Raw genomic sequence first — 44,693 nt, forward strand, 5'->3', positions numbered from 1 at the left:
GTGTGTTCGATTCACATCAGCGGCATATTAAAATCAATGGGTTACAAATTAAAAATCAATATTCCTGAAAATTTGGTACCAATTTTGGTACCGTTTTTGAAATGTAATTGATAGATATTAATTGATATCAAAGTTAAATTAAGCTTTTAAAAAGAGACTATAATTTAATGTCGATAACAATTACTTTATTTAAACACATGATATTTTTCGTTTAAGGAATATACCAGAGCTGTATATATGCTCTGAGCCATTTGATATTCTTTTTCACTTGTTACCATCCACGGTTTTTCCTTGCTTTGTCTAGCTGGGTGTACGTAATTTCTCATTTTCCTTAAAAGGTGGGCTATTTCTGAAGTATTAAAAACGGCATTTTCAGTCTCTATGTTTTGTATCCAGCCAGCTTTGGTACATACCTGTATAAGTTTATCAAAGCTCCATGTGGTTGGATCTTTTGCCTTGCCTTTCTTTTTGTTTCTTTTGGTATCAGTTTCCTTTATGTCTTGTTTCACAATTTCTTTAAATGCTGCTTCTGCGAGTGGAGTGGATTTTAAACAGATTAATATTAGCGTTCCTTCTAAAGCAGCGGCTAATGCAATAACTCCAGCAAGATAGGCACCTGCTTTTGATGATTTTATCGCATCCTTTTCATAGTTAATTACAGTCTCTCTTAGTATTTCAGAAGTAGCATCCTTATGATGGAAAATTCTACGCCCATGTTCTCGTAACCTATCAAATTCTTTTGGTTTTTTTGCTTTTAAATCTGCAAGATCATTTAAATCAAATTCTCTTAAAGTGTCTATAAATGTTTCTTCGTATATTTTATCGTATTCTTTTGATAGTTTGTTGTACTCACGTGGCCCTTTTCCAGCAGGCCAGTAATGACCATCTTTAAGGCCATGTTTTTTTTCAATTTTATCCATTTTATTTAAAATTGGGTGAATACGATCATCATAAAATTTGTCACTCCATCTTGAACTGTGAAAGGATTCAATAGGAGTAAGTATAAGGTATATATATTCTTCTCTACAAAATCTGTAAGACAAATAAAGTGCCTTGGCTTGAAGAACTGTTATTTGTACATCACTAAAATTTGAAAATGATAATTTTTTTTCAAATTTATTATCAGGGTATAGTATTTGTGATATTTCCTGCATTATTGATTGCGATTTTGCCCAGTCATCAAGAACTTTCAATGATTTTTGATTAGAATCGTGACTACTGAGAGTTTTAGACCTTTTTGCAAGTGGTTTTGCGATTAATATTTTTTCAATTGGTTGATCTTGATTGTCGTCCATATGATTAATCTCAGATAACATGTCATTATAATGTGATTATAACCTAATAAAAAAGCCTCAATTTAGAGGCTTAGTAATTTATAAATATATGAGTATCTTCATTGTATTGTATTGAACAGTAATCACTAATAAAGAGATCTCGAGCAAAAGCCTCAAAATCAAAATAGCAGATCAAACTATCCGGCATTTGATGGGCATAACAGTCATCAAATAACTGCCTGGCAAAATCAACCTCTGAATCATAACAACCTTGGTAATGATCCTCTAACATGGTTTGTGCATCATCTACCGAATAATCACAGAGAAGGGCTAAGCCTAGCTCTCCGTGTTCTTGAATAAATGAAGCATACTCTACAATGTTACTTATTGACTCATATTCATGAATTTTGATGCTGCCGAATCCTTCATAATCATGTATTGCGTATTCTTCAGCATTGGGTTTTGGGCTGTTATCCATCATTTCCCAGATTTCTTTAATGATGTCATCTTCGCATTGTGTGGCATCTATCCATACACCATGCAGGATGGCGTTATTGTAGGATGCTAAACAGGCGACGTAGATTGAAGGGGTGTCCATGGGATTATCTCCTTGTATTAAGGGAGCTATCCCACACGGGAGCTTGCTCCCGTGGTAGGGTATGATTAAAACGGAATTTCTTCCGAATCCGGTTGCAACATTTCACGCATCTGAGACATGTGCTGTTCTGCGGTTTTGCTGCTGGATTCATCTGTTGATTTCGGTGGGCTGAGAAGCTGAATGTGGCTAACAATAATGCTTAAGGCTTGGCGTGCTTTGCCCTCATTGTCAGTCCATTGATTGGAACGCAATTTACCTTCGATATAGACTTGCGAACCTTTTTTTAAATATTCAGCGACTTTAGTCAGCTTTCCAAAAAGCACCAGCTGATGCCATTCCACTCTGGTTTGCCATTCATCATTCTTTTTGAATGACTCATTAGTAGCCAAAGTGGCGGTGACAAATGATTGTCCGTCTTTTCCGGCGATGCTTTTAGGATCAGCACCGAGATTACCGATTAATTGAATGCGATTTAAAGATGCAGTCATTGTATTCTCCTGTTATTTTTTAATGTGAGCTGCATAACAGAAAACCATCCGCATAGGCAGATGGTTTTCTGTTATGCGGATAAAACTTAAATTACTTCAATTAACAAGCGATTCGTTGAGTATCAAACTGTTTGAGAAACGAAATCAGAGATTCCAATTTATGCAAACTTAACTCTGCCTGCTGAATGTCATGGGATTTAATTTGAAGTCGGTAGCGACTTAATTCATTCACACAACAATTCAGCTCAAAGAGCAAATGTTCAATCTCAAGTTGTACTGGTTTCTGTTGTTGCATGCTATCTCCTTGAGTAGGGAGGATTAGCCCCAAAAAGGACTGTTCATCCCAATTGGGTTATACAAAAAAGATCACCGAAACATCGGTTGATTTACCTGGTTATTAATGATGATGTGCTTAAAGCACTCCTCGGGCGTAAAGCCGTAAAACATCTCTTGATGGGGTTTCCCTGCTAAACGCTTTGCCATGAATTAGGGAACAAGATGGCATATCACAAGACCTGGTGGTTTCGTCAGAATTGCACTGACTCATCAGTTGTGTTGCTTTCAGATTACCAAGCCAGTATTGGAAATCAAGATTTTTTTCTTGGTGATATTAAATGAACCCAAATGAACTTATTGTGCTCTTTTAGTGATAGAGAATGTGTTTCGATAGTTGGTGATTCATCAAGCAGGATGTTGTCTTCATTAACTCCTACAACGATTACCAAACCGTTGTGTTAAATATGCCTGATGCTCAACATCAGTTTCATGTGTTAATGCTAGGCGTAAATACTCTAATCGCCCAACGCAAAATTGAACACGATTTAAACTTAAGACACCATCGGGGTATTGCTCGATTGCAGAAATTAATTCTTCTATATAAAAAACATTATGAGGTTTGGCACTTTTAAACACGGCTTCCCCACTAAAAACCACGATATTATGGATATACTGTGGTTCTATGAAATCAAAGGTCTTTTGAATGGCTTTAACGTGTTTATAATTCTGATGGATGGGGTTTTGAAAGCTGAATTTATCGTAATAGAGCGATTGAGACCAGCTTCTTGAGTTGGCTTTAGCGAATATCCATCCCTTGTAATGCTTTGTTTCTATAACGAATATGCCTTTAGTTGTAATTAGAATATGATCGATTTGAGTTGTGGAACCATCCTCTAAACGTAAAGTAATATTGCTTAGAACATGAGCGTCTTTGTTTTGGCAATACTTTGCTAAAGCGTGCCTGACTCGAGCTTCACCGCAATTTTCAGCTGCCCGTTTGCGATATCGTCCGGCAATATAACCAAATATAATACCCAGAAAAATTAATGACAAGAAACTAACGATTTCAAGATCAACCATACATCATACCCCCAATGAGCGCATTATTTTAACAGTGCCAATCGATATTTTCCAATTTGGTGAAAACCAAGGGTTTGGTATGCGCATATAGCGGAATTATCATTGGTGAATAAAATGGCTCTTTTAACTTGTTGGTCGGCAGCTTGTTTGAGGCAAAGGTACACAGCAATTCTGGCAAAACCTTTATTTCTTAATGAAGGAGGAGTATAAACCGGGCCGATCTGTACAATATCAGGTAGATTGGCATTAAATCCACAGAAGGAAACAGGGGTGTTATTTACAAATAAAACCCATCGATTTTGGCTAAGCTGCGTATCTTGAATTTCATCAGTAATGGATTGTTCCAGTGTGCGATTATCAGCATCGTCCCCGAGAGCTTCAATATGATAAGCGATAAGCCATTCTTTGATGATATCCATGTCGCAATCTTGTACTGGTTTGAGTGTGCAGCTATATGATTGAATTGCTTGAGGTGAAGTCATTTTGTCGAGATTAAGTAAGAATAACTTTTCTTGATAATTAATGGCAAATTGTGATGCTTCTAGGTTTAGTTTATCAATGACGAACCCGGCTTGGCTATCTTCGCCAAGTATACCCGCAATTGGTCTTGTTCTTTTGAGTTCAAATTCTTCTACTAACGCTGATAATACAGAAAAATTTTCAGTTTGCATCATCACATTACCATTCCAATAATGAGCTAAAACACCATTAATTTTATTGTTTTCAAAGGACCCGTAATATTCTCCGTGAAATGGTGCATCTTGGTAGGTAATTCCCGAGTGGTATAAATTGTTCCTAATGAACATAGTCGTTTCTTGGTAATGATTGAGATAGGATGACAATTCATTTATATGCAATTCGTCTAGCCTTTTTATCGCAATCATTTTTTCCTCGATATGATGAATATTTTTAATACACTTTTAAGACATATGCTAAGATAGCCCAATATTGGTTATTATTAAATACAAAATCTCAGAATATGATTACCTTACTTCCCTATAATCCTGAATGGCAAGCTGCGTTTGCAATTGAAAAACAACAGTTATTGCAATTGGATATTAAGAATATAATCCAAGTTGAGCATATTGGCAGTACAGCTATTCCTGGCATTTGTGCAAAACCAGTGATTGATATTTTAATTGGTGTTAAGTGTTTGCGTGAATTTACTTCTGAAGATATCCAAAAAATTGAATCATTGGGTTATCGATATAACCAGGTTTTCGAATCAGTTTTTCCACATCGACGTTATTTCCAAAAAGACAATGAACATGGTGAGCGAACACATCAGATTCATTTGGTTAATTATCCATCTTCTTGGTATGCGAAGCATCTATTATTTCGCAATTATTTGTGTGCTTATCCCAATATTGCTAACGAGTATGAAGCACTTAAACTTAATTTGATTAAAATTCATGACAATACGATTGATTATGCCAATGCCAAGAATGAATTTTGTCAGGATATTGGTGAGAAAGCCTTTTTGCATTTTGGCATTAATAAACCATTCATTGAAACCGTACGTCTTATTGCCTTTATTCCTCAGTTAGCGTGTCATGACGACTATACAATAATGCTTGCAAACCCTGAGTTTATTCAATGTTATGGTGTTTCATACGATGAGCACCAGGCTTTATGTCGTTTAGAGTCGGATATGAATCATTACAATCAACATGGTTTTGCTCCCTGGATGTGGTATGACAAGGAAACTCATAGCTTTGTTGGGCGAGGGGGATTAAAGACCTTTATATTCGATGGAAAAGAAGAAGTTGAGTTAACTTATCAAATAGTCCAAACCCACTGGGGAAAAGGTTTAGCATTAGAAATGGGACGTGCATCACTGGATTATGCTGAAAAGCATTTGAATTTGGCTAGCACTATTTGTTTTACTGCTTACAATAATTATCCATCATTGCGCGTTATGGAAAAATTAGGTTTTAAATTTGAGTTTGATTTTGAACATGCAGGGATTACGCACAAGTTTCATAGAAAACCTACAATAAAGAAACTATAGAGGTTGTAATGGATAAAGTAAAAATTGACACACACTTAGTCCAAAAGCTGATTGCTGAGCAATTTCCACAATGGCAATCATTACCGATACATCCCGTTGCCCAAAGTGGATGGGATAATCGAACATTTCACTTAGGTGAAGAAATGGTGATTCGTTTACCTAGTGATATGGAATATGAGCCACAAATAAATAAAGAATATCAATGGTTGCCATGGCTCTCCAAACAACTCTCATTTCAAATCACGCAACCGATTGCACTAGGAAAACCATCACCAGATTATCCATGGCATTGGAGTATCAATCGTTGGATTGAAGGGGAGTCTGCTTCAAGACAGAATATTCATGATATGAAATGTTTTGCGGAAGCATTAGGGAAGTGTTTAAGAGAATTTCAATCTTTAGATGCCACGGGTGGGCCTGTGGCAGGCGCACATAATTTTCATCGAGGTGGTTCGTTAAAGGCTTATGATCATGAAGTGCAACTTGCAATTCCTAAAATTAAAGATGCTCATGAGCAAAGCTTTGCCTCATCATTGTGGCAACAGGCACTCTCTTCTGAATGGCACTTAAAACCTGTTTGGGTTCACGGAGATATGGCTATTGGCAATATTTTAGTTCGTGATGGAAGGTTGTGTGCACTAATCGATTTCGGCCAACTTGCTGTAGGTGATCCTGCGTGTGATTTGGTAATAGCATGGAATTTCTTTTCTGGCGAAGAAAGGACAGCATTTAAGAACGCAATTCAATTGGATAATGATACCTGGATACGAGCTTTGGGGTGGGCATTTTGGAAAACCTTATGCTGGCCAATTAAAGGTACTGATGTAAAAGGAGTTTTGCATGAAATTTATTCCGATTATGAGATGATTAAGTAACCATATCGAATGAAATTATGTGTTGAAAACGGTCAGCCCAAATAAATTTTTGTAATACTCAATCTCGAATGCCCAAGCGACTGGCTAATAATTTCTCTTGCGGTTCTGTCCCAATATTTTTCAAGAGGGTTAAGTTCTTTATATGTTCTACCACCTTGTATTGGGCATATAAGGCCTTTACCAGTTTTATCATAGGATTTTGTGATTTCATTATATCTTCGCTGAGCATAAGCATGACGAAGCCCATGGCATTTGCTTAACCCCATTTTTTCTATTACTTCATGATAGTGTGCTAGATGATTTTTATAGGTCTTTTCTTTAGGAATGAGGGATAGCCCAGCAGGAATTTGCTTTGTAGCATTGAGTAGCCATAGTCGTTGTTGCTCATTCGTTAGTTTAATATCACGCCCTATTCCACCTTTTGTCCAGCTGGGTTTTATAACCAATTTATTTCCTTGCCAAGCATCACTGAGCACAATCTTCATTGATTCCTCACGACGGAGGCCAAATAGGGATTGGGCTTCGAGGGATAAACGGATCATTGGGTCTGAGCATTTGGAAAAATCGACGTTGTTGATTGCTTTATTGTATTGAGGGGCATAATTACGTTTATTGATTTGATAACTAACGTTACCTTGTTTAACCAGCTCCGGTTTGTTTAGCACCGAGGCCACTTTTCGCAGTTTAGCCATGTAATTTTTAATCGTTGCAGGGTTTTTATTCTGGGCTTTCCAGTAATCAACCAGGATGTGTATGTGCTTTGGCTTTAATCCTTTAATGTGCGTGACCATGTAGCCTAATTCGTGCAAATCTTTGACGCAGCGATTCAGCATATGTTTCATATCTGCCCGGCTGGCGTGGGAGTAGTTTTGGATTTTCTTAATACATTCATTGATTGAGTACCGGGCGTTTTTAAGTTTGGATTTACTCATTGAGATACCTCCATAAAGAGTCACGGGATTTGATGCCCATTTCGCTGCGAATAACCCAATAGGCTTCGTATTTCCCCAATAGTGGTAAAAGATACAGAGCCATCTGTTTTGCATAGAGGTAGCGGTAGGCTTTGTTAATTGGTAAGGCATGTTTTTTTAAAGCCTTACGCCAGCCAACTCTGGTGTCTTCATAATCATTAAATTCAGCGATAGATTTACCGCCAGTCAATTTTTTGATTTCATCGAGGATAGCTTTTTGCATTTCAAATCGGATAGGAATTGTTCTGTCTGCGGAATTAAATGCGATGTTTCTGGTTATCCAGATACTGTCACCTTGGATGTTAATTTCGGGCTTTATATAAATCGCTTCTTGAAAGGTCAGGCCAAATTCTGTTTGTAATGCCATGATGAGGCGTGGTATTGGATTGTCCCATGAGTGCCAGTGGTCGTGCTGGATTTTGAGTTTTCTTTTACGCTTTCGACTGGTTTTACTGAGTTGTAGGGATTGATTGTCTATATTGGGAATAGCGCATTCTATGCTTTTTAGATAATGCCTGACAATTGTCATGTGATTCATAATCGTGCTGGCACGTATTTTACTCTTTTTCCAATGAGCTACCAATTGGTGGATATGGTGTGATTGGATAGCTTTCCAGGAAGAAGGCACATCACCAATGGTATAGAGATCATCGATCATTTTATGAATGACGTATGCTCGTTGTTTTTTGATTTTGTAACTGCCTTGATTACCGAGCTTTAAATACTGATTGGCAGTTTGTCTTAAGCTGTATTTTCTCATCATCCCATCCGATAAAAATTTATTTGCCCTGTCTTTGGTTTAGTGTTGAACGAGCGGCTCACTCAAAGATGAAACCTGGCCAAAGCCATAAAGCTCGAAGTGGGGGGCAAATCAATCGTTATAAGGCAAACGATCTCGCCGATATACAACAGTTTTCTAGTGCTTATTTCCTCCTTGTTTTGATAATTAATAAAAACGACAAGACAATGGCTCTTGTCATACAAGTCCATGGTCAAATTGAAATAAATTGACTTAAACTCCCGAGGGAGTTGCCCTGTCGGATGACAGAGATTCCTAGATGGTTTTCCCTACTGAACGTCCAGCCACGGGGTTAGGGAATGAAGTGGCTTAGCATAAGACGTCGGTTGACGTTTCGCCAGAATTTCACCAGCTCATCAGTCATGCTTGATTTCAAATTAGCAAAGCAGTGCTTGCTTCGCAAGGGATTTTGGAAAGAATTTTGTCCAATCCCGATTGGCGGGATCGGACAAAATGCTGAAATGTGTTGATTTTACGCGGTAAAATCAAGATGATTTTTCTGCGTCACTGCTGGAAAATTGCAGTGACGCAGAATGCATGAGGTGCAAGTTAGCCAACGGCTACCAGCCCGGCGTAATGTGGCATGGACTAGTGAGAGCGTCGCCTGAGAATCCTTTTCATCTTATATTTTCTATATGTGTAAGCTCGTTCTTTCCTCTAAGGAGATCCGATTGGTCTCATCAAGTAGATTTTTTAGATTATCTCTTGCCGTAGCGTAAGATGCTGGAAGCAATTCTGCTGCCGTGTTCATGGTCTCATGAGCTTTATGAATATCACCCTGTGCCTTGAATGCGATTGACAAGTAATAATAGGTCTGAGCATAGTCTTTGTTTAAGCTAGCCGCTTTTAACAAGACCGGAATAGCTTCCTGATGGCGTCCAAGATTTATCAGCATTACACCCTTGCAATGTTGGGCATTAAAATATTCCGAATCAATCGTGGTAGCCTGGTTAAACGCTTTGAATGACAATTCTTGGTAGCTGGCAATGCTGGGTAGGCTGGCATAACACTGGCCGATATACCACCATGCTGCCTTGTCATTTGTATTCAGCTCTACCACGGCCTGGAACGATTTTAGCGCATTGTTAAAGTCTCGGGGTGTTTGATTATAAAAAGCCTTTCCCTCTGAGAAGAGTTCAGTGCAGATATTGGTTGCACTTACTAAGTCTTTTTGGGCTAAATCAAAGGATTTAAACGACTCATACTCGTTTGCTCTGGAGCGATAAGCTGCTGCTAACAGTCGACGTTTTTCTGGTCCATCAGCCGCTTGGAGTCCTTCGATTGCTGTGGTGAATGTCCTGGTGGCTGAAGAGCTGAAAAGCCCAAGTTGAGCGACAGGAAACGCCTGTACTTTTTTTGGAGGTTGAACGGTAACACTAATGATCGCAGTCTTGAATGCAATTGCTAACGATCTTGGATCTCTATTGCTGGGGTCTACTTCACCAGGTTTGCATGCATTTGGCATATTAAAATGAATATCCATATCATCATTTAGTTCTGCAGGAATATCTATAATTATCTGATGTTCCGGTCTGGAAGTATTATATTCATAGATTTTAGTTTCTAAACCTTTTCCTGAAACAATCAATTTTTGAGTAATTTTATTGGAAATAAGCGCAGTTGTGTGAAATATAATGTAACTAATTGAATTATTTTCCCTGGATGTTGGTATCGTTAAAACTGCTTCATTACCATCTGTCCATCGATGAGTTTTTTCTGCACCTGAAAATCCCTTTGTTAATTTGAAAGGTAGAGACTCATTCACCCCCATGTTAACAACAGATATTTTCTTGGGTGAAAATATACTAGAACTTGATGAAACAATAGACGGTGGAGACGAACTCGAACCAACTGAGAAGTCAAAAGAACAGTGTCCAGTTTCTAGCAGACGTCGTAGAGAAGTACTTAATAATACCTGCAACATGTTGCAGATACTTTCGTTTGGGTTAAAATCCATGATTTTTAGTACTTGATCGACTGCCTGGTATTTTGAGTCTGTAGTATGTCTTATGACATCCAGTGAGGCATGATTGTTTTCTTTATGGAGGGCATCGTAAAATTCTGCCCAGGTCTTTTGAAATTGTTCCATATACAGTTCTTTATACTGCTTCAGCAAGACAGACCAATCCACCTTAATATTATGTATTTGACTCATCAGCAAAGTGTCGATGGTTTCTTGAAGCGGTTCAAATCCCTTTAATAACGTGTTCAAATGAACTGTTGGTTCAGAAAGAGGACGTTGCTGCGCTGATTCACAGGTTTGCGTTAATGATTTTAAAAGGGACTCATTTTGTAAGGCCTGATAAAGTCTTTGATTGCGTGTAAAGAAACCCTCGAGCTTTTCAAAATAAATGGCTTCTTTTTGACATAATACATAGCGTTGATCTGACTCAGTTTTAATAAAAGATGCACGAATACTATTTAAAGTCGATAATTTCTCATCAGCATTCAATTGCTCCCATGTGGCAATGTGTTCTGAATACTCACCAGGGTTTGCGGTTGCCCACCTTCTCAGAAATATAATATAATCATCTTCTTCGCTTAAAATCATTTGGCAATCACCAGGCTGACCTTGTCGCCCTGCTCGCCCATTGCCTTGACCTTCAACTCTTGGATTTTTGGGGTAAAATCCAAAGATGAAACGTAATCCACCCGCTATTTTACTGTTTAGTGCAAGAATAATGTCTGTACCGCGTCCCGCTGCATTTGTGGCAATGGTAATTGTTCCAGGCTCGCCAGCCTGACCAATTAAATAGTCCTCATCTTCGCGTTGGGTCAGATTAATCAACTGGGGAGTGATTCCTGTATTGACCAAAAATGAATATAATTTTACTGATTCAGCAATGGTTTTAACGAGAACGAGCATTGGTCGGCCTTCATCTCTCATTGCTCTTGCATGTTCCAGGATGCGTTCGTATTGTTCGCTCGGTGTTTTTGCAAAATAAGCTGGTAATTTCTTTCGCAAGCTGGGGTAGTGGGGTGGTACATCAAAACTTCCCACGTTATAAATTCGTTGAATTTCTTCACGTTCAACAACCTGACCCATGGTTCCTGTCAGGCCTATGATGCGGCGGAATTGGGTGAAATACGTTGGGTGAGACAAAGAGGCTACGGTTAATGATTCAGGTGTTATCTTAAGTCCGTGCTTTGCCTGTAAAAATTGATGCAAACCATTTTGCCAGTGACATCCTTCGTTTAATCGACCGGTGTTATTAAAATCAACGATAACAATGTCAGATCCCGTTGATAACTCCTTCACCAGATAATCGCGGTCAATATGTTTAGTAAATAAAGCTTCACGGGCGCTTCTTAACCACCGGCTGAGTTGCTTATCGTTTATTTGTTGAAGTTGTTCCAGATGAGCTGGGTTCAGGGTTGACTCCAAATAGTTTTTTAACTCAGCTAACGATGTACTGTTGGACGAGTTATTAGCAAAGGATAAAATAGGCTGATATACCCAACTCCAATCTTCTGTTCCGGGTATGGCTAATATGGCAGAGTTGAGTGCGGCATCTAAAAATAAACTATCCACTTCATCGATTATTGCCGTGTACTTTCCATCGTTTAATCCCAGGCAATAAAGACTGTTTCGCAGCATCGCAAACTCAAAGTCTGTGTTGGTTCCATAAATAATATTCGCTTTAAATTGTTCTGTTTTAGGAGACTCGGTGCAAATATTCGTACTCTTAAAGCCTAAACTGTTGAAAAAAGGCTGGTATTTTTCCTGGTCACGAATCGCTAAATAAGACGTTGTAGTGATTACATACACTGCTGGATCAAAACAGGAAAAATAGGCTGCAAGCATCGCAATGATGGTTGATTTTCCTTCGCCTGTATTAATTTGGGCGATACGGCCTTTTAATAAATGTTCAGGTGTAATGAGTAAAGCCATGAAGGCGAGCATTTGCGTGTCGTGCGGGAAAATGTTGTAATGACGACGAACTAATTCAGCAATGATTGCGATTAATCGACGATGATGTTCAATTTCTTTTCTTTCATTCCAGATTTCAGCAGATTGCAATGCTTTTTCTTTTAAATCAGTACTTGAACGTTTTTGCAAAAAGGCAAACCAAGGATTGATTGCTATGTATTCAGCTTTCAAGTGCGCCAATTCTTCATGAGACAATGGAAATTCAATGAAGCTATTCTCCCAAAAGCAGGCAATTGTTTCATGAATGTCTCGACTTGGGTATTTTTCAGCGAGATAAGTGGCTTGTTTTTCTTCTAACCGTTGTACCAGAGAGGTCAGGTTCGGCATACTTTGCTTGACCAGGCTCGTGAGTCCGCTCGTTTCTTGCAAATCAATGAGCAATTGACAGGCGGCAACATAATGTTCAAGCCTTCTTGATTCAGGGGTAACCCGTTTGGAAAAAAGCATGAAAAAAAGCTGTGTACCAACGTTATCTTTAAGATATCTCCCTAAAGTAAGTAATTTTGCCAAGTCGCTGGTGTTGCAGTGCTCATGCAAACAATCAAATGCGATTTTCATCAACATCAAACGGTTTGTATTGTTGAGCTCTGAGCTATCCACGTGCCGACAAAAAGCATCCCATGCGGATTGATGCTGACTAAACAGTGTAGCGACACAGGTCGAAGACTCCAGTTTGAACTTCGTATAATCTACCAGGCCTAATACCGGCTTATCTGGACATGCTGCTGGCGTGATCATGCAACCCCCTCGTTAGATGACGTAATAAACTGGCATCAGCGTGAGCCTCCAGCGTTTTAAAAAGTCCCAATTGACATAAACTTGCTGTATTGGCAGTGTGTTGTAGCTGTCGTTCAAAGTCAGTCATTTTTTCATAGAGCAGCGTACGATTCCCCGTGCTTAATTGTTCAACCGCAAAAGGTTGTAAGCTTTTATCACCCGCCATGACAATGCGGCAAGCAATTTGAAGATGGCCATTTAGTAAGGCTGTTTGTGCTGCGGTCAGATCGGTTGCATCTTTGATTGAATAGTCTGCTTGATACTTTAGAAGTGTGATGACTGCCCCGAGTTTTCCTTCCTGGGCTGCCAGGATAAGCGCTGTTGTTCCGCCATCATTTTTTTGATCCATAATAGCACCTGCTTCAAGCAGGGCTTCGATGATACGTACATGGCCAAACCTCGCAGCAACATGAAGGGGGGTATCACCAAATCGATTTTTTAGATTTAAGGGGATGTCGTCACCTTGAAGCAATAATTCAATAGCTTCTCCAGAGTTGTTTCTTGCGGCACTATGCAACACACTGTTACCGGACTCATCCAGGGTCGTTAATGTGCGGCCATTTAAAATCATTTCGCTAACGACTTCAGGGTGATCTACCATGACACCTGCACGGAGAATTTTACCTGAACGTTCTGGTTGATGATAGAGTGACATGCTTTGCACGAAACGGAGCATCTCAGGGTCTTGACTAATCACCGCATATTCACACAGCCCATTCCCAATCACATCGGTAGCATACATGTCCGCACCAAGCTGTAATAATGTTACTACGGCATCCAGTTGTGCTTTTAATGCTGCGTAATGTAGGGCTGTTCGTTTTAGCGATCGTTGTGATCTTTTTTCGGATGAGGGGCACTCGACTTGATCTAACCCAAATCCTCGTTGCGCCAAATATTTAATGACGTGAACATGTCCGTGCAAGGCCGCCAAATGCAAGGCATTTCGTCCCAGAGAATCAACTTGATTTAAGGCATTGCTATCAGAGCAAAGCGCACTGACGACAGACAACATGCCTTGTTGAGCCGCATATAATAAGGGCGTCATTACCTCTTGCGAAGCGTAATGACGCTGTCTAAGTAGTGGCAATAAATGCAAAGCAACTGTTTCTGATTTTCCGAGAATGGCATAGTGCAAACTGTTTAATTGCTTATGATCGCAACGGTCAGGTTGTGCACCTCCGGCAATGAGTAATTGCGCTATAGTTACATTTCCTTGCAAAGCGGCCAGCATCAACGGCGTTTGTCCTTTTGCGTTGAGGCAATCAACAACAGAGGTTCGAGAAAGCAGCTGTTTAGTCAGCTCATAATTATCTGAAGCTACTGCCTGGTGAAGCGCATTATAATTGGGACTCTCATGTGCTTGAGTCAAACGGCAAAGAGAATCGCATTGATCAAAAAATTGGTTAAACCGTTTTATTAAAGCCAGCTCAGCACAATTTTTTCCTGAAATAACTTTATCTTGTACTAATGCAGCAATGCACTCAGGAAAAACCTTGGCGAACAGGGTTAATCGGTAGCAAGCCTCTTCATCGTTGCTTGATGTGAGAATTGATAATAAGGGATTACGACGTCCGGTAAAACAGCTTGGATCCATGCCTTTCGATTTGAGAAAGGCTAACAGTCTGTCTGGTTTCCATGGAAGATCCGTATCGGGGGTGAGCTCATCATCTTGCGCATCAAATAGTTCTGCATAGTCGTAGGTATTTTCTAGCGTTAGTCGCAAAACTTCATTGAGATTTTTTATCTCACCAAACTGTGATCCGGGTTGAGATAATAAAGCGATTGCGTCATCAAATTCCTGATCATTTAATAAAGAAATTAATTCCTGCCTTCGTTCTCCCTGAATGCGATCATCCAATACAGATTCTGTCGTGATGTTGGCTGAAATTTTTTGCTGTAGCGCTGTTTTAGGCAAGCGTTTCTCATATTTAACTAATAATTTCTTTAAATTCGAATCAAGCCTAATGCGATTCATGCTCCAAAGGTCAGCCGGCCATTCTGCCGGTTGACTTAGTCTGAGTAATTTCTTGAACGATTGCGCATCATTATTGGCAAAAGCCAAGTGAAATGCCGTTTGTTGTTTTGCGTTTTGAATCAGGAAATCAGCACCGGATTTAACAACCAGTTCTATAATTTGCGTGTTACCGGTGGCGGCTGCTAAATGCAGTGGCGTATTCCCCAGATGATCTATCACGCAGCGCATATCACCCTGTTTTTTTATAATGGCATCGACTGCCGTGACATGCCCATTTGTGATGGCAATTTTGAGAAGCTCTGCAGCAATGATTTCCTCTTTACTTAATTTATCTAATAAAAAACGCAGACAACGTACGCTGCCAGCTTGTGCGGCAAGCTTGGCAAGAGGCGCACTATTTCCAGAAAACTGCTCTCTTAAATAACCAATCTCATCGGCCATCACCGCATACCCAAGCAAATCAGGTGAATTATTGGCAGCGATGAATGAGCATCCCTGATCCAACAAATAATAAACAATCTCAAAATGACCGTATTGGGCGGCAATATGAATTAAAGAATGACCATGTATAGGTTTATCCAAGGGAATCGAATGGCTCTCGATTAAATTTGCGAACCGATGAAATTCACCATTACGAACCAAATAATATAAATAAGAGTTGCCGTGCACGTCTTCGATTAATGGATTTTCTCCACGTGCAATCAAGCAATCTGACACCGCAACCTGCCCGTATTGAATGGCTAGTAGTGATGCAGATTGGCCTAGTTTATTGGTGATATTAAGGTCGATTACTTCTGCCAGGCGTTCAGCCACTTGTGACTGACCTGCTTTTAAAGCCAACATAAGCGGTGTGTCGCCATCACTTGTTTTCGCATTAGGCACTCCCAGACTGAGTAAATAATTAACCACTTCCAGGTGTCCGGCTTCCGACGCAAGATGTAGCGCATTTTTTTGCGACTCCAAAACTGATTTAATGGAAACGCCATGCGCAACCATTGCTTGCATCATGGCTAATTCTCCTAACGCTGCTGCAGTATGCCAAGCAGTGTAACCGTCGGATTGTCGAGGGATGTCTAGCTCACTCCCTCCGACAATCAGTAAGAGTACAACGTCGCGCATTTGATTTTCGATAGCAACATGCAATGCGGTGACACCACTATCAAGCTTTTGATTGAGATTTAGCTCTCGGCCATTTTTTATTAAGGCAATTGCTATGTCAGAAAAATTATTCTGAATGGCGAGCATCAAGGGAAATAAGCCATTAGGTAAAAGATGATTTACGTTGGCACCAGAGGCTAATAAAATATCAACGCTGTTCCTGCATCCATACTCAATGGCTGTCATAAGAGGGGTGGCGTGGCGTTGATTGGTTGCTTCAAGCAGGGTAGGGTCTTTTTGGAGCAGGTATTTTACCACATCGGCCTGATTGGCTTGGGCTGCAGCATGTATTGGTAGATGGCCAAAGAGATCACGTTTATACAATTGTTCTGGGTGCGTTTCTATGACCAGTCTGGTTTGATCTGCGTTTAAAAAGCTTGCGATGTAATGAATTAATGAGGCACCGCTTTGATCCACTACGTCACTTAGACCTTCATTGGTGACCGCTAACGATTCCCCAGTATTCATTACTCGGCTAAATACATCACACAGTGATGATTGCTCATCGCTTAAGAGATCTTCTGCAGTAGATTTTTCAATGACGCCAATGCGCAGTGCAGTATAGGCTCGACCATCGACAGTGAATTCGGCAATATCTTTTAATGATTCACCAAATGCATGGACAAGTGCGTCGCAAAATTGTGCACTTTTAGCTAATACTCGGGTTGATATATTAGGAAGCGAGACGCCACAACCGCCAATAATTTTAAATTTATCCCCGGTTTTTTTATCGAGTGCCTCTCCGGTGAAACCGATAACCGAGTAGGTGTATGTTTTAGCAATGGGAAAATTCATTAACTTTTCATGAGTCATCCAGTTTGCAACCATATGTTGCAATAAGGAAAGATGTCGACTCAGTCGGCTGATTTCACCTGTCATGATTTGTTTTAAGTAGACTTCAGCCTCTTGTTTGCATAGTTCATTTAAAATCGTTTTTGAGCTAACTCTTTTATCACATTCTTCAATTGCTTGATCGTTTTTAGTTTGAAAATGTTGATTCAGCTTGGCGATGCAAGGGGCGAGATCGCCAGCGACGTCTGCCAGTCGTACTGATATGATTTGTTCAATCAGTCCTTGGTTTTCATCGTTGAAAAACTCACGAATAAATGCATTAATGCTGGCAGGGAGTTCTGCATTGATGTTCGCTATATCTTGTTGAAGCGTAGAAATGAGTTGATTGTTTTTGGAAATGAACTCATTGTTTTGTGCTATTTTATTGCTTATTTCTTGTGCAATAGCATTAAGTCGTGCAATTTCTTGATCCGTACTCGCCCGGTTTTGGCTAATTATGGCCTGATTCAGCGAGATAAGCCTAGGTGGAATAGATGCATACCATGTATCAAACTCCTGGCTAACTTGTGCAATTCTGGTATTTACCTGCCCAATCAGACCGTTATTTTTGACGTTAGCTTCGTGGATTGCTGCAATAGCGCTTCCAGCTTCATTTATTGTTGTCTGTCGTTTGGTTATGTGTTGGGCTGCTTCATTTTTAGTGTCTGCAATATTTTTCAGAATAAGAATGATTCGATTCTTTTCTTTTTCATTTTCTTTAATAATATATTCAATTTGCTTTGGAAGTTCTTCATTAATTGAGTTTTCAATTTGTAGAAATTTATTGCGCACGAATTCAATGAACTTTATTTTTTCTCCTGTTTCTTTATTTACCGTCACCATCATGTTATTCGTGAGAATGTCAAAGATTTCAGTTTGCGCAAGCGCAGGGTTTGCATTCCAGCGGGCTAACAGTGCTTCAGTATGCGCTTCAAGTTTTCCAATGCTTGCCTGAATGCGGGCAGGTAAGGGGAGGTGAGCCAGAGATGTGCGTTCCGCTTGTGCTAACATCCGTGTGGATTTTTTTACGGTATCAGCGATGTTGAACTGAGCCGATTGAAGTTGCTGAGTTAGCAATTGGGTGACCAGTTGGCTATAGTTCTTCAATTCACTTTGATTTAATTCAAGCATTGCTTCGCTGGTACCTGCAGCTAATAAATGGTTTTTTACTATCGCTTCGATGGTGCTTTTTATTTCATTTACCAATCGTGGTGGTAATGTCATGCGCTGACGCGGCGTATTAAAACAGGCAAACAATAACTCATCGAGCGCAGATTCTGAGCCTAAGTTACCTTGTATGGCCTGCAGCACTTGTTTAAAACGAAGGTCGATAGGTTTTGTTTCAAAATAACGTACAGGAATGGGGGGAAATGCTTTCGGTACACTAACCTGCATGGTTGATGTCAGAGGAGGCAAATCGGGTTGTTTACCCATTTTATCAAGGGTGGCATAAAAATAACTAAAGGTATTCATGACACCGAGTAAACGAAAGAAGTCCTGACAGAAGGGGAGCTTCGGCATTTTTTCTTTAATTTCTTCGGCGAATAATTCATAACAATCGCGTGTATGTTGATAATCTGAGGGATAGTGTCCGTGTTCTTGCAGGTAGGACTCAACATGGTTTTTATAATCGGGCATTAAATCAATGCTGTACTCAATGCGAAAGTTCGGGTGAGGTACAAGGATATTTTCATGACGTTCAATCGCCTCTTGGTATGCAATAATACGAAATGAAGTCATGAATGGTTGCTTATAGGGAGAGCCTTCACTACCATGCGATTCTTTGATCCCGTTGCGGTTCATGAGTTCACGCAAAGAGATGTAGGGCAAGCCATTAGCATTTGTTTCACAGTATTTTTTTAGGTCAATGATCTTTTGCTTTAAAAAAGATTCATCACATTGCCGTATTTCATGCCAGATTTTTAGGAATTCTTCATCATAAATCCCGCCGTTTAAAAAACCTTTCATCCAATAATCAAGTAGGGCAATAATCTGACCGACCAGCGTGTTTTGCAAAGCTGGGTGGATGACGGGATATAAATAGCCTAAATTATTAAAATGTAAACTAAAAAACGGTGAGGTTTTGTGAGTAAAATACGCCTCTTTTAATTCCTGCTGAATTTGGTAAACCATTTCTTTCGAAAAGGGAAACTGATCGGATTCAAAACAAAAAATATAATTATCCGCTTCCGCCTGCGCATCGCTGTCTATGAGATCCGTGATTGTTGCCACTTCTCCAGCAACCCCGCCGATTTCACGAGCAAAAGCCTTTACATCGGAAAGTTTTGAACTTGGATTAAAAAGATTATAGCTGCTAATGAGGTTAGTGCTGGAAGCGAGAGAGCGAAACTCCGATCGGGATAAGTTATAACCCAATCCCAGATTCATATGGGCTCGCAGATATGCAGAATCCATGCTGGGTTTAAGTCGACTCATTTCACCTCGAATCGCATCTTTTACCGTACGCTCAACCTGATAGCTATTAAAATAAGAGCTGTTGTTAGATGATGATGAGAAGGAGCTTGAAGCATGAAAAGAATTAGTGCCTGAAAGCCCAATAAACCGAGAGTTATATGTATTAGCAGACTGATAGCGTGATCGGTTGATAAAAAAATTGACAGCGGCATCACAGCCTCGTTGCGCCAGATCCCCGCAGGTTTTTGAGCCTCGTGATATCGCTGGTTGAGAGAGCAACATGGCAGTGGGATGCGCGCCAGTCATTGTCGCCATTGCTGCGGTAGCAAGTGTACTCATGCTTACGTCAACGACCCCACCTGCAATACCACACCAGTAATATTGTTTTTCTTCTTTAACGTGGTTATTTATTGTTTTAGTGTCTTTATATATTTTCTTTGCAGCTTTCATTCCTTTGAATTTTGAGAAGGGATTCATCCCGAGCTTCTCCCATTGACTTTCAATATCATCTCGGAGTTTATCAAGCTCTTCCTGTGATATATTTGAACTATTTTTATTTTTAGGCATAAAAATCTCGGAAATAACGACTCAGGTATGGATAGGGAACACAATTGTCGTGGATGAATTTTGCGCATTGTAATGAATAACGAGAGAGGCATCAATACTGTAATTCTACTGTATTGTGCGATACTTTCATGTTGCTTATAATGGTGGCGTGCGCAAAAAATGATCTTTATTTTGGAGGAAATATGTCGAATTTTTTTGATAGATCGCAGTTCAATGAAGATGAAAACGCCTTGATAGCCAAAGGCATAAAACTAGAACTAGTTGTTGCACTTCATGAAGCCGTCAATGCTTCAATAGCAGAACTTGGTAATAATCTACCAAAGTTAACCACTCGGGTGAAAGGGAGCATAAAAGTGATCCTTGAGTTTTTTGATAATCAACATGTTGATGATTATAATGCTATTTGCAAGGAATTAATTACAAAAGTATTTATGGAAGGGCATTGGTATAGTTTAAGCGAAGCAGAAAAATGCAAATCAGTTGGCGTGACGGTTTTAAATATTTTTGAAAATGCCGAAGAGCTGATCGAAGTACCAAGTTTGACTATGGGGTTATAATATTGGCACAACTGATAACGTAACAGGAGAAAATCCGAATTTTGGTATTAGTCCAAAATCGAGCCCATCGAGTCAGACTCAATTGATAATAGAAATAAAAGCCAAACTGCAATATAAAAACAAGATGGAACTGGATATCAAGCTTGCTGATTTACTACGTAAATGAAAAGGGAATCACAATCATATCATTTAATAAACCAATTGGAATTAAATAAAAAAATTAAAGGTCAGTCATATGACACGTTATTTCATGTTATTGGGGGTGCTGTTAATTTGGGGAGTTACTATAGTAACTCATGCTGAACCTCAATGGTTAAAATTACCAGCAACACCAAGTTTGCCCAAAGCAGAACATAGCGGTTATGCTTCAATTAATGGTGTCCAAATTTGGTATGCCACCTATGGTCATGGACAACCAGTAATCTTGCTTCATGGCGGTCTTGGTAATTCAAGCTACTGGGGAAATCAGGTACCGATACTGGCTCAGCATTATAGAGTCATTGTGATGGATAGCAGGGGGCATGGAAGAAGCACAAGGAATGAGCAATCTTTTAGTTATGACATAATGGCCTCAGACGTACTCGGTCTATTGGATTTCTTAAAAATTAAGAAAGTTGCAATTATTGGTTGGAGTGATGGTGCAATTATAGGGCTATTTATTGCGATACATCATCCAAGTCGGTTGACGAAACTTTTTGCTTATGCTGCTAATTCTAATCCTTCTGGTATCAAAGCAGATATTTTTAAAAGTTCAGTATTTAAAAATTATGTTGCTCGAACTAAGAATGAGTATAAAGCATTATCATCTACTCCAAAAGATTATAAAATTCTCTTCGTTCAACTCAGTAAAATGTCAGCCTCTCAGCCACATTTTACAAAAGCACAACTCAAGGCTATTACAATTCCAGTTTGGATTGTAGATGGCGATCATGATGAGGTAGTTAAACGCAAGAACACTGAGTTTATGGCAGCGCAAATCCCTGATTCTGGTTTTCTGTTGCAGCCTTTGGTCAGTCATTTTTCTTTTTTACAAGACCCGAAACAATTTAATAACGATGTTTTAAATTTTCTTGAAAAAAATCAAAATTGATGGAAAGGATAGGGGAAAGCTCAATATCTAAGTAGTAATTACTATTTTTGAAATGGTTTGATAAAGCATTATCCTATGAACTTATAAGCTTTTCCGATAATAAATTTATAACCAATTCAGTTTTGCTTTTTGAGTTCGTTTTTCTTTTTCAAGAATCAATTCTGTCTTCTATTGTTCGATGAGATACTGGATGCAATTTTTTTATTGGTTATCCCTTTTAGAAGCAAGTTTCTGTCGTTTGCTTTGGATTTTAGCTAGTAAGTTACTGGTCTGGCAATAGATCTTTCAGGCCAGCTTATTAGATGTTCCTTCAATCTTTCGTTATCGTATTTCGATCAAAAAATGTTGAAATTTAGCGCATTATAATTAATATATATGCAAATATTGTTTTGGGTGTATAATAAACATAAATTGGTTTTATAGTACGCTTATGAATATTAGCAATGAATTCGTCTTTTCTCGATATAAAAAAGGCATTGTATTATTACCCCCTGAAACTATGACTGAAACTGCGCACTTAAGTGTTGAGAATATACTAAAACAACCCTTTAGTATTTATTTTGTAGGGGTCGTGTGGAATAACCACCAAAAGTGTTAATCCTGAATTAAGCCGCCTACCAATGTGTAATTTAAGCCAAAGATAGAAGTTTAACGCTGGGATTGCATAAGGTTCGTTAAGTCATCCAGAAGATAACCGTATCAAAAGCCATTTAGAAAATATCATTCAATGTAAAGGTTTTGCAAAATAGGATGAATTTAAAAATAATAAAGCCTCTTTTTTGTATAATATCCGGACAGAGTAATATGAGTTTAACTATGCTAAGAGAGCTTATACTGTATCCATTGTCCCCCTATTAAAGAGGTTTACATGCATGTTGTTTTGTTATTAGGATCATCAACCGCAGGAAAATCATCACTATGCAGAGAATTGGTTTTAACCCATGGATGGAAATCTTCGAGCATTGATGAAGTGATGGGTAAAATTGTTAATCTGAGTCCCACTGCTCTAAAGTCATTAATGGTTGAACTACTCGATAAATCGGGTGTTTTACAAAACCTTCAAACCCTAATGACACAAGAGGAAATGTTAACATTATGTGGTACAGGGGTGCTTACTATATCGAAAGGTAGTCATCAAATTAAAGCCCATGGATTCCCTAACCCCTCTCTTCCAAACCTTGAAGACGTTCTAACAAAAGCAGGATTTATGGAAAGCGAAATATCTAAACTGGCTCAGGGCTTACGTCTTGTTACCAAAATTGATGATCCTACGGAGAGACTTTATGATGAGGTGTTCGATAGGAGCAATTCCGGGCAATCCATTGTTATTGATCTCGTACCCAACCCAGATGGTAGTGCCAAAGAATGTTTAGAGTATTTTCAAAAACGTGCACAACAATATATTGAAGAAAATCCAGGCGAAACATTAACCACTTCTACAGTTTTTGCTTATTGCCCTATGCAGAAATTAAGTGAGCGTATTCAAGAGAGAAATCGTAAAGCGAACATCAATAACCCTATGGATAAACGAGAAGGATTATTCCCTTTCCATCAATTAGCAACATTAGTCACGGCTGATAAATTATTTGATGATTCTTCCGAGCATGTTCTCTCAAGAAATGAACTGTTTTACATAGTCAATAAACACGCCAATACAGATAAAAATGGTGATTCCTTATTTTTAGAAAACCCTTTTGATCCTGACGTACTGAAAAAAACTTATGAAGAAAAAACTCAGATTGTAACTACCTCAGATAGTGTAATCAAACTCGAACTTAAGGATGATACGCTGGAATTAGCATCTGATGACGTACCGCGCATAGGCTCGAAAAAAACCATTGAAGAGTATAGTAATCTAGCTAATCGTTTTGGTTTTTTTGAAAATCAAGAACGTATTTCGCTAAATATCCCAAAAAGAATAGCCTTTGATGCTGTTATTAATACTGCAAAAGGAAATCCTGCTGTACTGGCTAACGAATTTTTAGAGAAACTGGAAAAAAGTAAAATATTCTCTAAACGTGTTTCAACACTATAAAGCTGTGAGTTTAGGTTTCTTTTTAATTGTATACTAAAATTTAAACCATTGAATGATAATTTAATGGATTTTATTTGACTTATAATTGGTCAATTTAGTTGAGTAAACAATTATTAGTACTTATTTTACCAAGGCTTCATATTGAAAGGAGATGGGTTAAAGATTTGCTGTTGCTGTTCCTCATTTTCCGTTTTTTTAGGTTCTATATCCTTATTATGCTCAATTTCTTCTTGTTTAGAGGATTTATTAGACGGCTTGGGTTCCATCGAAAGTGGATGGGGCGAGAGACTTCGCTCTTTCGTGACTTCATCTCTTTCTTGTGCTTTAAGACTGGGTATTTGGACTAAATTATTTGCTAGCCGTTGGATAAATGCATCATATAAAGCTAATGTGGGCATGGTAATACGAAGAGAGATTATGTTTCCTTTCCCATCTTGAGTGATTTTAATGCAATCTTTAGAAAGATTATTTTCTTCTTTAAACTCATTGAATTCTTTTGTAATCGCCCCTATGAATTTTTTTAATTCTTCTCTTTGCTCTTCAGTTAATGCCTTAGGCTCACAAAGCAATTTAATGGTAATGGTTTTTGATTCGCGATCGCTATCAACCAGCAATAGTCCTTTGGCAATCAACTCCGCAATTATTTCTGGGTCAAAACTAGACTCTAAATCAAGTTCTTCTGAACCATACTCGCCTATCAATGCATCCGTAGTCTCAACTACTTTGCTTGGTTGAGCTAGAGATTTATCTTCACCTTGGCTTGCTTTTTCCTCAGATGTCTTATCAGAGGAGGCACTATCACCTCCACCACCGCCGCCACCATGTCCAGAACAAAGACGTTTAGGTGCGATTTCTTTAAAACAAACCTTGCAGCGTACTTTTGCTGATTCATCAGCAGACTCTTTTTTTTCTGCCTCTTTATTTTTTGCTTTGGTTAATAGTTGTAACGTTAGTGTAGCTGAAGAGATTTTTGGTTCATCTGCTGTGGTTGATTCAGGGGCGAGCCGATGTTTTTCCTTGTCTTTTTTCATGAAGAAAACCAATTTCAAATCTGTGATAATAGAGAAATTATATGTGAAATTTGTTTATTTTATTCATTTTGATGGAATTTTTACATTATTTTTACGAAATAACCTGTAATACTATAATAAATCTCTCTAAAACACTGTGACACGTTATGTTCTACTTTATTATCACCATACCTTTTTTATTAGTTATCTCAAAACTCCTATTAACCAATATACTTGTTCCCCATTTCAAAAAAAAAGAGCAAAAAAAACAGTTAATTCAGAGGGCTGATTGGTCAAATATAGAGAAAAAGACACTTATTTTGGAGGAACTTTACAAAAAAGTTCATGCGAAATCCTCTTCGATAAGGTATCGATTATTGCATTTGATTCAAAATAAAGAGTTTATTTATGGAGAAATCGATTTTTTGTCGTTTTATACCATTCTTGAACGAACCTCTCCTTCTACGAAAGATGTCTTTTATGACTTAGGTTCGGGGTCAGGAAAAGCAGTATTGAGTGCCATATTATTTTTTAATGTTAACAAATCTATTGGTATTGAGTTGTTACCTCCTCTGTATGAACAATCGAATACACAGCTTGAAAAGGCAATTCAACAATTTCTAAAACATGATGATGAGAAAGAATACCTACTTCAAATGGAGCACGTTCAATTTTTCAACGACAGTTTTTTGCATTATGATTTTGGGGATGCAGATATCATCTACGTAGCAGCCACTTGCCTAAGCGATCCCACCTGGAATGAATTAATTTCAAAGATGGCTGGTCTAAAACCAGGTAGCCGAATTATTGTGACCACTCGAATGATACATCACGATCAATTTGAATCCATTTATCAGGGTGTAGAGTTAATGAGTTGGGGGCTATGTCCAGTTAGAATATATAAAATCAAACACTAAACCGTTTGGCTGAATACAGCCCATAGGAAGTATAACTGAGAATGAGTACTCCATAAACCAAAGCCATTCCCGGTACAGCGAAATTACCACCTCGCATAAGAAAGAATAGCACCAAGGTAGGAGTTGCAGCTACAGCCAACAGACGGCATGAGGCTTTAAATGGGAGTTTAAAGCCGAAAAAAATATCAGAGTACAGCTGCACCAATGCGGACATTAGGAGTAAAATAATCCCAAAAACACCAAAATAAAATAAAGTCACGCAGGGAAAGACAAGGATTTGCATCAGCGTATTTAATCTGGAAATCCCAGAGGAATGAAGCCACTCAGTGCCAGAGAATAACCCATTCAGCCCTTTGTCAAAAGTGCGGGTATAAATAGGGTTGCCAATGGCATTTTTAACCAAACCTAAAAACTGCTTATAACTAGGTGGTCTGAAGTCAATTTTATTTTTGGTAATTAAAACCGTGAGTTGAGGGTATGCCTGATTCATTTCAGACACGGTTCCCGTCGTGTCTATTATTGAGACCACTTCTCCTTTGTTGTTTTTTATTAAATAGGGCATGGGTTGATTGTAAGTGATCTCACCATTTTGTATGGTCAGTAAAGGAAGCACTTGGATGGGGAATAGAATTTCCTCCTGAAAAAAATGATTGAATGCTACGATCACCCGCCCAGATAAAGGAATTGCTCCCAAAATAATGAGGAATAAAAGGTACCCAATTCCCAAACCGTGCCAACGCTTCACTACATCAGCATATAAAACAGAAGAATAGAACGAAGCGTAAAGGGCTTTACTATATTGTGATATAGTAGAAAACCAACGATATAATCTATCGTACATTAGTACCTCTTCGGGGATATTATCATTAGGTGGATTTTCCCGAATAACCAAATCAATATGTGATATTTATTTCCTAGAAATTGAAGTGTCAACTTTTTTCTCCCACAGGAACATTTCGAGATCGTAAGTACAGATACAGCTTAGTTTTAGAAATATCCAACTGTTCAGAAATTTTTTTAACAGGGATGGTTCCATTTTTATAAAGAGCTTCAGCAATAGTCGCTTTTTCCATTGCTGATTTTGACATGCCTTTGGGTCTTCCACCTTTTCTTCCTCGAGCTCGAGCTGATTTCAACCCTGCTTGTGTCCGCTCACGGATTAATTCACGTTCAAACTCTGCTAATGATGCAAAAATCCCAAAAACTAATCTACCCTGTGCAGTAGTGGTATCAATAGGGTCATTGAGACTAATCAATCCAACTTTTTTCTCGATTAATTTTGTTGTTAGGTGAATTAAATGAGCAAGATTTCTACCAAGCCTATCTAATTTCCAAATAACTAAAGTATCACCTTCACGAAGGTTTCGCACAATTTCATCAAGAACAGGTCTCGCTGTTTTTGCTCCACTAGCAATTTCCTCATGAATTTGATCACAACCTGCTTTTTTTAATGCATCAACTTGCATGGACAAAGATTGCTCTTTGGTTGAGACGCGCGCATATCCTATTTTCATACAGTTTAGTCCATTTTACTAACTAAAAAACGATATATTGAACCAAGATTTACTGAACCGCTTTATCTTACCAAAAATAGGCGTACAATGCGATTTTTTTTGACTGAGAAATCAGTCCAGCCAAACCCTCGTTTTTTTGAACCACCCTATGACAAAGAAAAATCGGTTGCAATTACTTACCGAGCCAGAAATTGAAGATTTTTATGCACGTCCTAATTTTAATTCCGGTGAACGTGAACTTTATTTTGCAATGAATTCACAAGAGATGAGTGCGTTGCGTCAATATTCAGCAACAAAGACCCAAATTGCCTTTAGGCTGCAGCTTGCTTACTTTAAAGCCAAGCAGAAATTTTTTGAATTCACTTTCGTTGAAGTGCATGATGACGTGGCCTATCTCATTGCAAAATATTATAAAAATGCAAAAGCCAAGTTACCAAGCAGCATCACACGTCAAACCCTTAACCAACAAAAACAAGACATTCTAAACTTATTTGATTATCAAGACTGGTCGCTAAAACAAAATGCCTTGGTTGAATCCCATCTCTGCGAATTATTACGTTATTACCCAAAAGGCAATGATACATTTAGGCAGTTGTTGGTATATTTTGAAAATCAGAAAATACTGCTCCCGTCTTACCGTACTTTACAAGATCTGTTTACACGAGCATTTTCCAGAGAAAGTGAACGAATTGGCAAGCTGATTCAGCTAATACCACAGGAACAACAAGAAAAACTGTCAAATCTGATCAAGCGTGAAGAAGGAAGCACCAAATTCAATGTCATTCGTGCAGATCAGAAGAGCTTTAAGTATAATCCTATCAAGGAAGAAGTAGCCAAGGCAGTCGAGCTCCTCGACTTATATGTATTTGCAAAGGAGTTTTTACCCTCGCTACAAATATCCAAAAATGCGATTCGTTATTATTCCGATTTGGCAGAGCAGTATGCCGCATCCAGATTACGTCGAGTCAATAAAACACAACAGTATTTACAGGCATTGTGTTTTATTTACCATCGCTATCAGCAAATCATGGATAATTTGATCACTAGCTTTATGTTTCATATTAGAGGCATCATGTCAGATGCTAAAAAATATGCTGAAAAAGCACGAGCGGAATACAATACCAATTTGACTGTTGATATTCCAAAGTTGGCAAAATTTATGAAGTGGTTCCCCAGCCGTAAATATGGCATGGGGCATGAAGAATTAAATCGGGAGGCCTATAACATTTTGCCCGAAAAGCAATTTCCGATCATTGCAGACTATTTAATGGGAAGCAGGTTTGATGCAAAAGCTGCCAAGCGAGATTTTTATCTGGAGCAGTCTCGTTTATTTGCGACCGGTATTACTTCATGTTTCATTTGAATACTATAAAGCAGATGCCGATGTCATGGCATTTATCAAACACATGAAAAATCATTATGGTCGCCGGAAAAAAGGACCGGCATCCTTTAAATTACCTCAAGAGCTGGAAGACAGGATTTCAGAAACCGCCTTGCCTTATTTGAAGAAAACCGCGAACGATGAACAAATCGATCCGCATTTGTTTGAGTTTTTTGTATATCAAAAAATGTATCACCGTTTAGATAAAAATTTGCTCTGTTGTAACGATAGCGTGACCTATTGTGATGTTGATCATGATTTGGTGGCAGAATCAGTGGTTGATGATGCTGAAAAAATTGCCAATGAATTTGGCTATAAAAAAATACCTGTTTATTGCGATGAACGTTTAGATGAAGTTCTGGATGAATTAGACCGTGCATGGGAGAGAACAACCAGTCGAATTAATCGTGGCGAAAATCAGTCCTTCAAAATTAAAGAAACGAAATCGGGTGAACAAGATTGGAGCCTTGGGTATGATGGTGTTGAAAAACTGGAAGATAGCTTTTTTAAAACATTACCCCAGGTAGAAATTCCGGATATCATGATGCACATGGGGGATCGTACCAACATGTGGGACGTGTTTACCCACATGAAGTCACGGTACAATGTAAAAATAAAGCCACCTAAAACTGCGGTAAATGCTTGTATTCTAGCCGATGCCTTCGGTATTAGTACTGAAAAAATGGCTGAAATGTCGGATATGAATTTCAACCTTTTACGCTCAACTCATCAGGATTACATTCGTGTCGATACAATGTGTGCGTCAAATGACAATGCAGGTAATCTTGTGCATGGGTTGCCTATTTTCAAATTGTGGGATCTTATCGACAATAAAACATTGGGGGATGGTGACGGGCAGAAGATGCCAACCAGCGAAAGTACCATTCAATCGCGGTATTCAAAAAAATACCTTGGGAAGGCGCCCGGAATTTCTGTATATACATTGATCGCAAACTTTATCGCAGTTAATGCCAAGAACATTGGATTGAATGAATATGAAGGCCATTCACTCTATGATCTTATCAATGGCAATAAAACAGACATCAATATTGATATGGTAACAGGGGATAATCATTCGCTGAATCAATTGAATTTTGTCATATTGGACTCCATAGATGTTGAATATGTACCAAGCATCAAGGACATCAAAGAAGCAGCTCGAAACCTACTCTCCATTAAACCGGTTGCTGAATATAAGGGTATGATTTGTCCGAGTGGTGTTGTTAATGCATCATTAATTCGATCACAAAAACGCGGAATTTTGCGTATACTCCTGTCTTTATTATTGCAAGAGAATACTCAAAGCACAATCGTCAAAAAAATTAATTCTTCTGCGCGCTATTCAGAGTTGAAAAAAGCACTATTTGAATATAACAAGCTTTTGAAAAGCATTCATGTTCTCAATTTGATTGATAACGTGGCACTGAGGAAAGCCATACGCACAGCACGAAATCGCACTGAAGCATACCATCAACTGCAAGGCCTCATTAGAAAAATATATCGCGGCGTTTTTAAAGGAAAGAAAATCGTCCACAACCGTATCAGTGCTCATGCTGTAAGACTGGTTGCGAATTGCATCATTGCATATAACAGTATTATTTTGAACATTGTGTATGAACAAATGCTCGCCGAGGGTGTAAGTCAGGAGCTTATTAATAACTTTGCCCGGATTTCACCGATTGCATGGGCGCATATTGCCTTTACAGGCAAGTACAATTTTAAAAAGAGCAACGGTGAAATTGACATAAAAGCGATGGTGAATGCGTTTGAAAAACATTTAAAACAACATTTTTGGAAGGTTTAATTCAGAATTAACACTTTTGGTGGTTATTCCACACGACCCCTACTAATGAAATTATGTTAGACATTATAATTTCATGGTCATGGAAGTTACCATACAAATGAGCTTGCATGGGGCCGTAGATGTAGATCTGAAAGGTTGTAGTTACACCTAGGCAGCTTAAAATAAATACGTAAAGAGACTGTGTTTTATTGTTTCTTATATAAATCATGGATTCTGAGAGTAAACTCTTAAATTTAGGTTTTGGTCTATCAGCGTAATACATGATGTACTCCATGCTCTCTGGAATACACAACCTGATATATAATCCAATGGAAGAACCTAATAATGCTAGAACAAAGGGCACTCGCCAGATCAGCCAATCGTGCTCAGGATAGTTATTGGTAAAATACGTTACAATAAGAGCTACCAACGAGGCTACTAACATCCCTGACATAGCACCGAAGGAAGCCCAGCTTCCTGAGTAGCCTTTTTTTGATTCTTCTGCATTTTCAATCAGATAAGTTGAAGAATTTAAATATTCTGCACCACAAGAAAAGCTCTGAATAACTCTTAACACTAATAAGGTAATAACAGAAAATGTGCCTATGGTGCTATGAGGAGGGATAAACCCGATAAGGGTTGTTGATACACCCATAGAGAGAATTGAACCTGCAAGAATAATTTTTCTACCATAAATATCAGATAGTAAACCCATTATCATAGCCCCTATAGGCCTGGCTAAGTATCCAGCAAAGAAAGTAAGAAATACTAGAAATAAACCTTTTGAAGCATCTCCAATCAAGTATTTGGCAAAGTAAACTGAGAGTAGGCCACAAATAGCTATATCAAAAGACTCTATTAAATTACCTAAAGTGCCAGCCAGTATGATTCGGGTTTGATGCTTCATGCGATTATCCTTTATTTTGCATTGCCGATAGGGTGGTAAGTGAATCTTGATCTTCCACTCGGTCTAAAAATAAAAATCCATCCAGGTGATCAATTTCATGCTGAAGGATACGCGCTTCTAAGCCAGAAGCTTTTTTCGTAATTCTATTCCCATCTATATCAAAGCCAGAATATTCAATCTCCATAGCTCTTGGAACCTCGCCCATTATTTCGCCGCAATTAAGGCAGCCCTCGTGACCAGTTTGAATTTCCTTGGATAGGATCTTTAAGGAAGGATTAATTAAAGCTGTATCAGGAATGGGATATTCAGGTTTTCTCCGTTTGGTATATTCAGTACTAAATACAATAACTCGTTTACTGATTCCAATTTGGGGGGCTGCAACGCCCACAGCGCCCTTGTCAGCCATAATGCCGAACATGGTCTTAATTAACTCTTTTAACCAGCTGCTACCAAATTCTGATTCAGCGATTGGCTCTGCGGTTTGTCTTAAAATGGGATCGTCCTTATCCAGGAGTGTGTTCATAGGTCACCTGATTGTTAATGATTAATTTCAGTTTTGGTTTGGCTATTGTGTACGACTGTTTGTCAGGAAAAGTTAAATAGTCTTGAATTTGCCTTAATGCGTACTTCCCCATAGCCAGTAATTTTTCGCAATGGATTGACGTTTTATTCTGAATGTACGGATTTATCCGTTTTAATCCGAAAGAGAAGATAGCTTTATAAGAACCGTATTCAGCCGGAATAGAAATGCCTGTAATGAGTCCAGGCTCTATTTGCTTATATTGTTTTATTAGGCCAGTACATCCCGTATGAGGAAGTTCACTCCATAGTTTATGCATATCTTGGTTAAAAAAGCTGGATTGATAGCAACCATCGAACAACCAGAGGTTCTTCTCGATTAAATTCTGTTCTATAGATGGATTAGAGGACAGAAAAAAAATTTGCCCTGTTTGGTTGATAAGAGCGATAGAAATATAGTCTGTCTCTACTTGTCCTAGTACATCAGAGAACACCTTGCGCATGGTGGCAAAGTGTTCAAAGAGAAATTCTTTGGCTTTGGGGTGAAGCGTTACTTCCACAGCTGTTACATCCTTATTTACAAACTTCTTAAACTGCATGACTATGCTTTTTTCTCTTTTCTTCATAGGAAGAAATAGAACCAAGAGCCAAGTCAATGATTTTTAGTAAATTATTCTCCGAAGTGTCAATTGCTTTGACTTCTTTGATCAATCCTAACACAAAATCGGCGTAATCGTCATTACTCACATGAGATACGGGATATAAGTGATGACTGTGTTTCAAGATGTAATGAAGTAATTTTTCATCTACTTGATTTTCTTTAGATACCTTCTTATCGTCTTCGCCGAAAAGTAACCAGCCAGGCTTGACAGTAAGGTGCGATGCTAATTGTTTGACTTTTTCATAATCGGGTAAAGCATCCCCTCGTATATAACGACGACAAATTTGTTCAGAAGCACCAGTAAACTCAGCCAGAGTTTTAATACAGATCCCATTGGGAGAACGTGAGGCAGTATATCCTTTATCTTTGAGGGTTTTAATCAAGCGGTTAGCAAACGATTTATATAATCCCTTACTCATAAAATTATCCTTGTAATCGAACGTCGTAAAAAAATTATCATATAAAACGATATCATTCAATATCATATCGTATCTTAATTTAAATTTCATAAAAACACCTATTGATAATAAAATTAATATCGTTTTAATATTGGTTTCGTCAAATGATGTTAAATGTTAATTTGACGTGAATTGAACTTTAGTACATGTTTTACAGGAGTATGTCGCATGTTTCATGATCAAAAGATCACCATCTATAAAGGGATCATTCAGTATTTACTGTATTCCACCAACTATTCTCTACAACGAATTGCCAACTTATCAAACTCATCAGTGGCCCATTTGCAATTGATCCATCAATACAGTCGATTGCCCAAAGAAAGCAAAGTTGAATTAAATTTATTGAAGTTGTTTATCACGGTAATTGATATGGAAATTAAAGGCGAGTGGAAAGGTAAAGCGTTTTATTCTGCCGAATGTTATTTAGGGGATTAGACATGCATAGGCTTGAGAATGAAATACCAAAACAAATTTTATTTATTACTGATTTAGAAGTGCTTATTGGGCGTAATCGACTAACGTTAAGACGTTGGTGGTCTGACGGCAAATTTCCTAAACCTGTTAAATTAAATGGAACCACCTTGGCTTGGCATAAAGAGACAATCAATCAGTGGATTCAACAGAATATGCAGTTGGTATAATTAAGATGAAGCCCATAGTCTATATGGGCTTTAATTATGCAGTTAAGCACATAGATTGATATGAATTGGCTTTAGTTTACTGTCTCGTGCCTGGAAAAAAATTTTACTTTTTTGGAAGGCATTATAAAAATTAGCTTGTTGGTTTTTAGTTTGGGCTTGTGTTTTTTCAATGATAAATAAACGTAATACTATTTCTGTATTTTCGTTCATAGAAGTGGCTTCATTTCCTTTTTTTTCCCATTTGTTAACAGCGGCATGAGATTCATGAACAACTTTTTCACCAAACTCTCTTAGTGGCATAGAAAAATAAGAGCGAATAAATTTCACCTGATTTCCAGTGAGTCTACATTCTTGTGTCGCCAATTTTTTAATGACTTCATCTGCCACTTTCTCCACATCGATCTTGGGAAGCCATTCATTGTTGTAACGGATCATTTCCACATTTTCTAATTCTATAGGAAATCCAAGTCCTTCATAGAGGAAAAGGGGTTCAATTCTGGTTTCCATAGTACTTCCTCTTATCGAATATTAATTACAGTAATAATAGGCATAAGATCTTCGGCAAAGGTAATAATGATCCTGATCTTTTGGTCATCTATAGTTTTTCCTTCAATACAATATTTCCAATCATCTGCATCTTCATGAATGTATTGGGCTTCATAACTATCTTTGCGTTTATTCCTGCTTCTTTCATAATCAGGAATGCCTTTTAAAATATTAATAACATCAATTTCTAAAATTTGCCTTTCTAACATTCTTTGTTGAGCATGAGGAACAAAAGCGTAAGATTTATCTCTAATCTTTTGTTCGATTAAAGCAAACAGCTCTTTGTCTGTTCTTTTTACAGGCTTTGCTGGCATTTCATACAATCCTTAAACCTAAGTTTAGTATTTGTAAACCAAGTTTACAAGTTTTCTTATTGAGATACTATCTTTTTTATGTGTTCAGCCCATGCGTCTAAAGCTTCTTTGCGTTGAGGAAGCATCTCGTTTTTGTTATAAGTAGCCATAATACGCGGCATTTTATGCCCTAAACATTTTTCAATGACAACTGGATCAATATTCAAAGATTCACCCAATTGAGTAGCAAAGGTTCTTCTCAAATCATGAGCTGTCCATTCTGGTAGTCCAACGCGATCTTGGATTCTATTGATAGCGCGGGGAAGGGCGTCCTTAGACATTGGCGCATCATTTGTTATGCCAGGGATTACGAAAGGGGACTCAGAATTCGCTTTTGCTTGAAGTAATAACTTTTTGGTGAGGTCACTCAAATGTATTTTGACTGTAATGGCACCCTTAGAATGCTCGGGAGGGATAGTCCATAAGGATTGTTCAAAATCAAACTGGTGCCATTGAGCGAGTCTGATTTCACCAGTTCTAACCCCTGTTAGGATAATAATTTTTATTGCTAGTCGAGATGATTCAGACATTTGTGATTGTTCGCTTCCGAGGAACGTCCAAATAGTTTTTAGTTCTTTAGAATTTAAAACCCGCTCTCTGGGTTTTTCAATACCACCGATATCTCTTGTTCGTATGTTGATCGCTGGATTATATTGAATATAACCGCGACTCACTGCGTAGTTGAGTACTTGTTTTATTGTGCTTAAAATACGATTGGCATGAATAGGTGCGCCTCGCTGTACTATTTTATCAAGCGCGATTGTAATATCTTTAGTTTGGAGATTATCAAGCACCATATGACCGAGAAGGGGGATGATCTCCGAGTCGATCTGATATTTGATAGGGCGGGGTTGTTTTCTATTTTTTACTGCATAATTTTCATACCAGGCCAGTATCAACTTAGAGAATGTATTGTCTTCTTTTAATTTTTCCAATTTGGCACTTTCTATAGGATTAATACCTTGCTCTTTCAAACTTTGAGCTTTGATAAGGTATTCACGAGCTTGCTTTAAACTAATAGCAGGATATTTGCCCAGGGTCATTTTTTGACGTTTGCCATTAATACTAAATCGATAAAACCAAGACTTATTACCACTAGGCATTACTCTAATCCCTAGTCCTGAAGATTCAATTTTTTCAAACCATGTGGTGTCTGGCGTGAGATTCTTTATATAGCTGTCAATAAATTTCATATACACAACCCTGTTAATTTGGTACCATTTTTGGTACCAATATTTATGTATAGGTATATTATCAAATGATACTAATTGAATTTGAAAAACTCAATAATATCTTTTAAATAAAAGGTTATAATTTTTTCTTGTAATTAAATGATATTGTTTGATATTGATAAGATAAAGTTTCGTAATCAAAAGGTCGTGTGTTCGATTCACATCAGCGGCATTGTAAAATCAATAGGTTACGAAATTTTCTTGAAGTAGTCGGTTTTTGTGTCGCAGCTGTGTCTCAATAATATCTTTGTTTTTTCTTAGTCTATAATTTAGGTATTAGTACTTCTGTCAGAAAAGGACATTATGTGAATACTAGATTCCTTATTTCTTTTCTATTGTTAGTTTTACTACCGCTTACATCATTTTCCGAAGAAAAATTTGATAAGATAGAAGCTCGTATCTATAGAGGGTATCAAGGGTGTCCTTAAGAGCCCTCATACATAAACTAGTAATAGGAGTTTTCACCTCCGTATTGCTAGTAGTTCCTTTATTTACTTATGCTAAATCAGGTTGTTGTTCACATCATGGAGGAGTTGCAGGATGTAATTCATCAACTGGATTTTATCGTTGTTCTGATGGAACAGATTCTCCTTCCTGTACTTGTGGATATTCTACCCAAAATAATTCTATAAAATACAATCTTTTTAATACCAATACCAATACCAATACCAATATTAGTGCACCAGTATCAGCAATAACCATAGGGGACATGACTATTTATAAATGGACAGATAAGAAGGGAGTTGTTCATTATAGCGATCAACCATTTAGGTAGTAAATAAAATCAATTTAGTCGATACATTAAATCATATCTCCTGGTTTTGCTATAATTTGAACAATAGATACTACAAGGGAATTTATGTCCGTAAATAAATTGCGATCTATTTTAAAAAGTGCTTTTCCTAACTTATCTAAAATATTTTCCGAAAAAGAAGGTGTTCAGCAATACAGGAAAATATTAACGTATTTTTTAAAGGATGGAGTAATCGATCCCCTTGAGTTAGAGCAACTCAAATATGTTGAAAATAAATACGAGCTGACAGAGGAAGAAATAAGAAAAATTCAAAGAAAGGTGTTATCGACCTACTTTAATGAGATTATCTCTGATAAGAGAATTAGTGAAGAAGAGCGAAAAACGTTACAAGAGTTATTGAATTTATTCTCTTTGCAAACTAACGAAATTAATTTTGACCAAAAAATTTTCAACAAATATTATACTTTGGGATTAATTGAGCAAGGCTCATTACCATCGGTTGAAAATAAAGATAAACTAAACATTATTTTAAAACCAAATGAAATATTGCACTACCGTGCCTCTTCTCAATTAAATAAAATAAAAAAAGTTACTAAACGAATCAATTATGGAGGCTTGACTGGTTCTATAAAAATTATGAAAGGAGTTCGTTATAGGATCGGCTCTATTGGGGTTCAAACAAAAACACAAGAAATTCTTGATACAGAAGACGTTGGGATTTTATACATTACAAACCAACGTATTGGTTTCAAAGGTCATAAAAAGCAATTTAATATCTTATTCAATAAAATCTTATCTTTTGAATTATTTGCAGAAGGTATCTTTCTATTCAAACAAGGCAAAGAAACTCCTTATATTTTAACTTTGGATGATTATGAGATTCCTCTAACCATACTGTCGTTCCTTTTAAATAATTAATTGTTCTTGAACGAACCCGAGTTGTTCTCTATAGAAAACAAGCAATTTGTGTGATTTTATACAGGCATTGCCTCTTCGATCGCCATGCACATTGACACTTAATGTTCTATAATTGAACGAATGCACTCAAATCCCTTGGGAGAGTTAAATGGCCTTAGAATGGAGTGATAAGTTAGTTCAGTATAAAATAAGGAATTGGCTTCAAGATTTCGATATAGATTATTGTCCAGAAGATGGAGACTATGTTCCTGTTAATGAGAATGAGGATGGGAGTTTGGAGCCTAACCTCAAAGAAAAACGCTATTTTAGAAGAGAAGAGCCCTTCCCGGATGATAGGGATTGGATTCCTTGCTTAATTTTGTATGAAAAATGGAGCCTGTAAATAATTCTGTGTAACTGTCCTGTGTTAAACAAACTCACTCAACCGCTCTTCGAATTCAATCATAAATCGATTAAGTCAGCCAGCGTAGCCCGTTTGCTTGCAAACGGGATTCAACTGGCCTTATTCATTTGAAAAAATGTAAGGTTTTAAAAGCTCAACGAGCTGATGTCTATCAATAACCCCTGAAGCCGCCTCTTCAATAATATCTGGTAATTCACTATTTTCCTCCAAGGCACAACCATTCAAGTCAAGAAAATACGTGGCGCTCAGAAAGGCGGTTCGTTTATTACCATCGGGAAAAGCATGTGATTTAGCAATGCCAATGATATAGATAGCCGTTAACTCAACAATATCATTGATATTTTTATAATGATGATATTATTCAGCACGTTTAAGGGCAGATTCAAGTTTTCCTAAATCAGTAACAGAAGCATTAGATAATATTTCGCCTTGAATAAATACCACATCTTCTACAGTTAAAAAAATTAATTCCATTATTTATCCGCTAAAGCTTTAATAGTGGCTGCATGACGCTCTTTTAGTTTAGCAATCGTCTGAGCACGTTTCTCGTACTTTGCTTCTTCAAGTTGAGCATCGGTCGGTGTGCCGATCTTCCCAATAATAAAAGGCTTTTGACCTTTACGAGTAAAGCAGATTTGCTCACCATTGGCGATTTTTTCCATGATTTCACATAAATGTTTGCGCATATGAGTATAAGACACTGTTTGCATGGTTTTCCCCATATTTCCTGTACATGTACAGTATAGTTGATTTTATATACTTGTTTCAAGTTAACTTGGCTAAACGAAGTGTAACCTAACAATACCTGCTAAATCTTTGAGTCCGAGCAAGCGTAGCCCGTTTGCTTGCAAACGGGATTCAACTGGCCTTATTCATTTGAAAAAATATAAGGTTTTAAAAGCTCAACGAGCTGATGTCTATCAATAACCCCTGAAGCCGCCTCTTCAATAATATCTGGTAATTCACTATTTTCCTCCAAGGCACAACCATTCAAGTCAAGAAAATACGTGGCGCTCAGCAAGCGTAGCCCGTATTAGACGAAGTCGTAATACGGGAAATCATCTGCATTAAAGCCGATACAACTTTAGATTTTTACCTACATCTAAAAAATATGTGGAACAACCGGAACAAGTGAAACACCCCAGTAGTTACTGGACTTTAGATGTTCCACTATCAAAATCGATAGTGGAACGAGTGGGGCAATTAATAGTCGTCAGATTGGACTGTTTTATTCTCGAAAAATGCCGATCGAATCTCGGCATTTTTATACCTGATAACCAAGAGGCGTTAGCGTATTGCCTTTCATCGTTTACAAAGCAGGGCTTTTCCTATCCATTGCGTCCAATTCGCTCTCCTTGTCAGACCTGTCTTTAAACCGTTGTTCTTGCTCCATCCTTCTAAAAAATGAGCATGAGTCATGGATTGGCGATGAATCTGATACTGATGAAGAGGGGAGTGAGGGTATAGTGCCGTCTTTATCCTGCTTGGGTCTTGATAAATCGTCAGTATTTTGCGTGTTTATATTGTGTCTTGTTTGCTCTAGCGCGGCATTTAGGATGCTTAGCGATTTAAATTTGGATAGGCGTTCAGCATGTTTTATAGAAGAATAATCATCTCGGCCGCAGAACAGCACAGCATTTGCCTTTTCTGTTATGGGCAGGTAATCCAGAAGTATTTGCAAGGAGTCAGGATATGATACGGCAAGGTGCATCACCGACAATTGCTTATTGTTACATGACTTAACCACATCGGCCCTTGCTGCCTCGGGCAAACACCCCATAATCACCTCTACTGCTGAAGGCTCATTTAGGATTTTATGCAGCTCCGTATTACCTTCTTTGTCTCTGGTCATCAAAACGTCCAGTATTTCTGTTTCGGTGAGAGACTCTAAAAGTTCTCTTAATCTGGTTTTACACCTTATTGCTATTTTATGCAGCAGAGTATTGTCATATGAGCCTCTTGACTTTAGTGCATCAGTTCGTCTTGTCGAAGGCAGGCAGTCAAACAGTCCTTTGGCAAGGTGAGGGAAGTGAATTATAACTTGCAATGCCAAGGATTGATCCCATTCGTTCTCAACTTTTATAGCGGCAACTCTTGCTTCTTCAGGCAGACAGTACAGAAGCTGTATCAGATATTGGACGTTTTTTTGTGCGAGTATTTCCAACACGTTCTCGCAACCGCTGTATTCTGTTTCTGGGATATTTGTTAATTTTCCTATAAACCGGTATTTCCCACTCCTGCGTCTACGTGTTATTAAAGTGGCCATTCTCTCGTCCTCGGGCAAGTAGTCCATAAGTTGGATCAAGTATGAGGGATGGGTCTCAACAAGCAGGTGCAACAGGGTTTGACCATTTTCGTAGCGTGCTATTAGTGCGGCGTATTTTTCTGTCTCAGACAATGAGTCCAGAAGTTGAATAAGCATGTCGCAGTCGTTTTTTGCAATCAATTCCAGTACTGTCAGGTTCGATTTGTTTCTTGCCATCAAAACAGCAAAGTATTCTGTTTGGGGAAGCCATTTGAAAAAAAGGCTCCGGCTCTCTGGGATATGCGCCACCCGATGAGCTATGGTCTCGCCATAATTATTACATGTTTTGGCTGTGTCAGCTTTCGCTGTATCGGGTATAAAATCCAGGAGAACCAGTAATATTGGGGGATTATTCGCCACTTTATGCAGCAACGGATAACCCCACTTGTCTTTGCTCATCACGTCACTTAGGGATAAGTAGTTTAGAAGCCATTGCAGCGTTTCGGGATTTCTCGATACAATTTCATGCAGGATTGTGTCACCATTCTTGTTTCTTGCTATGATAGCTTTTATTCTGTGCTTTATTTTCAGTAAGTCCACAAGTTCTATCAGAAGTTCTCCTTTTCTTTCTGATACATGATGCAACAGAGTATTGCCCTTACGATTTTTTTTCATTAGAGCGCTATATCTGTCTTTAGTGGGCAGAAGAAGTAGAAGTTGTTTCAGGATTTCTGGGTGGCTTTTTGCTGCTTGGCGCAGCACGCTCACATTGTCGTTATTTTTTGCTCTTAAGAGACTGATTCTTCTTTTTTTAGGCAGGTAGCTTACGGTTTTTATCAGGAGCTGAGGATAGCTTTCAGCCAGATGATGCAGCATGGTCTTTCCATCCTGACTTTTTGACAGTAAAAATTGTTCTTTTTTGTTCTTGGGTAAGGATTCCAGAAGTGGTTCCACAATCTTAGGATATAAAAATGCGTTTTTTTCGAACATGCCAAAGCCACTTACGCTCTCTGACATAAAAACGCTTGCCCTTTCACACTCAGGCAGACAATTCAATACATCTTTGATGAATAAGGGATGTTGTGCAAATAAGAATAATGCGTTAAAACCAGTTTTATCTCCTGCCAGCAAAGCCTCTTTCCTTGAACGCACAGGCAAACATCGCAAGATGTCTATTAAATTTTGAGGGTTAGAGGCCAAGCGCTGCATCAGGTTAAAGCCATAAACGTCCTTTGTTGTCAGCTCCTTAAGAGCGTTAGACTCATCCAGTGTTTGAATAAACCATTGGATAAAAGATAAATGTTTTTTATCGAAAGCTGCAACCATTGGTGTGAACAGACTTTTATATTTTACGTTGCAGTGTGCGGCTTTTGCACGTAAAGCCTTTGCAAAAGGGATGTTGCCAAATTCTGCGGCAATGTAAAATGGAGTTAAGTACCGATGGTCTGTTGCATTAGGATCAAAACCTGGATGTTCCACGATTTTTCGGATGATGCGCTCGGGCATAGATCGTGACATGGCTAATAAGTATGAGATGCGTAGACTGGTTCCGGGTGTGATGTTACCTGGTGTGAGTATGACTTGTTTTACAGTGTCGGCATCGAACAGGTGTTCAATCTGGTCAATTAGCTCTTGCGGCCATGAATCACGGGACAGAGCCTGTCCTGCACTGTTTAGTCCCTGATTGCAGCGGTTGCGAATGAAGGAAAGTACTCCTTTCAGGCACTCGAGAAACAAAGGCGACCAGGTGTTGGGTTCGTAACACAGGGCATGGAGGATTATGCGGTTTATCTGGTAAGGCGATACATCCAGAGTGCCGTCTTCGTCCGTCTGAGTTATCCATTTGGATAAAAGAGCTTCGTCGACGCGAATGACTGGATTAGAAAGAGCTTCGGGTGTATTTTCATTAAAAAACAGCTCACAAAGCCGGCCAAAGAGGCTGGCTTGCGCTCCATTATTTGCAGCAAACCATTGCGCAGTGTAATTGCTGATGAAATCATAATAGGTGTTGCTTCGCCAGAGAATAACCCCCCGCTCAAAAGCACGCAGGTGTTGTTCCAGAGTAGGAGTGTCTGCGAGTAAGACGTGCAGCGAGAGCTCCTGATTATTGAGCCATTGCCCCAGAGCATGAAGTGCTTCTATCCATTCGGCCTTCTGTTCTGGGGGCATGTCGCAGACGTCGAGCAGATTTTGGTAGTCGTTGAACTGGTGCAGCACGTCGTGAAGTCTCATTACCAGATAGACGGTATCCCAAGGATTTTTTTCAGCGGCGATTCTTTTTAATGACATAGGGCTGAAATCGGAGCCCCGCAGCCAGCCAATCGTTTGGCTGGCAAGGGAGTGCAGACTGGTTGCCGCAATGCGTTCAGAGCCCACTGCCATGGCATGACGTTTGGCGAAACGGTCTAATGCAGCGAGGACGGGTACAAAATGGCATGGGATGCTTTCCAGCCCTTCATTACTGCAATACCCATTAATTTGTATCAGCATTTTATCACTGGGAATGGTCTGGATGGAGCGAAAGCGATTCAGTATGTATTGCTTTGGGGCATCCTCTTGTCCTGCATTGTTGATGGCTGCTTTAACATGGTCTGGAATGGTATCGAATATCCAGGGTAAAAACAGAGTTTGAAATTGTTCATAAAAGGGAATGTATTCATTACCTGCCGGGTCTCGTCCATCAGGGAGCTTTAACTTAAGGTGTGTTGCAAGTACTTCATGTACCATAAAATCGAACAAACCTTGCATGAGAACGTCTTCGGCATTTAAGGGCAGACGTTTGCCTTCATAACCATCCAATGCCATGAGCCATCGGTGCCGGATGCCGGCTGAGCAAACGGATGGCGTTTCCTTCATCAGTTCATTGTTAATGCGGTCAAATTTTTGCAGACGGAGCAGTCGTTCCTTGGTTGCGGTACTGCCGGGAGGTACAGGCCATGCTTGCTCGTGTTTATCCATCAGTGCGCACAGCACTAGGGCAAAAACTTCGGGGAGCGGCAGATACCATTCGGTGGAAACCCGCTTTCCCTCATGCTCTTCCACCAGCGTGACTCGGTCAAATTCTTTATTGAGAATATTTTTATCCAAAATCGTATTGAGCCAGCCTCTGGTGGAGGGTTCTAACACCGATGATTTGGCTCTGCGTTCGTAACGTGCTCTGATACGCCGCATTTTTTCTTGTCCAGCAGAACTTTGGGATATCCCAAGAGTCATGGACGAGTGTTTTTCAGGATCGGAAGAGGAGGATGATGCAGCAACCGAAGAGGAGGATGATGCAGCAACCGAAGATGAGGATGCCGCCTGACCGGAGCTACTGGCGTTGCGGTTTTGCAAAAAATATTTTGCAGCAAGCCTAATAGCAAGCAATGCAGCAGCGTTTGAGGTGACATGATTGTGAGTGCTCTGTCTTTTTTGAGCTTCTTCGAGTATCTGGTGATCGAGATTAAAAGGCATGCGCTATGGACTTTGCGAAATTTAAAGTGCTGTAGACTATCACAAGAATCATAAAATGTTCAATATGAAAAGAACTGATGCTGTTTGGGTGAACGAAGTGATGGATGATCCACTTTTGATAAATTATGAGGACGATAGTGCTAATGTCAGTTCACTGCCGATGTGAAATTGAAACAAGTATTTAAAACGTTTCTATTCACATCAGGCAGTGATGAATGCCAAATCGAGTTAAGGTTGGTACACCTCTTGCTGGATTCCGCCAACTACCCATTCTTTAGTATTGGTGAATTGATAGAAATGCCAGATTTCATCAAGCGGCGCAATGGCTTCATTATTTTCCTTTATCGAGCCTGTAAAGCGAACGCTGGCGATATTAGACAGGGTTTGCCGGGATACATCAAGCAACTCGGCATTTAAGTGAATGATTTCGGTTTTATTAGGCTCATTACCTCGCTCATCAAGCTGCATTTTGATTTCAGCGAACACTTCAGGTGTTGTGAAGGTTTGGATGTCCTGAAGATTTTTGCTGTCGTAAGCAGCCTGAAGTCGAATAAAATTCACTTTGGCGTTGCGTAAAAAACTCTCTGATACAAAATCAACAGGAGTAGCAGAGCTATGGCTGCTGTGGCCATTATGGGGCTGAGCTTGATTAAAAGGATTGAATGAATTGTCTCTGAATGCATTGGATTGAGCCGATTGGAGTCCAGGCTGCATTTTTTTGCGTAAAAAACTGACTACAAAAAAGAGTACCGAGCCGAGTATTAACCAGGTCATCAGTCCGTTTGCAAGGCCATTACCCATGAATAAACTGGCTAACAATCCACCCACCAGAAGACCTCCTAACACACCACCCCATCTGCTTTTATTCGATTTTTGTGCCATAGATGCAGTATTTTGCGTTTTATGTGATGAAAAAAGACTGCTTTGGGATCGTTGAACCCCAAAACTCCGCCCGCCGCCAAAGCGTTTTGCTGATGCTTCGTTGACAAGGAGTCCAAAAGACAATAGTGCAATGAGCAAACAAAAAATAAAATGACGCATTTTAGTACACCCTATGAATGAATGAGTGGTCATTATATCGTAACAAACAAAAACTTGCTTGTGATCTCTGGAGCTGACTGGGGCTTGATCTACTTTTAATCAGAACGCCAGATCAGTATTTCTGGAATGTGTCAGGGTAAACGCATCTAAACGTATTATCTAAGGCCAAGATGCCTACGTTCTGCGCTTTATGCGCAGAATCCAGATCTTTGCCTGCACTAAGATCGCATGGATCCTGCGCATAAAGCG

The 44,693-nt window shown here is 38.8% G+C and carries 36 protein-coding genes and 1 pseudogene; 13 read left to right on the forward strand and 24 right to left on the reverse strand.

What is annotated here, in order from left to right; translation table 11 throughout:
• Nucleotides 1–185: 185 nt before the first annotated feature.
• The 6 genes from Lwor_RS09035 to Lwor_RS09060 all read right to left on the reverse strand — a co-directional run bounded on the left by Lwor_RS09035 (nt 186) and on the right by Lwor_RS09060 (nt 4,600).
• Nucleotides 186–1,295: a hypothetical protein gene (locus tag Lwor_RS09035; RefSeq protein ID WP_157063136.1), complete on the reverse strand. Its 1,110-nt coding sequence runs from the start codon at nt 1,293–1,295 to the stop codon at nt 186–188.
• A gap of 70 nt (nt 1,296–1,365) precedes the next feature.
• A complete protein-coding gene (locus tag Lwor_RS09040; RefSeq protein ID WP_058493565.1) occupies nt 1,366–1,872 on the reverse strand; it encodes an antirestriction protein ArdA in 507 nt (168 codons plus the stop codon).
• Between the two features lie 65 nt (nt 1,873–1,937).
• On the reverse strand, nt 1,938–2,360 hold the full coding sequence (locus Lwor_RS09045) for a single-stranded DNA-binding protein (protein ID WP_058493566.1): 423 nt from the start codon (nt 2,358–2,360) through the stop codon (nt 1,938–1,940).
• Nucleotides 2,361–2,460: 100 nt separating this feature from the next.
• Nucleotides 2,461–2,655, reverse strand: a complete 195-nt coding sequence (locus tag Lwor_RS09050) for a hypothetical protein (RefSeq protein ID WP_058493567.1) — start codon at nt 2,653–2,655, stop codon at nt 2,461–2,463.
• 407 nt (nt 2,656–3,062) lie between these two features.
• Entirely contained in the window at nt 3,063–3,716 is a 654-nt protein-coding gene (locus tag Lwor_RS09055; protein ID WP_058493568.1) for a nuclease-related domain-containing protein, read from the reverse strand.
• A 23-nt stretch (nt 3,717–3,739) separates the two neighbouring features.
• Nucleotides 3,740–4,600, reverse strand: coding sequence for a GNAT family N-acetyltransferase (locus Lwor_RS09060; RefSeq protein WP_058493569.1), 861 nt, complete (start codon nt 4,598–4,600; stop codon nt 3,740–3,742).
• A gap of 95 nt (nt 4,601–4,695) precedes the next feature.
• Between Lwor_RS09060 and Lwor_RS13520 the strand changes: the two genes are divergently transcribed.
• Entirely contained in the window at nt 4,696–5,727 is a 1,032-nt protein-coding gene (locus Lwor_RS13520) for a bifunctional GrpB family protein/GNAT family N-acetyltransferase (protein WP_058493570.1), read from the forward strand.
• An 8-nt stretch (nt 5,728–5,735) separates the two neighbouring features.
• Nucleotides 5,736–6,602 (forward strand): aminoglycoside phosphotransferase family protein, encoded by an 867-nt coding sequence (locus Lwor_RS09070; RefSeq protein WP_058493571.1) that lies wholly within the window; start codon nt 5,736–5,738, stop codon nt 6,600–6,602.
• A gap of 32 nt (nt 6,603–6,634) precedes the next feature.
• Here the strand turns inward: Lwor_RS09070 and Lwor_RS09075 are convergent, their stop codons facing one another.
• The 4 genes from Lwor_RS09075 to Lwor_RS09095 all read right to left on the reverse strand — a co-directional run bounded on the left by Lwor_RS09075 (nt 6,635) and on the right by Lwor_RS09095 (nt 20,026).
• Nucleotides 6,635–7,534, reverse strand: coding sequence for a phage integrase N-terminal domain-containing protein (locus tag Lwor_RS09075; RefSeq protein ID WP_058493572.1), 900 nt, complete (start codon nt 7,532–7,534; stop codon nt 6,635–6,637).
• Nucleotides 7,527–8,333, reverse strand: a complete 807-nt coding sequence (locus tag Lwor_RS09080; protein WP_058493573.1) for a phage integrase N-terminal domain-containing protein — start codon at nt 8,331–8,333, stop codon at nt 7,527–7,529. The genes Lwor_RS09075 and Lwor_RS09080 overlap by 8 nt, the downstream gene beginning before the upstream one ends.
• A 670-nt stretch (nt 8,334–9,003) precedes the next feature.
• Nucleotides 9,004–13,041, reverse strand: a complete 4,038-nt coding sequence (locus Lwor_RS09090) for a preprotein translocase subunit SecA (RefSeq protein ID WP_058493575.1) — start codon at nt 13,039–13,041, stop codon at nt 9,004–9,006.
• Entirely contained in the window at nt 13,013–20,026 is a 7,014-nt protein-coding gene (locus Lwor_RS09095; protein ID WP_058493576.1) for an ankyrin repeat domain-containing protein, read from the reverse strand. Before Lwor_RS09095 ends, Lwor_RS09090 begins: the two co-directional genes overlap by 29 nt.
• Before the next feature lie 182 nt (nt 20,027–20,208).
• Between Lwor_RS09095 and Lwor_RS09100 the strand changes: the two genes are divergently transcribed.
• From Lwor_RS09100 to Lwor_RS09110, 3 genes are all read left to right on the forward strand, one after another.
• Nucleotides 20,209–20,583, forward strand: a complete 375-nt coding sequence (locus Lwor_RS09100) for a hypothetical protein (RefSeq protein ID WP_157063138.1) — start codon at nt 20,209–20,211, stop codon at nt 20,581–20,583.
• 235 nt (nt 20,584–20,818) lie between these two features.
• Nucleotides 20,819–21,673 (forward strand): alpha/beta fold hydrolase, encoded by an 855-nt coding sequence (locus tag Lwor_RS09105; protein WP_058493578.1) that lies wholly within the window; start codon nt 20,819–20,821, stop codon nt 21,671–21,673.
• A gap of 868 nt (nt 21,674–22,541) precedes the next feature.
• Nucleotides 22,542–23,708 carry a hypothetical protein gene (locus Lwor_RS09110; RefSeq protein WP_058493579.1) on the forward strand — a complete coding sequence of 389 codons (1,167 nt, stop codon included), beginning with the start codon at nt 22,542–22,544 and terminating at the stop codon, nt 23,706–23,708.
• A 125-nt stretch (nt 23,709–23,833) separates the two neighbouring features.
• Here the strand turns inward: Lwor_RS09110 and Lwor_RS09115 are convergent, their stop codons facing one another.
• Nucleotides 23,834–24,739, reverse strand: a complete 906-nt coding sequence (locus Lwor_RS09115; RefSeq protein WP_058493580.1) for a hypothetical protein — start codon at nt 24,737–24,739, stop codon at nt 23,834–23,836.
• 146 nt (nt 24,740–24,885) lie between these two features.
• Between Lwor_RS09115 and Lwor_RS09120 the strand changes: the two genes are divergently transcribed.
• Nucleotides 24,886–25,635 (forward strand): class I SAM-dependent methyltransferase, encoded by a 750-nt coding sequence (locus Lwor_RS09120; RefSeq protein ID WP_058493581.1) that lies wholly within the window; start codon nt 24,886–24,888, stop codon nt 25,633–25,635.
• On the opposite strand, the gene Lwor_RS09125 is transcribed toward Lwor_RS09120, so the two are convergent.
• Nucleotides 25,625–26,476, reverse strand: a complete 852-nt coding sequence (locus tag Lwor_RS09125; protein WP_058493582.1) for a DUF1189 family protein — start codon at nt 26,474–26,476, stop codon at nt 25,625–25,627. The two genes, Lwor_RS09120 and Lwor_RS09125, sit on opposite strands and share 11 nt — an antisense overlap.
• 88 nt (nt 26,477–26,564) lie before the next feature.
• Nucleotides 26,565–27,149, reverse strand: a complete 585-nt coding sequence (locus Lwor_RS09130) for a recombinase family protein (protein WP_058493583.1) — start codon at nt 27,147–27,149, stop codon at nt 26,565–26,567.
• Between the two features lie 148 nt (nt 27,150–27,297).
• Here Lwor_RS09130 and Lwor_RS14115 point away from each other — a divergent pair, with 148 nt between their 5' ends.
• Nucleotides 27,298–28,512 (forward strand): DUF4158 domain-containing protein, encoded by a 1,215-nt coding sequence (locus Lwor_RS14115; protein WP_238584646.1) that lies wholly within the window; start codon nt 27,298–27,300, stop codon nt 28,510–28,512.
• A 25-nt stretch (nt 28,513–28,537) separates the two neighbouring features.
• Nucleotides 28,538–30,334 carry a Tn3 family transposase gene (locus tag Lwor_RS14120; RefSeq protein ID WP_238584647.1) on the forward strand — a complete coding sequence of 599 codons (1,797 nt, stop codon included), beginning with the start codon at nt 28,538–28,540 and terminating at the stop codon, nt 30,332–30,334.
• Between the two features lie 40 nt (nt 30,335–30,374).
• On the opposite strand, the pseudogene Lwor_RS09140 reads toward Lwor_RS14120, so the two are convergent.
• The 4 genes and pseudogenes from Lwor_RS09140 to Lwor_RS09155 all read right to left on the reverse strand — a co-directional run.
• Nucleotides 30,375–31,220: pseudogene (locus Lwor_RS09140) on the reverse strand (MFS transporter); the annotation flags it as partial.
• Nucleotides 31,221–31,224: 4 nt separating this feature from the next.
• Nucleotides 31,225–31,743 carry a peptide deformylase gene (def, locus tag Lwor_RS09145; RefSeq protein ID WP_058493584.1) on the reverse strand — a complete coding sequence of 173 codons (519 nt, stop codon included), beginning with the start codon at nt 31,741–31,743 and terminating at the stop codon, nt 31,225–31,227.
• Nucleotides 31,724–32,338: a hypothetical protein gene (locus Lwor_RS09150; RefSeq protein ID WP_058493585.1), complete on the reverse strand. Its 615-nt coding sequence runs from the start codon at nt 32,336–32,338 to the stop codon at nt 31,724–31,726. The genes def and Lwor_RS09150 overlap by 20 nt, the downstream gene beginning before the upstream one ends.
• Nucleotides 32,328–32,819 carry a helix-turn-helix domain-containing protein gene (locus Lwor_RS09155; protein WP_058493669.1) on the reverse strand — a complete coding sequence of 164 codons (492 nt, stop codon included), beginning with the start codon at nt 32,817–32,819 and terminating at the stop codon, nt 32,328–32,330. The genes Lwor_RS09150 and Lwor_RS09155 overlap by 11 nt, the downstream gene beginning before the upstream one ends.
• Before the next feature lie 207 nt (nt 32,820–33,026).
• Between Lwor_RS09155 and Lwor_RS09160 the strand changes: the two genes are divergently transcribed.
• Nucleotides 33,027–33,293 (forward strand): hypothetical protein, encoded by a 267-nt coding sequence (locus Lwor_RS09160; protein ID WP_058493586.1) that lies wholly within the window; start codon nt 33,027–33,029, stop codon nt 33,291–33,293.
• A 2-nt stretch (nt 33,294–33,295) separates the two neighbouring features.
• On the forward strand, nt 33,296–33,499 hold the full coding sequence (locus Lwor_RS09165) for a helix-turn-helix transcriptional regulator (RefSeq protein ID WP_058493587.1): 204 nt from the start codon (nt 33,296–33,298) through the stop codon (nt 33,497–33,499).
• Between the two features lie 42 nt (nt 33,500–33,541).
• On the opposite strand, the gene Lwor_RS09170 is transcribed toward Lwor_RS09165, so the two are convergent.
• From Lwor_RS09170 to Lwor_RS09180, 3 genes are read right to left on the reverse strand one after another with little or no spacing between them, the layout of a single operon-like run.
• Nucleotides 33,542–34,006 (reverse strand): hypothetical protein, encoded by a 465-nt coding sequence (locus tag Lwor_RS09170; RefSeq protein WP_058493588.1) that lies wholly within the window; start codon nt 34,004–34,006, stop codon nt 33,542–33,544.
• An 11-nt stretch (nt 34,007–34,017) separates the two neighbouring features.
• Entirely contained in the window at nt 34,018–34,359 is a 342-nt protein-coding gene (locus Lwor_RS09175) for a DUF4258 domain-containing protein (RefSeq protein ID WP_058493589.1), read from the reverse strand.
• A gap of 56 nt (nt 34,360–34,415) precedes the next feature.
• Entirely contained in the window at nt 34,416–35,591 is a 1,176-nt protein-coding gene (locus tag Lwor_RS09180; protein ID WP_058493590.1) for a tyrosine-type recombinase/integrase, read from the reverse strand.
• Nucleotides 35,592–36,102: 511 nt separating this feature from the next.
• Here Lwor_RS09180 and Lwor_RS13525 point away from each other — a divergent pair.
• From Lwor_RS13525 to Lwor_RS09190, 3 genes are all read left to right on the forward strand, one after another.
• Nucleotides 36,103–36,405 carry a DUF4124 domain-containing protein gene (locus tag Lwor_RS13525; RefSeq protein ID WP_175042912.1) on the forward strand — a complete coding sequence of 101 codons (303 nt, stop codon included), beginning with the start codon at nt 36,103–36,105 and terminating at the stop codon, nt 36,403–36,405.
• An 84-nt stretch (nt 36,406–36,489) separates the two neighbouring features.
• On the forward strand, nt 36,490–37,302 hold the full coding sequence (locus Lwor_RS09185) for a hypothetical protein (protein ID WP_058493591.1): 813 nt from the start codon (nt 36,490–36,492) through the stop codon (nt 37,300–37,302).
• 148 nt (nt 37,303–37,450) lie between these two features.
• Nucleotides 37,451–37,684, forward strand: coding sequence for a hypothetical protein (locus Lwor_RS09190; RefSeq protein ID WP_058493592.1), 234 nt, complete (start codon nt 37,451–37,453; stop codon nt 37,682–37,684).
• Between the two features lie 120 nt (nt 37,685–37,804).
• Here the strand turns inward: Lwor_RS09190 and Lwor_RS14340 are convergent, their stop codons facing one another.
• The 4 genes from Lwor_RS14340 to Lwor_RS09205 all read right to left on the reverse strand — a co-directional run bounded on the left by Lwor_RS14340 (nt 37,805) and on the right by Lwor_RS09205 (nt 44,444).
• Nucleotides 37,805–38,044 (reverse strand): type II toxin-antitoxin system death-on-curing family toxin, encoded by a 240-nt coding sequence (locus Lwor_RS14340; protein ID WP_083501607.1) that lies wholly within the window; start codon nt 38,042–38,044, stop codon nt 37,805–37,807.
• 134 nt (nt 38,045–38,178) lie between these two features.
• On the reverse strand, nt 38,179–38,415 hold the full coding sequence (locus tag Lwor_RS09195; protein ID WP_058493593.1) for a hypothetical protein: 237 nt from the start codon (nt 38,413–38,415) through the stop codon (nt 38,179–38,181).
• 599 nt (nt 38,416–39,014) lie between these two features.
• Nucleotides 39,015–43,403: an ankyrin repeat domain-containing protein gene (locus Lwor_RS09200; RefSeq protein WP_058493594.1), complete on the reverse strand. Its 4,389-nt coding sequence runs from the start codon at nt 43,401–43,403 to the stop codon at nt 39,015–39,017.
• Nucleotides 43,404–43,631: 228 nt separating this feature from the next.
• Nucleotides 43,632–44,444 carry a Tim44 domain-containing protein gene (locus tag Lwor_RS09205; protein WP_058493595.1) on the reverse strand — a complete coding sequence of 271 codons (813 nt, stop codon included), beginning with the start codon at nt 44,442–44,444 and terminating at the stop codon, nt 43,632–43,634.
• Nucleotides 44,445–44,693 lie beyond the last annotated feature (249 nt).

Source organism: Legionella worsleiensis, assembly GCF_001467535.1.
Classification (GTDB): Bacteria; Pseudomonadota; Gammaproteobacteria; order Legionellales; family Legionellaceae; genus Legionella; species Legionella worsleiensis.

What these genes read in the sequence shown, in the direction of transcription:
- Lwor_RS09035 (WP_157063136.1), bottom strand. Translation starts at nt 1,295, where the DNA reads ATGGACGACAATCAAGATCAACCAATTGAAAAAATATTAATCGCAAAA.
- Lwor_RS09040 (WP_058493565.1), bottom strand. Translation starts at nt 1,872, where the DNA reads ATGGACACCCCTTCAATCTACGTCGCCTGTTTAGCATCCTACAATAAC.
- Lwor_RS09045 (WP_058493566.1), bottom strand. Translation starts at nt 2,360, where the DNA reads ATGACTGCATCTTTAAATCGCATTCAATTAATCGGTAATCTCGGTGCT.
- Lwor_RS09050 (WP_058493567.1), bottom strand. Translation starts at nt 2,655, where the DNA reads ATGCAACAACAGAAACCAGTACAACTTGAGATTGAACATTTGCTCTTT.
- Lwor_RS09055 (WP_058493568.1), bottom strand. Translation starts at nt 3,716, where the DNA reads ATGGTTGATCTTGAAATCGTTAGTTTCTTGTCATTAATTTTTCTGGGT.
- Lwor_RS09060 (WP_058493569.1), bottom strand. Translation starts at nt 4,600, where the DNA reads ATGATTGCGATAAAAAGGCTAGACGAATTGCATATAAATGAATTGTCA.
- Lwor_RS13520 (WP_058493570.1), top strand. Translation starts at nt 4,696, where the DNA reads ATGATTACCTTACTTCCCTATAATCCTGAATGGCAAGCTGCGTTTGCA.
- Lwor_RS09070 (WP_058493571.1), top strand. Translation starts at nt 5,736, where the DNA reads ATGGATAAAGTAAAAATTGACACACACTTAGTCCAAAAGCTGATTGCT.
- Lwor_RS09075 (WP_058493572.1), bottom strand. Translation starts at nt 7,534, where the DNA reads ATGAGTAAATCCAAACTTAAAAACGCCCGGTACTCAATCAATGAATGT.
- Lwor_RS09080 (WP_058493573.1), bottom strand. Translation starts at nt 8,333, where the DNA reads ATGAGAAAATACAGCTTAAGACAAACTGCCAATCAGTATTTAAAGCTC.
- Lwor_RS09090 (WP_058493575.1), bottom strand. Translation starts at nt 13,041, where the DNA reads ATGATCACGCCAGCAGCATGTCCAGATAAGCCGGTATTAGGCCTGGTA.
- Lwor_RS09095 (WP_058493576.1), bottom strand. Translation starts at nt 20,026, where the DNA reads ATGCCTAAAAATAAAAATAGTTCAAATATATCACAGGAAGAGCTTGAT.
- Lwor_RS09100 (WP_157063138.1), top strand. Translation starts at nt 20,209, where the DNA reads ATGTCGAATTTTTTTGATAGATCGCAGTTCAATGAAGATGAAAACGCC.
- Lwor_RS09105 (WP_058493578.1), top strand. Translation starts at nt 20,819, where the DNA reads ATGACACGTTATTTCATGTTATTGGGGGTGCTGTTAATTTGGGGAGTT.
- Lwor_RS09110 (WP_058493579.1), top strand. Translation starts at nt 22,542, where the DNA reads ATGCATGTTGTTTTGTTATTAGGATCATCAACCGCAGGAAAATCATCA.
- Lwor_RS09115 (WP_058493580.1), bottom strand. Translation starts at nt 24,739, where the DNA reads ATGAAAAAAGACAAGGAAAAACATCGGCTCGCCCCTGAATCAACCACA.
- Lwor_RS09120 (WP_058493581.1), top strand. Translation starts at nt 24,886, where the DNA reads ATGTTCTACTTTATTATCACCATACCTTTTTTATTAGTTATCTCAAAA.
- Lwor_RS09125 (WP_058493582.1), bottom strand. Translation starts at nt 26,476, where the DNA reads ATGTACGATAGATTATATCGTTGGTTTTCTACTATATCACAATATAGT.
- Lwor_RS09130 (WP_058493583.1), bottom strand. Translation starts at nt 27,149, where the DNA reads ATGAAAATAGGATATGCGCGCGTCTCAACCAAAGAGCAATCTTTGTCC.
- Lwor_RS14115 (WP_238584646.1), top strand. Translation starts at nt 27,298, where the DNA reads ATGACAAAGAAAAATCGGTTGCAATTACTTACCGAGCCAGAAATTGAA.
- Lwor_RS14120 (WP_238584647.1), top strand. Translation starts at nt 28,538, where the DNA reads ATGGCATTTATCAAACACATGAAAAATCATTATGGTCGCCGGAAAAAA.
- def (WP_058493584.1), bottom strand. Translation starts at nt 31,743, where the DNA reads ATGAACACACTCCTGGATAAGGACGATCCCATTTTAAGACAAACCGCA.
- Lwor_RS09150 (WP_058493585.1), bottom strand. Translation starts at nt 32,338, where the DNA reads ATGCAGTTTAAGAAGTTTGTAAATAAGGATGTAACAGCTGTGGAAGTA.
- Lwor_RS09155 (WP_058493669.1), bottom strand. Translation starts at nt 32,819, where the DNA reads ATGAGTAAGGGATTATATAAATCGTTTGCTAACCGCTTGATTAAAACC.
- Lwor_RS09160 (WP_058493586.1), top strand. Translation starts at nt 33,027, where the DNA reads ATGTTTCATGATCAAAAGATCACCATCTATAAAGGGATCATTCAGTAT.
- Lwor_RS09165 (WP_058493587.1), top strand. Translation starts at nt 33,296, where the DNA reads ATGCATAGGCTTGAGAATGAAATACCAAAACAAATTTTATTTATTACT.
- Lwor_RS09170 (WP_058493588.1), bottom strand. Translation starts at nt 34,006, where the DNA reads ATGGAAACCAGAATTGAACCCCTTTTCCTCTATGAAGGACTTGGATTT.
- Lwor_RS09175 (WP_058493589.1), bottom strand. Translation starts at nt 34,359, where the DNA reads ATGCCAGCAAAGCCTGTAAAAAGAACAGACAAAGAGCTGTTTGCTTTA.
- Lwor_RS09180 (WP_058493590.1), bottom strand. Translation starts at nt 35,591, where the DNA reads ATGAAATTTATTGACAGCTATATAAAGAATCTCACGCCAGACACCACA.
- Lwor_RS09185 (WP_058493591.1), top strand. Translation starts at nt 36,490, where the DNA reads ATGTCCGTAAATAAATTGCGATCTATTTTAAAAAGTGCTTTTCCTAAC.
- Lwor_RS09190 (WP_058493592.1), top strand. Translation starts at nt 37,451, where the DNA reads ATGGCCTTAGAATGGAGTGATAAGTTAGTTCAGTATAAAATAAGGAAT.
- Lwor_RS09195 (WP_058493593.1), bottom strand. Translation starts at nt 38,415, where the DNA reads ATGCAAACAGTGTCTTATACTCATATGCGCAAACATTTATGTGAAATC.
- Lwor_RS09200 (WP_058493594.1), bottom strand. Translation starts at nt 43,403, where the DNA reads ATGCCTTTTAATCTCGATCACCAGATACTCGAAGAAGCTCAAAAAAGA.
- Lwor_RS09205 (WP_058493595.1), bottom strand. Translation starts at nt 44,444, where the DNA reads ATGCGTCATTTTATTTTTTGTTTGCTCATTGCACTATTGTCTTTTGGA.